Source organism: Cobetia sp. 29-18-1 (genome assembly GCF_029846405.1).
Lineage (GTDB): Bacteria > Pseudomonadota > Gammaproteobacteria > Pseudomonadales > Halomonadaceae > Cobetia > Cobetia amphilecti.
Map to the genome: position 1 here is coordinate 57,672 of NZ_JARWKS010000012.1, position 57,671 is coordinate 115,342.

Sequence of the window (57,671 nt, forward strand, 5' to 3'; positions counted from 1 at the left end):
CGCAGCGCCTGAGGTGACCTCGGCAACGGAAGGCTCGCCCTGCTCGAGCAGCGCTTCCAGAGCACTGCGCACGTCTTCCGAGGTCGGCTGGGCCAACGCGACCCGCGCCTGCTCACGCGCCGTGGCCAGGTCCAGCTCGCGCACCCGCGCCTTGACCAGCGGAATCTGGCGGCTGGACACCGACAGCTCATCCACACCCAGCCCGACCAGCACGCCGACAGCCTGGTCATCACTGGCCAGCTCACCGCAGACGCCGACCCAGGCACCGTGGGCGTGGGCGGCACTGACGGTCATCTCGATCAGGCGCAACACCGCCGGATGCAGGCCATCGGCCTGCGCCGAGAGCGTCGCATGGCCACGATCGATCGCCAGGGTGTATTGGGTCAGGTCATTGGTGCCCACCGAGAAGAAGTCGACTTCCGGCGCGATGCTGGCAGCAGTCAGCGCCGCCGAGGGGATCTCGATCATCACGCCGACCTGCACGTCGCGCACCGGCGGCTGGCCATGTTCGGCCTCATAGGCGGCGTCCAGCTCGGCACGCACGCGATCGACGATGGCACGCGCGCCACGCAGTTCGGCCAGGTCCTTGACCATCGGGAACATCAGGCGGATCGGCCGCGCCCCGGCGGCCGTCAGCAACGCCCGCACCTGGGTCTCGAGCACTTCCGGGCGCGTCAGGGCGAGGCGAATGCCACGCAGGCCTAGGAAGGGATTGTCCTCACGCGGCAGCGGCCAGTACGGCAGCGGCTTGTCGCCGCCGACATCCAGCGTGCGGGCCACCAGCGGCCGCCCCTCGAGCGCATCCAGCGCCTCACCGTACTGGGCGGTCTGGGTGGCCAGATCCGGCGCCTGCGGGTGCGCCATGAACACGAATTCGGTACGCAGCAGGCCGACACCCTCGGCACCGCGCTCGACGGCGTCACCGGCATGGGCGGTGTTGCCCAGATTGGCGACCACCTCGACATGATGGCCGTCCAGGGTCGTGGCGGGTGCCATGCGCGACTCCCAGGCGGCGGCCTGACGCTGCTCATGCCCGGCGATCGCCTCTTCGGCGCGCGCGCGGCGACTGGCCGAGGGCATCACGCTGACACGGCCTCGTTCACCATCGACGATCAGCTCGCTGCCATCGGCGATCGCCAGCACGCTCGGGCCAGCCCCGACCACCGCCGGAATGCCCAGCGAGCGCGCCAGAATCGCGCTGTGCGAGGTCGCCCCGCCCAGCGCCGTGACCAGCCCCCGCACGCGAGTGGTATCCAGGCGCGCCACATCCGACGGGCCGATGTCCTCGGTCACCAGCACATGCGGTGTCTCGGGGGCGCTGGGCAGCGGCGTATCGGTCAGCACGCCGAGCACCCGCCGCCCGACATCGCGCAGGTCGGCGGCGCGTTCGGCCAGCAGGCGATCGGCGAGGTTTTCCTGGGCGCTGGCGGCACTGTCGATGGCCGACCACCACGCCGCTTCGGCGCTGTGGCCTTCATCGAGGCTTTCGCGCGCCGCGGCAAACAGCTCCGGATCGCCGAGCATCTCCTCGTGCATCGAGAGAATCTCGGCCATCTCGGCGCCTTCGGCGCGATTGACCAGCGCCAGCAACTGCTCGCGCGCGGTCTGGATACTGGCCACCAGGCGCTCGGCCTCACGATCGGCGCCGGCATCGCTGCGCGTCTCGTAGACGAAGCGCGGCAGGCGCATCACCCAGCACGGCGCGATGGCCATGCCCGGCGAGGCGGCCACCGCAGGCACCACGCTATCGGCGGCGGGAGCGGCCTGCCGGGTGTCGCCGGTGGCTTGCTGTTCGCGGGCCTCCAGCGGCGTGGCGGCGTCGGCGCGCCAATCTGCCAGCGGCTCCACCGCCTCGCCGAGACCGGCCTGCACCGCGCTCACCATCATGCTCAGCGCCGCCTGATTGGCCGCCGAGTCATCGCCGGAGGCGCTGAAGATCAGCGTCTGGCCGCGGCGTGCGCCCAGCCCCAGCACCTTGGTCAGGCTGGCGGCACTGACCACACCGCTGTCATCGCCTTCCAGTCGCAACGCCGGAATGACGCCATGCTGCTCGCCGGCTTCGCGCGCCGCCTGCACCAGCTGCTTGGCCGGACGCGCATGCAGGCCGTGGGCGTTGAGCAACACGACCTGAGCCAGCTGCGCCGTGGCGGATTCCCCCGACAGCCGCGCCAGCAGGGCGCTGGCCGACAGGCCCGGCAGGCTTTCGCCCGCACCCTCTTCCAACAGCGTCAGCAGGCGCTCCAGCAACGGCTGATGCTGGCCCTGCTGGGCATCGACTGCCAGACAGGCCAGCGCAGTGATGCGCCCGTGGCGCGTCTCCAGCGCCTTCTCCGGCGTGACGATGGCCAGCGCCGAGCGGGTGACATCCTGCTGCGACTGCGCCAGCCACACGCCCTGCCCCAGCGCCACCGGTTGGGCGGCGAGCATGGCCGAGATGAAACCATCACTGACACAGCCGGCCTGGCGCAGGCGCGCGGCCCCCGCCAGCACCAGCTCGTCACGATCGCGCGCGGGGAAACCGCACAGCAGCGTCTCGGCATCCAGCCGCGGCGGCACCACCTCGCGGCCCAGCTCGCTCAGCACTTCCTCGGCGGTGGTCGCCGAAGCCAGGCGCTCACTGACGCCATCGCGATCGAGCACGCGCGTCAGCGCACGCAGGATGTCGAGATGCTCATCGGACTGTGCCGCGATGGTCACCAGCAGGAAGACGCGATTGCCGTCGTGCCACTCCACGCCCTGCGGAAACTGCAGGACACGCACCCCGGTGGCCAGCACGGCCTCGCGGCTGTCCGGCGTGCCGTGGGGAATCGCGATCCCCTGCCCCAGGTAGGTTGAAGACTGGGCTTCACGCGCCAGCAGGCCCTCACGGTAGTCGGGCGTGGCGCGCCCACCGGCGACCAGGGCATCGGCGGCCTGTTGCAAGGCATCGCGCCAGTCGCTGGCATGGGCGGCGAGAAGGATGTCCTCGCGATCAAGACTGAGCATGGCTGGCTCCTTGAGGCTCCCTTCTGATGAGGAGCCTGGATGTTGGCGGTGCGCTGCAAGCGTGTCTTTCAGCTGCCGCGACACGTCACTTGGCGAGTTCCGACAGGGTAGCGGCGTCATGGTGTGATGACGAGCGTGCTGAATCGTGTCACCTCAATAGGGCTCATGCTGGCCGTTTTCTTGCGCCCGATCAAGCGAACACAAACCGAAAACGTGCTTCTGGTGACTAGACATTGGGTGTAGAGCCGCCTGTGGCGCGGGCTCGAGAGGTGTCGAGCGAGGCGTGCCCGGCGCAGAGAGGATTTGCACCCGAGCCCACAAGTGCGCATCATTCCTCGCACATGGAGCACGCAGATCCCGTTCCCCCTTTCCAGCAAGGACAGTGGCATGACCCTGGCAGAAATCGCGCGTCTTGCAGGCGTTTCACGCACCACCGCCAGTTATGTGGTCAATGGGCAGGCACAGGCACGACGTATCAGCCCCCAGACGGTCGAGCGCGTCATGGCGGTGGTACAACGTCATCACTATCGGATCGATGCCCAGGCAGCCGCGCTGCGGCGTGGCGAAAGCCGCACGCTGGGCTTCATGCTGCCGGACCTGGAGAACGCCAGTTATGCCCGCCTGGCCAAGTTGCTGGAGCGTGGGGCACGTGAGCGCGACTATCAGCTGTTCATCGTCTGCTCCGACGATGAGCCGGAAACCGAGCGCGAGCTGGCGCGCATGCTCAAGGCGCGGCGGGTCGATGCGCTGATCACCGCCAGCTGCCTGTCCCCCGACGACCCCTTCTACCGCGAACTGGCGCTGGATGGCTTCCCGGTCATCGGTGTCGATCGCGCGCTGGATACGCGCCACTTCGCCAGCGTGGTCAGCAACAATGAAGATGCCGCCCGCGAGCTGACCGAAGCCGTGCTGGAACACGCGCCGCAGCGACTGCTGTGGCTGGATGCCTTGCCGGAGATCGATATCACACGGGCGCGCGCCAGCGGCATGCAGGCGGCGCTGGCGCACTATCAGCAGCGCACCGGCAGCAGCGAGCTTGAGGCCACCACCCTGCATGCCGCGCGTTACGAGCGCGAGGCAGGCGCGGCGGCGCTGACCGAGCATCTCCGCCATTCACCGCTGCCGGACGCCATCGTCACCGCCTCCTACACCCTGATGGATGGCGTGCTTGATGTGCTGTTCGCCGAGGGGCCGCCGGCCAATCCGCCCAAGGCGATGGCCAGCTTCGGCGACGACCGCCTGCTCGACTTCCTGCCGCTGCCGATCCATTCACTGCCCCAGCGTCACCAGCAGATCGCCGATGCGACGCTGACGCTGGCGCTGCAGGGCATTCAGGGCCAGACCACGCCCGGCGTGACGCTGGTGGAACGCGAACTGCGCCGCCGCCAGCACTGAGCTGATGTCTGAGGTGATGCCTGAGGTGATGTATCTGGCCGAGGGCGGCTTTGCTGGCGCCAAACTGTGCTGGCGCCAGGCTGTGCTAGCGCCAGGCCTGACCGGCATCGTGGGCGATGCGGTGATCACGAATCTCGGCCAGCAGCGCCGCCACCGCGGCCTCGATGCGGGTGCGCGGCGTGTCGGATGCCAGCAGCAGCTCCAGCTGCAGGGCGGCATCGCGCAGCAGGTCATGATCCAGGGTGGCGGCGCTGCCCTTGAGCAGATGGGCTTCATGCTGCAACTGCTTCAGGTCCATATGATCCACCGTCCGTGACAGGCGCTGGGACTGCTGCTCTAGCTGCTCCTCGAAGGCCGCCTCGAGGGCCGCGATGCTGTCGGCATCCAGTTCATCCCGCAGCGCAGGCGTCGCGGCCTGTGCAAGCTCCGCCGCTGAGCCGCCAGATGTCCACGACTCCCCTGTGTTCATGCGCGTGTGCCCCCCTTCTGCCCCTTCCCGTTCCCGTTCGCCCTCGCCTTCGCTCTCGCCTTTGCCCTCAGGCTCACGCCGCTCGATGGGGCCAGCCGCCGACGGCTCACTGACCTTGTCTGCTTCAGCTTCAGCTTCAGTCTCAGTTTCAGCTTCAGCCTCGGCCTCGGTGGCACGCGCCTGGGCCTCATGGATCATGCGACGCCGCGCAGCGGGGGAATCGAGTGATGCCAACAGTGACGCCGCACGCGCGAGTGCCTCACCGGTTTCCGGCGGTGCCTCGAAGTGGGGCGGTCGCTCGGTGGTAGGGGAATAGTTGATCGGATCGAAGGGCTGGGTGCTGGCGAGGGCATTGACGCGCCATTCGCCGAGGTCCTGGCTGCCCGACTGCCAGCGCGCCAGCATGCTGGCGAGCTGCTGACGCCGGATCGGCTTGGACAGGAAGTCGTTCATGCCCGCCGAGAGGCAGCGCGCACGCTCCCCCGCCGCCACATTGGCCGTCATCGCGACGATAAGGCTCGGCGCACGCCTGTCACTGTGCTCCATGGCGCGCCAACGCCGCGCCACCGCAAAGCCATCCAGTCCCGGCATGCGCAGGTCGAGCAGCACCAGCACCGTATCGCGCTGGCGCGCATACCACGCCAGCGCCGCCTCGCCACTGTCGACCGTCGTCACCGTGTAGCCCAGGCCACTGAGCATGGAGTGGGCCACTTCGCGATTGATGTGATTGTCGTCGACTACCAGAACATGCTCGCCACGGCTGAGCGGCAGAGGCGCGGAGGTGAAGGCCGGTCGCTTGAGCGCCGCGGCGCGTGGCAGCGGCAGCTCGAACCAGAAGCAGGCGCCCTTGCCCGGGCGTTGCTTGAGGCCCAGTCGCCCGCCCATCAGCTCGACCAGCCGCCGCGAGATCGAAAGCCCGAGTCCGGTACCGCCAAAGCGACGCGCAGTGGAGGCATCACCCTGGGTAAAGGGCTCGAACAGCTGGGCGGCCTGTTCTTCACTGACTCCGATGCCGGTGTCATCGACCTCGAAGCGCACGCGCCCAGCCGGCAATGCCTCGACCAGCAGACAGACACGCCCCTGCTCGGTGAACTTGAAGGCATTGGAGAGCAGATTGAGCAGCACCTGACGCAGACGCACCGAATCGCCCATGACCTGCTCGGGCAGCTGGGCGGAGCGGCGGTCATCGAAGACGATGCGCGTGCTGTCCATCTGCGGCAGCAGCAGGTCGATCACGCCATCGATGGCCGTGTGCAGCTCGAAGGGACGTCGCTCGACGCTGAGCTTGCCGGCCTCGATCTTGGAGAAGTCGAGGACATCATCCACCAGCCCCATCAGCACTTCGCCGCTGTCGCGCAGGCTGCTGGCATAGCGGTGCGCACTGCTCTGCAGCGGTTCGGCCAGCAACAGCTCGCTCATGCCGATCACGCCATTGAGCGGAGTACGAATCTCGTGGCTCATGGTGGCCAGAAACTCGGACTTGGCGCGACTGGCCTGTTCGGCCCGCGCCGCCTCGTGCTTGAGGGCCGACGACATCGCCAGCATCTGCAGGCGGGCCTGTTCACGCCCGCGGGCCTGCAGCCAGACCTGACGGCAGACCATCAAGGTGGCCAGCAGCATCAGCGCCAGCAGCAGCAACATCAGCTGCACCAGGCTGTCGCGGCTCTGGCGCTCGTGGGCCAGCTCCTCGGCCAGGCGTGCGCGTACCCGCAACAACAGCGTCTGGGTGGTATCGCCCAGCGCATCGCTCAGCTGCTGGAACTCCGCCGCCTCGCGACCCTCGGGCCCCAGCACCTGGGAGCGCTGTGCAGCGTCAATGTCTGCGGAAGCGTCGTCAGCCTGAGCGCCCTGCACCGGGCCCGTGCCCTCGAACACCGGGCCATGCCGCCACTTTTCCAGCCGCAGATCGAGATACTCGATCTGGCTCATCAACTCATCGGCCAGCAGCGGCACGGCCGGCAGGGTCATCAGGTGGCGCTGGAAATCCCCCCGCCGGAAGATATAGGTGCGGCTGTAGAGCAGCTCGTAATTCTGCAGCACCTCATTCCAGATGCTGGCACGATCGGCTGGCCCGGCGACGCGATAGCGCGCTATCGAGGAGGAAAGGCTGACCGCCTCACGATCCAGCTTGTAGATCGACCAGACGGCGTCGTCGCGGGTGCGGTCTTCCAGACTGACCTGGTTGTGCAGGATGGTGCCGCCGATGCCGATGGAGGCCAGCAGACACAGGATGCTGATCGCCATGCCCAGCCACAGCGGCCAGCGCGCGGGGGAATTGCCGCTTCCGCCCACACCCGACGCGGCAATGCCCTGATCAGCAAGGGACTGATCAGCAGCGGTGCCTGAAAGCGGGGATCTTTCATCCGGCGACTGATTCACTGCATGACTCCATGTCATCTTGCGCCTGAGGGGTCAGGCGCCAGCCCTCGCTCACTCCAGCGTCAGCCCGGTGACCTGCCAGACACTGCGAAAGCGTACCTGCTCATTGAGCAATTCCGGATGAGCATCGAAGGGATACAGCACGAACAAGGGCCCGAGGTCACGCACCGGCATGCGCTCGCCGTCGCGTCGCGTGGCCAGCAGGACATCGAAGTCCTCGATGTCGCTGAGGGGAATCTCGGCCACGAAGTCATTCAGTGCCCGCACCTTGAGCCCCCTGGCATCTTCAGACACCCGCGCCACCAGCTCGCGCAGCAGCGGGCCGGAGAAGCTGACTCGTCCCTGGGTCCAGGGGGTGTGGGTGGCCACCACGCGCGACGGCATGGCTTCGAGCATCGCCAGATCGAAACGCGCCCGCGGTGCCTGCAGGGAACCGGCATTGCCACAGCTGACAGCGCCCTCGACCGTCAACACCACCGGCCCGCTGGGTGCGGGCAGGCAGTCATTGGCCGCCAGCACGTGGCGCTCGCCTGTCGCCAGCGGCGCCTCGGCGGCCAGGGCCGCAGGGCTGAAGAGACTCGCTGACAGGGTTGCGATCAGGCTCGTTGCCAGGGCGACCTTGCGCCAGATGGAGCTGCGCGAGCTGTGCCCGCAGTTGACTGGCCTGGACAGCGGACTCACGAGGCGCTTCGCCGATGGATCATTCATGCCGGTTTCCCATGCTATTGTGCGAACGCCATGTGCATTCAAGGGCCCAACTTTACGCTAGCTCGCGCATGCTTTGCGAGCCTGCGAACCTCGCGCCACGACGAGTTGTCACACTCAACGCACGGAGCCACTCATACGCCCAGGCCCAGGCCCACGCCTGTGCCCATGGCTGGCGTTCGTCGCCTGTTACGCTATCGCTTGTTAAGCGCCAGCTGATAATAGTCAGCTGACCGCTATCCGTCTCCACCTGCCATCGAGCCTGCTTCATGTCTGCCACTTCGTCCGCTTCGCTGCCTGCCAACGGCTCTCCCACACCGACTGCTGCCCTGCCCCGCGTGCTGGCAGGCCCGATATTGCGCCGTGTCACCGCCGAGGGCGTGATGCTGTGGCTGGTGACCTCTCGCCCACAGCAGGCGCGGGTGTGGCTGCTGCCGGAGCAGGACGCGACGCCTCCCACGCGAGGTGAGGATGGCCTGCCGACGACATCAAGCTGTCGGCTGACGGAGCATCTGGCGATGCCGCTGGGGGAGCATGCCTGGCTGCTGTTGATCGAAGCGCATCCCGACACGCCCTTGCCCGCCGACTGCGCCATCGCCTACGAGCTGGGCCTGGCGGAGCCGTCATCGGCAACGGCAGCGTCAACGGCAACGGAAGCGGCAGCGTCATCGTCAGTTACGCCCGAATGGCAGGGCATCGCCGACTGGGCGCCTCAGATCTGCTACCCCGGTGAAAGCCTGCCGCGCTTTCGACTGCCGTCACGCCTGACGCGTGTCGCGCATGGCAGCTGCCGCAAGCCGCATCACGGCTTGAGTGACGACGAGCAGCAGGCGCAGCAGAGTGCAGAAGACGCTGCGTCGACCGATCGCCTTGAGACGCCACCGCCCAAGGGCCCGGGTGGCGACGGACTGGTGGCGCTGGATCGCTGGTTGAGCGAGCGACGTGAGAGCGTCGCCGAGTGGCCGGAGGTGATGCTGTTCACCGGCGATCAGATCTACGCCGACGATGTCGCAGGGCCGATGCTGGGCGCGATCGATCAGCTGATCGCGGGGCTGGGGTTGCCGGAGGAGACGCTGATGGAGGCCGAGGTCTCCGACACTCGTGAGCTGCGCCAGCACCCCTCGCATCTCTACCACCGCCCGCAGCTGCTGCCGGACATGCCGGCCAACGAAGGTGTGGCCGCCAGTTTCTTCGGTGCCAAGCGCAAGCCCATCTTCACCTCCACCGGTGCTGACAACCACCTGATCGGCCTGTCGGAAGTCATCGCCATGTACCTGCTGGTGTGGTCTGACGTGCCGTGGGAGGCGCTGGGCATCACCCTGGAAGACCCCTCTGCGCTCGAGGGCCATGACGACGCCACCCGCGAGCGCCATGCCACCGAGGCCCGCCATCTGCGGCGCTTCTGTGGCGGACTCGGTCAGGTTCGTCGCCTGCTGGCCAATGTGCCCAGCCTGATGATCTTCGATGATCACGATGTCACCGATGACTGGAACCTCAGCGCCGCCTGGGAGGAAGCCGCCTATGGCCACCCCTTCTCGCGCCGCATCATCGGCAATGCGCTGACCGGCTATCTGCTGTGTCAGGCCGCCGGCAACGGGCCGGAGCCACTGGCGGAGCTGCTGGAGGAGACACGGGCGCTGTTCACTCATGCCCTGACTGGCACTGACACGGCCGCAGACGGCCATTTCGATGTCGAGCGTCAGGAGGCGTTGATCGCCCACCTGCATCGCTGCGAGAGCTGGGATTATCAGCTCGACACCACGCCGCCGCTGATCGTGGCCGATACGCGCACCCGCCGCTGGCGCAGCGAGCGCAAGCTCTCGCATCCCTCGGGGCTGATGGACTGGGAGGCGCTGAGCGAGCTTCAGCAACGCCTGGTCGGCCATCCGGCCGTGGTGCTGGTGTCCCCGGCGCCGATGTTCGGCGTCAAGCTGATCGAGAGCATCCAGAAGCTGTTCACGCTGGCCGGCAAGCCGTTGATGGTCGATGCCGAGAACTGGATGGCGCATCGCGGCGCGGCCAGCGTGATGCTCAACATCTTCCGCCACTCGCGCACGCCGCAGAACTTCGTGATCCTGTCCGGCGATGTGCACTACTCCTTCGCCTACGACGTGCGCCTCAAGCATCGCCGTTCGAGCCCGAGCATCTGGCAGATCACCAGCAGCGGCATCCGCAATCGCTTCCCGGTCGGCCTGCTGGATGTGCTCGACCGTCTCAATCACTGGCTGTACGCCCCACGCTCGCCGCTCAATCTGCTGACACGCCGGCGCAACATGCGTGTCACGCCGCGCCGTCACGATGCGGCTAGTCAGGGCGAACGCCTGCTGAACGCCTGCGGCATCGGGCTGGTCGATCTGGACAGCGACGGCCGCCCCACCGCCATCCGCCAGCTGACCACCGACGGACAGGAGGTGCACTTTGTGCCCCGTCGCTGATGCCCACTGCCCGCCGCTGGCGCTGATCCATCATCCCGGCTATCGGATCGCGCTGCCCGAGAAGCATCCCTTCCCGATGGACAAGTTCAGCGTGCTCAAGCGCCTGCTCGACCGCCAGCTGGCCGACTGCGCCTCGGCCGTCGACTGGGTGACGCCCGAGCCCGCCGAGGAGGATGACCTGCTCAGCGTGCATACCCGCCGCTATGTGCATGAGTTCCTCACTGGCACCCTGAGCGCGCAGGCCCAGCGGCGCAGCGGTTTCGTGTGGAGCGAGGCACTGCGCGAGCGCAGCGTGCTGGCCGTGGGCGGCACCCTGACCACCGTACGCGAAGCACTCAAGCGCGGACTGGCCTGCAACACCGCGGGCGGCACCCATCATGCCCACCCGGAGGCCGCCAGCGGCTATTGTCTGCTCAACGACATCGGCGTGGCGGCGCATCAGGCGCTGGAAGACGGCGTGAAGCGCGTGCTGATCGTCGATCTCGATGTGCATCAGGGCGATGGCACGGCGTTGATCTTCGCCGACGAGCCGCGGGTCTTCACGCTGTCACTGCATGCCGAGAGCAACTTCCCGGCGCGCAAGCAGCAAAGTGATCTGGACGTGCCCTTGCCCAGGGGCATGGGCGACGCGGACTATCTGGCGGTGCTGGAGCGTACGCTTACAGAGGTGCTGACGCGGGTACGCCCGCAGCTGGTGATCTTCGATGCCGGTGTCGACCCGCATGCCGCAGACAGGCTCGGCCATCTCGAATTGAGCGACAGCGGCCTCTACCACCGCGAGCGGCATGTCATCCAGCGCTGTCGCGCGGCGGGCGCCGCCGTGGCCTGCGTGATCGGCGGTGGCTATGACCGCGATATCGAGGCGCTGGCATGGCGACACAGCCAGCTTCACCGTGCAGCGCTGGATGTCTGGCGCGAGGCGCATGGCCAACCTGCCCTGTTCGGGCCCCCGGGCTGAACTTGCCTACCGTCTTGCCAAGCGCCTCGCTTACCGTCTTGCCAAGCGCCCCCTGAACGAAAACGCCCGCCATCGAGGATGGCGGGCGTTTGGGTTCAGGCCTGTAGGCAAGATTCCAGCGACATCACTTGAAGGCGATGACTTCCACCTCGTCGCCGACACGCAAGCTAGGCTTGCGCGAGGGATCGAGCGCGACGAGGTTGTAGCCGAAGTGCACCTGGCCATCCGCGAAGCGGCGCACCCGTGCCAGCGTCTTGAGCGGCTCGCCGTCGCCACGCTTGTCGCCCGTCGCCGGGTCGACATTGACCATCGCACAGCGAGTGCAGGAGGACACCAGCGTGAAGCGTGCCTCACCGATGCGCACTTCCTGCCAGCCATCCTCGGCCCATGCCTCGGCGCCGCTGATCACCAGGTTGGGCCGGAACTGATCCATGCCATGGTCCGCACTCGGAGTCTGGGCGTTGAGCGCCGACAACGAAGCCTGATTGGCCAGCAACAGCGGAAAGCCGTCGGCGGCGCTGACGCGCTGCGCGATGATCTCGCGATAGCGCTCCGAGCGCTCGCCCAACCAGCTGAGCCTGACCGGCATGCCGACCTGCTCACTCAGCCAGGCATCGGCCTCAAAGCTCACGCTCAAGGCTGTGAACCGATCGGCCCACACCTGGATGTCGAGACGCTCGGCCTGGTCATCGGTGGCAAAGCTGACGCTGCCGCATTCGGGGCGGTCCAGATGCCACAGTCGCCACTGGCCGCTGGCGTCTTCGCGCAGGGCCAGTCGCTGCAGCTGGGGATGCGTACGCGCGGTGACGAACTTGCCTCGCGCCGCGACCACCACGAAGCGGCGGTCCTGCGTGAGACCTTCCTCGCCGAGCGTCGCTGTCTCAAGCGCCTCAGCGGCGCCGGACTTGAGGGGATAGCGCCACAGGTGGGTCAACTGCATGAGAGGTTTCCTTGCCAGAGCCCATCAATTCGAGAAATCAGCGAACGGTGCGAGCGGAATCAGCTCGCAGACGAAGCAGAGCCTGCGTCATTTGGCGCCTTGGCCTGTGCGGTATTTGTCTGTGTCGCATTCGGCTGGGCCGCACTCGGCTGGGCCGCATTCACCACAGGGATGTCGTCATCCATGGCGTCCAGGCTGATCACGTCGGGGCCCGAGAGCGCCACGCTGGAGATCAGCGCCTTGACGCCCAGCCCGACCTTGAGGCCCAGCTCCTGACAGACCAGACGATCGACTCGCGCCCTCACCCGCTGGCCGGCGATGCCCAGCACCAGCTCGGCGCTGGCGTGGCCGCGCTCGCTCTCGATCTCGTGGATCACGGCCGGCAAGGCATTGCGCAGGCTGGTATGGGTCGGCGTCTCCAGCGCGATGCTGATGTCACGTGCCCGCAGTCGCAGTCGCACACGACGCCCCACCGGCATCGCCAGCCGCGCCAGCTTGAGGCTCAGCCCGGCGCCCAGCCCCAGACGCGTCAGCTGCCAGTCATCATCGTGCGACAGCACCTCAGCGGTCAGCAGCGAGCCCGCTTCGAAGCGGCCGGTCTGCGGTGCCAGGTCCAGCCGTGACAGCATGTCACCGATCTCGCCGCTGGCGGTGATGCGGCCGTTGTCCACCAGCGCCAGGCGGTCGGCGACCGCGAACAGCTCGCGGGTGTCATGACTGACGAACAGGATCGGAATCTCGATCTCGCGCGCCAGCCGCGCGATGTAGTGCAGCAGCTCCTGCTTGCGCGCGCCGTCGAGGCCGGTCAGCGGCTCATCCAGCAACAGCATGCGCGGGCGTGACAGCAGGGCGCGGCCGATCGCGACACGCCGCGCCTCGCCACCGGACAGCTGGCCGGGCATGCGCGACAGCAGGTCCTCGATGCCCAGCAGCGTCACCATCTCATGCAGGCGTGACTGATTCTGTTGGCGCTGGGCAGGCGTCAGGGCGCGCGGCATGCCGTAGCGGAGGTTGCCGCGCACGCTGTAGTGCGGAAACAGGCGCGGCTCCTGGAAGACGACCCCGAGCCTGCGACGATGCGCCGGCACGAAGATATCGTTCTCGCCGCCCGTCAGGCACTCGCCATCCAGGCGCAGATGGCCATGGTCGGGACGCTCGAGGCCTGCGATCAGGCGCAGGATGGTGGTCTTGCCGCTGCCGGAGCGCCCGAAGAGCGCCGTGACGCCGCGCGCTGGCACCTTGAGCGTGGCATCCAGCGTGAAGGCGCCCTGCTGACGATGGAGGTGGAAATCAAGCATCACGCCCCTCCATGCGCAGTCGCGCGCGACGCGCCAGCCATTCGGAGGCCAGCAGCGACAGCATCGCGATGACGACAGCGATGGCGCACAGCCTGGCCGCGGCGCCTTCCTGGCCCGGGGTCTGGATCAAGGTATAGAGCGCCAACGGCAGCGTGCGGGTCTCGCCGGGGATATTGGCGGCGAAGGTGATGGTGGCACCGAACTCCGACAGTGCGCGCGCGAAGGCCAGCATGCCGCCGGTGAGAATGCCCGGCAGCGCCAGCGGCATGGTCACCGTGAACAGCACGCGCAGCGGGTTGGCGCCCAGGGTGCGGGCCGCGGCCTCCAGGCCCGGGTCGATGGCCTCCAGCGACAGGCGCATCGCGCGCACCATCAGCGGAAAGGCCATCACCGCCGCCGCCAGCGCCGCGCCCTGCCAGGTGAAGGGCAGCACGATATCGATCCTGGCCAGCCACTGGCCGATGGCACCATTGCGCCCGAAGGTGACCAGCAACAGATAACCGACCACCACGGGCGGCAACACCAGCGGCAGATGCAGCAGACCATCGACCAGCGCCTTGCCACGAAACTCACGTCGCGCCAGCCACCAGGCCGCCGCAAAACCGGGAATCAGGCTCAGGCCGACCGCGACGCAAGCCACCTTGAGGCTCAGGCTCAGGGCTTCCCATTCCAGCGCACTCAGCATGGATCTTCCTCAGACGAAGACAGGTTCTCGCACATGACGTGACGCGAAGCGCCGGCAGACAGCCCTGCCCGCCTTGATCACGCCGATGTGACAGCAAGCTCCCAGTGTAGCGGCCTCATCTTGTCGATGACATGCCAGCGTATGACGCAAGGCACCTCGACGCTGATCCAGCGGCTAGTCGGCCTCTGGCTGCGCAGCAGGAGCCTGATGGGCGAGCGTGCTGAAGCCGAAGCGATGGAAGATGGCACCGGCCTCGTTGCTGGAAAGCCAGGCCGAGAAGGCCTCGGCCTGTGACGATGGCGCATCACCGCCACGACTGATCAAGGCGGCAGGATAGTGGATGGGATCATGGCTGCTGTCCGGCAGCAGGCCGATCTGATGCACCCGATGGCTGATGGCGGCGTCGGTGGCATAGACGATCCCCAGCGGGGCCTCGCCATGCTCTACCAGCGCCAGCGCGGCGCGCACGTCCTCGGCGCTGGCCAGACGCGAGCGCAGCGTCTGCCACTGCCCCAGCGCTTCCAGCGACTGACGCGCATAGATGCCCGCGGGCACGTGATCGGGGTCGCCGACGGCCAGGCGAGTGTTGTTGCCGGTGGCGGCGAGGCGCTCGGCCACATCGGTGACGTCCTCGGCATTGCTGACACTGGCGTCCAGCTGGCTGGGGCCAGGCGCGACCAGCGCGAGACGGTTGCCCAGCAGGTCGTGACGGCCGGTGACGACGATGCCGGCCTGCTGCTCCAGCCAGTCCATCCAGCGCTCATTGGCCGACAGATACAGCTGCGCCGGAGCCCCATTGGCCAGCTGACGCGCCAGGGTCGAGGACGAGGCGTAGACCGGCTGGATATCCACGTCGGCGAGACGCTCGTAGCGTGCCTCGATGGCATCCAGCGCATCATGCAGCGAGGCGGCGGCCATGACACGGATCTGGGGGCGCTCGTCTGCCTGAGCGGGTGCGGCCAGCAGTGCCAGCATCAACGGGGCCGCCAGGCTGGCGGCCCTCAACAGCACTGATGAAGAAGATAGCGCTGATGAAGGCGTTGGCGCTGATGACGCAAGCCGTAGCGGAGAGGCAAGCAAGGCGGCCCGGGCGCGCAAGCGGGTAGCGAATGACATCTACAGGGTCCTTGAACAGTGAGACGCAGCGACGAGGCCTGCTGCGCATTGATCTCGCCATGATGCCGCGCTCGCTCGCCATGTGCATCTCATGTGGGCGCAATTGCCGCGCGGGGCGCGGAAACCGCCAACCCTGTTTGTCGAACGCCAGCGGCATGAGGCTTGCTTGAGGCACGCTGGCTGCCTGTCAGCGCCCGCCTGCCACCAGCCACAAGCTGGTCAGCGACGTCCGTCGGCTGGCGGATGTTTTGCCGCATCCAGCTACAGGCAAACGCGAATCACTCACATGTATGCCATTCACTCGATCAGATCGGCTACAATGCTGGCCAAAATGGCAGGGAGACGCTGGCCCACACCCCAGCAACGACGCGATTCCTGCTTTCATGCTTTCTTTCACGCTATTTGCCGCTTCAACGGCAGACAACAGCGGCGGGTGCCACTAAGTCATGCCTCCAGTACTTGACGAATTTCAGGGCCTCAGTGCCTTCGATGCCATCATGCGCTACGGCAATCTGGGCGCAGGAGCCGAGCATCTCGGTATCTCCAAGTCCACGCTCAGCCGCCGGATCAGCCATCTCGAACACCAGCTCGGCCAGCCACTGCTGCATCGTCAGGCCAACCGCCTGATTCCCACCGAGGCCGGCACGCTGTTCTATCAGTACTGCCAGCAGATGCTGTCGCTGGGCGAGCGCTCGCAGATCGCGCTGGATGAACTGCGCGAGGAGATCAGCGGTGATATCACCGTCAGCGCGCACCCGCACTTCCTGCGTGGCTGGTTCAATCATGTGCTGACCGACTTCATCGAAGAGTATCCGGGCATTCGCCTGACCCTGACCGCCAACCATCTGCCGCCATCACGCGATGACGACCAGGTGATGCTGTGGCTGTGGGAAGGCCCGGCCAAGGACACCGGGCTGCGCGAGGAGATTCTGGGTCAGCAGCAGCAACATCTCTACGCTCACCCCAGCTATCTGCGCCAGCACGGCCATCCGCAGCACCCCAGCGAGCTGACCTCCCATGACTGGGTCAATCTGATCGACCGCCATCACCCCAATCTGGTGCTCAATCACCCCGAGGAAGGCGAGTATCGCCTGAGCCTGCCACCGTCACGCTTCACGGTCGACAACGTGGTGGTGCATGCCGACCATATCGCGCACGGCGCCGGTATCGGCCTGCTGCCGGACTACCACGTGCGCACCCGGGCGACGGCGCACCCGGGACAGTTCGAGGCCTGCCTGCCCGAGTGGAAGGGGGCGTCGATTCCGGTCAGCCTGCACTATCCCTTCGGGCACCCGCCGCGCAAGCTCGGCGCGCTGCTCGACCATATCCGCCGTCGTGTGCCGACGGACTGGACCCGCTGATCTGTCGGCCTGACAGCGCTGCAGGCCGACAGATCAACGGTTGCTTCAAACTTCTCAGCTCTACAATTTCACAGCTTCACGACTTCACAGCGGCACTGACTGCCCGTCAGGATTGCTGGCCGAACAGATGACGGCGCGCTTCCTCATCCATCGCCACATTGGCGGCCGGATGGATGTCATCGATACGCGTCATTGCCCGCTTGACGCCGTCACGCTCGGCGATGCGGGCGCGATAGGCGGCGACCGCCGGGAAGCGGGCCAGATCGATCTCCTGCTTCTCGGCCTTCAGCCACGGCCAGATGGCCATGTCGGCGATGCTCAACTCGTCCCCCGCCACGAAGTCACGCCCCGCAAGCTGGCGCTCCAGCACGCCGTAGAGGCGCTCGCCTTCCTTGTGATAGCGCTCGATGGCGTATTCCACCGGCTCTGGCGCGTAGTGCTTGAAATGATGCACCTGACCCAGCATCGGCCCCAGGCCACCCATCTGCCAGTGCAGCCACTGCAGCACGTCATTGCGGGCGCGTGTTTCCTGCGCCAGAAACTTGCCGCACTTGTCGGCCAGATACTCCAGAATCGCACCGGACTCGAACACCGAGATCGGCTCACCGCCATCGGCTGGCGCATGATCGACGATCGCCGGCATGCGATTGTTGGGCGAGATGGCCAGAAATTCCGGCGCGAACTGCTCACCCTTGCTGATGTTCACCGGAATGAGGCGATACTCGAGACCGGCTTCCTCCAGAAAGATCGTGATCTTGTGGCCGTTGGGCGTGGTCCAGTAATACAGATCGATCATCATGGGCTCCTTGTCTGGAACAGCACGACATGGCCCGAACGCCCTTCAGCGTTCGGGCCATGAGAAAGGTCATCTCCGATGCGAGATTACTGCGCAATCTCGCTGGCACGTGGCGCCTTGCGCGCCATGCCGTCGTAGAGATCCATCATGCGCTCGCGCCACTGCACCAGCGGATCACTGGGGTCTTCCGTCTCGCCGAAGGGCGAGGTGTCAGAGACGATATGGGCCCAGATGAAGAAACCGAAGATCAGGTAATCTGCCGCCGCCGGGGCATCACCATCCATGAAAGGCTGATTGGCGAGTAGGCCACGCAGCGGCTTGAAGGCGCTGTCGAGAATGCCGCGCGCGATCTCGACGTTATGGAACTCCTCGAAGGACATGCCGAAGCGGGCTTCACGGGCGCTCTGGAAGTACTCGCGGTCATCCGGGTGAATGGCCTGCACCAGATCCAGCGCCACCAGGCGGAAGAAACCGACGGCCATGACCTGCTCGGCATAGACCTTGACGAAATTCAGACGCGCCTGCGCCTGGGCATCACCGATCAGCGGGCCATTGCCGGCGTTCGGATAATGCGCGTCCAGATGCTTGAAAATGTCATAGCTGTCCATCGCCACGCCGTGCGCATCCTTGAGCACCGGCACCGTGGTGGAATCGCAGAAGTCGATCGGGCTCTTGTCGGTGAACAGCATCGGCACGAGTTCTGCCTCGATGCCCTTGTGCGCCAGGGCCAGACGTGCGCGCCAGCAGAACGGCGAGAAACGCAGGCGGTCATCACGGCCACGCAATTCATAGAGGACTGGGGTCATGCGGGACTCCTTGGTTGTCATTGAGGTCTGGTGTCACTAAGGCCTGAGGTCATTGGGGCCTGGTGTCTTTCAAGCTTGATATGAACGGCATGACTTCACTGCGCGCGTCCTGCCCCTGGCAATGTTTTGGACGTTGTGCCGCGCAAATGCAAGCAAAATGAGCATTCGTTCAACATCGCGCTGAACGCCACTCAAGGCGCGAAGGCTCGCTCACCCTTGCAGTGACGCGAGGTTGGACCCATTGATGAGGGTTGCGTGACCAGGGCCGGTCATTGACCAAAGGATATTGATGACACCCGGCCTCGACAGCGCGAATAATGGGGCCCATCGCTTTCGCGCCAGCCACTTCCTGCCCTGATCCCCTCTCTTCATTTTCCAAGGAGTCTCGATGTCCGTCGAAGACCTGCACCTGAACCTGCGCAACCTGCAGGAATCAGACTACCCCCAGCTCAAGCGCCTGATGGACGGCATCTACGACGACATCGGTGGCGCCTGGCCTGAGCACACCATCAACCGTCTGATCGCCGAATTCCCCGATGGCCAGATCGTGATCGAGGATGGCGACAGGCTGGTCGGTGTCGCCCTGACGGCGCTGGTGGATTACGACGCCTTCTCCAACCCGCACAAGTACGACGACCTGATCGGTCAGCGCGAGATCATCCTCAACAAGGAGGATGGCGATGCGCTTTACGGTCTGGATGTGCTGATCGACGTCGACTACCGCGGCTATCGCCTTGGTCGCCGCCTGTACGAGGCGCGCAAGGAGCTGTGCCGCTCGATGAATCTGCGCTCGATTCTGGCCGGCGGGCGCATTCCCCAGTACCACGAATATGCCGCCGAGCTCTCGCCCTCCGAGTACATCGACAAGGTGGAGCGTCGCGAGATCCATGACCCCATCCTGTCGTTCCAGCTGGCCAACGGCTTCCTGGTCAAGCGCCTGTTGCGCCAGTACCTGCCGGAAGACGAGGATTCCCAGGGCTACGCCACGCTGCTGGAGTGGAGCAACATCCTGTTCGAGCCCGCCGAGCGCGTGCTGGAAAGCCGCAAGACGATGATTCGCGTCGGCGCCGTGCAGTGGCAGATGCGCAAGTTCGACAGTGTCGAATCCGTGCTGCAACAGGTCGAGTACTACGTCGACGCCCTGTCGGATTACCAGAGTGACTTCGCCGTCTTCCCGGAGCTGTTCAACACGCCGTTGATCGGCCTTTTGGAAGACCAGAGCGACCCGGTGCGCTGCATCCGCTACCTCGCCGGCTTCACCGAGCGCTTCAAGCAGGAAATCTCGCGCATGGCGGTGGCCTACAACATCAACATCGTGGCCGGCTCCATGGTCGAGATCGGTGACGACAACGAGCTCTACAACGTCACCTACCTGTGTCACCGCGATGGCGAGATCGACCGTCAGGCCAAGCTGCACATCACGCCGCAGGAGCGCCGCGACTGGATCATCAAGGGCGGTGACGAGCTGGCCGTGTTCGAGACCGACGCCGGACGCATCGGCATGCTGATCTGCTACGACGTGGAGTTCCCGGAACTGTCGCGTCTGCTGGCCGATCAGGACATGGATATCCTGATGGTGCCGTTCTGGACCGACACCAAGAACAGCTACCTGCGCGTGCGCAACTGCGCCCAGGCGCGTGCCATCGAGAACGAATGCTACGTGGTGGTCTGCGGCAGTGTCGGCAACCTGCCGTCCATCGAAAGCCTCGACATCCAGTACGCCCAGTCAGCGGTGTTCTCGCCGTCGGACTTCTCCTTCCCGCATGACGCGGTGATGGCCGAGACCACGCCGAACACCGAGATGATCATGTTCTCGGATCTCGATCTGGAGCGTCTCAAGGTGGTGCGCAGCGAAGGCTCGGTGACCAACCTGAAGGACCGCCGCAAGGACCTCTTCGAGCTGCGGCTGCGTGACTGGTCGTGGAAGTCCGGCAGCCGTCAGGACTGAGCCGATGACGCACTGGTGGCAACGGCTGTGGCAGCGCTCCGCTCGCCACGGCCGTGATACGTCAGCCCCCGACGCCTGCGCTGTCTCAACCGCATCCCCCGCTGGCGAGACAGCGCCGGATGACGCGTGGCAGGCAGCCCGCGAGCGCCTGCCGATTCTCGAGGGACTCGACGCCGAGGCACTGGCGCGTCTTGAGCGGCGCGCCCGCCATCAGCTGAACGACTGGAAGCTGACCAGCGCCGAACCGCTCGCACAGGTCGAGGCGCTGGCACTGGCCGCTCAGGCGATGCTGCTGCTCAACGGCTGGGCGCATGCCGAGCGCTGGCAGGACGCCGGCGCTCGCGTGCACGAGATCATGCTGCCGCAGCAGGCCATCCGCCGTGAGGTGGAAGAAATGGATGACGCCGGCGTGGTGCATGTCTTCGAGGATACCCGCGCCGGCGAGACCTGGTACCAGGGACCGGTGGTAGTCACCCGTGAAGACCTCTCCAATAGCGGTGACTGGAACGGCTTCAACGTGGTGATCCATGAATTCGCCCACAAGCTCGACATGGCCAACACCACCGATGCCGATGGCTTTCCACCCCTGCCGCGCCATATCAGCGCGGCGGAGTGGCACGCCACCTTCACTGCCGTGTGGGATGACCTGAGCGCGCGCCTGTCACGCGGTGAGCCGACGCCCATCGATGACTACGCCGCCAGCCACCCCGCCGAATGCTTCGCCGTCTGCTGCGAGTATTTCTTCAGCGCGCCGGATGAGCTCAATGCGGCCTATCCGGCGCTGTATGCCCTGCTGGAGCGCTTCTTCCAGCAGTCGCCATTGGCGCGCTGCCCGCCGCCTTCCGACTGACCACGCCTGGCAGATCTGACTACACGCTTGGAAGATATGTCCATCCGCTTGGCAGACAAGGCGCCAGCAAGGCGAGGAAATCGCGATAGAGAAGAGATAGCGGTCGCTTACCGCGCCGGGCATCGCCTCAAGCTAACGGTATATCGTTCGAAGGCGCATCAGTAGACACGCCGACTCGCTCAGCAGAGGTCGCAAAAGCCACCTCTGCATCGCTCACTGTGGCTCCGCCAACAGATAATCCCAGACACGCTGTGCGGTGGGCCGCATCGGGCGCTGATTGGAGCGCACCAGCCAGAAGTTCTGCTCGGCGGGAATCGTCAGCGCGAAGACCTGCTCCAGCCCGCCATTGCCGGACGCCAGCCATTGCCGGAAATGGCCTTCATGCACCAGCGCCACCCCCATGCCGAGCCGCGCCATTTCCAGCGTCATCACCTGGGTATCACAGCTGATGGTGGAGGTCGTCTTCTCCAGCCCCAGTTGATCTGCCGCCACCAGCCAGCGCCGCCAGCCCACCGCAAAGCCTGCGGCATGCAGCAGCGTCATGCCGGCCAGGTCCGCCGCCGTGGTCAGCTGCGCGCTCAGCGCCGGACTCGCCACGACGGCCATTCTCTCCTGCCCTGCCCCCACCTGGATCGCCTCTACCTGCGGCCAGTCGCCCTGGCCGTAGCGCAGCTCGATATCCACCTGCTCGCCATCGAAGTCGCTCTGCCAGAAGGCACTGACCAGACGCAGCGCGATCTCGGGCTGATCACGATGGAAGTTCGCCAGCCGCGGCAACAGCCAGGCCTGCTGGCTCATCGGGGTCGCCCGCAGGCTGACCGGCGCGGCGCGCGAGGGGCCGAAGACTTCCAGCGTGCCTTCCTGAAGGCGCTGGAAGCCATCCTGCAGCGCTGGCAACCAGGCCTGACCGGCCGGCGTCAGATTGAGGCTGCGGGCGTGACGCACGAACAATGGCTGGCCAAGGCGGTCCTCCAGCTGGCGAATCCGCTGGCTAATGGCCGACTGGGTGACACTGAGCTCCTCGGCGGCACGCGTGAAGCTCATCAGGCGCGCAGCGGCTTCGAAGGCCTGCAACCAGGCCAGCGGCGGCAGGGGGCGCGGCAAGGCATCCGGCGTCGTGGGGGAAGGTTCGTGCATGGCTATCTCGCATCAGAGCATGAAGGTCAATCGGCACACATTAGCTCAGCTAAGTCATGGCCGTCATATTTCGCGTTGGCCAGCCGTGATGACGAGGGGGACAATGGCCTCATTCTCGGGTCACGGCTCAGCCATACGACCCAGCCACGCGACACGCGTCGGCTCACCTGCTACTGCACACACGACATAGGACGGCGCCCATGGAGACTCTCATCGCATCTGCCCCTGACACCCAAGGCACTGAAGCGTCACAGGCACGCCATCAGTGGGACATGAAGGAATACCTGCCCCATCACGAGGGCGCGCCGCTGGTGAAGGCAGACCACGACGAGACCCTGGCGTCACTGGCATGGGCCAGCGGTGAGCAGACCCGACTGCCGCTGATCTGGCTGCGCGACCACTGCGCCTGCGATCTCTGCCGTCATCCGCAGACCTTCGAGCGCACCTTCATGCTGATGGACGACGCGGCCCTGACGGTGCACCAGATGCGTGTCGAGCAGGGCAATCTCGTCGTCGTCTGGCAGGACGGCCACACCAGCCGCTTCGATGCCGGCTGGTTGCTGCAACGTCGTCCGAGTGATGCGCCGCCGGCCACGCCGGTCCCTGCAAGCCAGGCCTGGCAGCAGGGCCATGAGCCTCACGTCACCGCCTTTGCCGACTACATGGCCGGTGGACAGGCGCGCCTGGGCTGGCTGGAAGCGCTGTGCCGCGACGGCTTCGCGATTCTGGATGCCGGCCCGACGGCAGGCGGCGAGATCGACCAGGTGGCCGCGACCATCGGCCCGATCCGCGCGACCAACTTCGGTGGCCGTTTCGAGGTCTTCTCCAAGCAGGCGCCCAACAACGCCGCCTACACGCCGATCGCACTGGAACTGCACACCGACCTGCCCAACTGGCGTCAGCCGCCAGACATCCAGATGCTCTACTGCCTGGCCAATGAGGCCGAAGGCGGAGACTCCATCTTCGGAGACGGCATGGCGGTCGCCGAAGCCCTGCGCGAGCGGGACCCGCAGGCCTTCAGGCTGCTGGCCGAGACTCCGGTGGACTTCCGCTTTGCCGACGAGACCACCGACCTGGTGGTGCGCGAGCCGGTGATCCATCTGGATGCCAACGACAAGGTCATCGAGGTGCGCTTCAACAACTGGATCCGCGACAGCCTGCGCCTGCCGCTGGAACAGATGCAGGCCTGGTACAGCGCCTATCGCCAGTACTGGAGCATCCTGCGGGAACCGGCCTTCCGCTTGCATCTCAAGCTGGAAGCCGGCCAGATGGTGGCCTTCGACAACCGCCGCGTGATGCACGGACGCAAGTCCTTCGACCCGACGACCGGCCGCCGCCACCTGCAGGGCTGCTATGTGGATTACGACATGGTGGAATCCGCGCTGCGCGTCACGGCGCGCCAGCTGGCCGGTGCCAACCTCACTCAGTCGTGAGCACGAAAGCTCTCATGCCGCGGAGTACTTGAAATAGCGTTGAACCGCACGCAAAGGTTGCGGCGGTTCCTCCAGGGCATACCACGCAAGGCAGTGGCATCCTGAGAGTCTGGCAACTCAGGTATCGCCCCATGAATCCCATGACACTCTGCTTTGCGGATGACACCCTGGAACGACGTTATCGGCGTCGACAGATCGAGACCTCACACAAGCTCAGCCGGATCACCATCCCGCTGAGCTGTCTGCTGTTCGCGTCCTATGGGCTGATCGAGCTCAGTCTGCTGGAGCACTACGAGCCCTACCTGCTGCTGCGCACCAGCGTTCTGATCGGCGTGTTGGGCCTGTTCCTGCTGTCACGCCTCCCGCGTTTCCGACACCACGTCAACGGCATCCTGTGCCTGGCCTCGCTGGTGGCAGCGCTGGGGACGCTGGCGATGTTCCATGTGGGGGACGGTCACGCCGGAGAGCACCTGGTGGAGAGCCACGCCGCCGGACAGCATGAGGACGAGCATGGTGACTTCCCGGTCTACTTCGTCGCCCTGTTGCTGGTGGTCTTCTGGACCTACACCCTGCTGGGACTGCAGTTCATCTATGCCATGGCCTGCGGACTGCTGATATGGATGGGCTGCACCGTCAGCTGCGCGCTGATGCATCTTGGCTCCGATACACTAGTGGAGGTCAACGAAGTCTTCTTCATGATGGCCGTCAATATGCTGGCAGGCCTTAGCGCCTACTCGCGCGAGCGCCAGAGCCGGCAACTCTTCCTGCATGAATGCCATATCACCGGCGAGCGGGACGATCTGCGCGACCACGCGATGTGCGACTCGCTCACAGGGCTGCTCAACCGGCGCGCCCTGCTGACACGCCTCGACCAGATACTCGATATCCAGACCCCCGGCACGGTGCAGGCCGCGCTGTTCATCGACCTCGATGGCTTCAAGCCCGTCAATGACCGCCACGGCCATGCCATCGGCGATGAGGTGCTGCGCATCACCGGCGAGCGCCTGGGCAACACCCTGCGCGGCAACGATATCGTCGGTCGCCTGGGCGGCGATGAATTTCTGGTGCTGATCAGCCGTGAGGGCAACGGCCGCAAGGGCCCGGAGCAGCTGGCGGAACGTCTGATCGACGCCATCAGCCGTCCCATCACGCTGGAAGTCGATGGTGAACCGCTGATCATCGCCGTCAGTGCCAGCATCGGCATCAGCCTGTTCCCCTTCTCGGGCGCCACGCCGGAAACGGTCATCGCGCGCGCCGACAGCGCCATGTACGAGGCCAAGCAACGCGGGCGGGGCGTCGTCGTCACCGGCAATCCGCTCCGCCTGGTACTGTGACGCTCGACGCTCGATGCTCGACGTCTCCTCGAGCATGTCGCCGCGCCACCCTCCCTCTTGAGACAGCGGCAGACGCCCCAATGAGACAAGGATGCCGTTTCGTCCTTTTTCTCATGACCCGCATCACGCCAGAACGCCCCACGACTCATCAATGGGGCGTCCTGGCGCATGGAGCCTGCCAATGACACGCCTGCCGCATCTTGCCTTCTCTCTACTCGGTCTCGGTCTCCTCGGCGGCTGCGCCGGAGTCCCGTCCGGCACCCAGCCCGTCGAGAACTTCGAGCTCGAACGTTACTACGGCGAATGGCACGAGATCGCCCGCCTGCCCAACAGCTTCGAGGAGGGCCTGAGCTGCGTCAGTGCCGATTACTCGCCCCGCGAGGGCGGCGGCGTGCGCGTCATCAATCGCGGCTACAACGCCGAGCAAGGGCAATGGAGCCAGGCCGAAGGTCGTGCCTACTTCACTCAGGGCAGCGAGACGGCGGCCCTCAAGGTCAGCTTCTTCGGCCCCTTCTATGGCGGTTACAACGTGTTGGCGCTGGATGACGACTATCAGTGGTCGCTGGTGGCCGGCGCCGATCGCGACTACCTGTGGATACTGGCGCGTGAGCCGCAGCTGGATGACGACACCTATCAGGCGCTGGTCGAGCAGGCCGCCGAGCTCGGCTTCGCGACCGACGCGCTGATCAAGGTCGAACAGGGCAACGCCTGCCCCTCTCCTGATGACACCGAACGCTGACACCGATAGCTGACACCGAATCCGTTCCCAAGACCCAAGGCCTGACACCAAGGCCTGACACCAAGGTCTAAACCGGCGCGTGACGTTTATATGGTGCGGACAGCCGCTTTCATCCAACCGACCTCGCATCTTGTCACGCGCGCGTGGCTCGCCAATGGTGAGCTGACAATCTTCCGGGGTAGCGCCTCGCCGAGTGCGCTGCCCTGATGCCAATCGTTTGATGCTGTCGCCCAGTGCCAGTGACGCCTCGCTGCACTGGGCAACTCAGTTCAGAGGGAGCCCGTGCCATGGATATCCAGCAGTTCTTCAGCGCCCTGTGGGATGACTACGTCGCCATGACGCCCCAGGCCCAAAAGATCCAGGATGCCTTCATCGCTGACGGCGAGACCATCGTCAACGACCACGTCGCCTTCCGCACCTTCGATCGCGGGCCGATTACCCTGAGCGCGCTGGAACCTCACCTGCTGGCGCTGGGCTATACCCGCTTCGCGCCCTATGATTTCCGCGAGAAGAAGCTGCGCGCCTTCGGCTATCTGCCGCCGTCACCCGACATGCCGCGCGTATTCCTCTCCGAGCTGAAATGCCATGAGTTGTCCGAGCGCGCCCAGGCGATCATCGATGGGCTGGTCAGCCAGATCTCGCCGGATGCCGCCACCCAGCCCTCCGTGCTGTGGTCGGGCCGCCTGTGGAAAGCGCCCAGCTTCGAGCAGTATCAGCGCCTGATGGAAGAGAGCGAGTATGCGGCCTGGCTGTCGATCATCGGTCTGCGCGCCAACCACTTCACCATCAGCGTCAACGCGCTCAGCCATCACGACACCCTCGACAAGGTGCTGACGCGCGTCGAGTCGCTTGGCCTTGGCATCAACCCGGCCGGAGGGCGCATCAAGGGCTCGCCCGAGGTGCTGCTGGAGCAGGCCTCCACCCTCGCCGACCGCCAGACCTTCACCTTCGCCGGTGGCGAGGAGCACGAAATCTCCACCTGCTACTACGAATTCGCGCGCCGCTATCCCGATGCCGATGGCGAGCTGTATCAGGGCTTCGTGGCGGCCAGCGCCGACAAGATCTTCGAATCCACCAATGTTCGCCAGGAGCCGACTGCCTCGTGATTGCCGACTGGCTAGACCTGACACTCGAAGGCCACGCCAGCGCCCGTGGCATGGGTCGTATTCCCGGCGGCCGCTATGAGATCGTCGCACCCGGCGTGCTGGAGATCACCCCCGACGTCACGGGGCCCAAGGCGCGCCCGTGCGTGATCTCCGCCGGCATCCACGGCAACGAGACCGCCCCCATCGAGCTGCTCGGTGAACTGATCGCGGGCCTGGAGAGCGGCCACCTGATCGTCGGGGCGCCGCTGTTGCTGATTCTGGGCAACCTGCCTGCCATCCGCAGTGGCGAGCGCTTCATCACCACCAATCTCAATCGGCTGTTCAAGCGCGCCGAGGCCAGCGTCACGGGCAACGACTGTCCGTCCGATGATGAGCCGGCACGCGCGCGTCAGCTGATGGCGGCAGTGGACACCTTCTATGCCCGCTTCCCGCTGGCCGAGGGCACGCGCCGTCTGCACTACGACATGCACACCGCCATCCGCGACAGCCTCTATCCGCGCTTCGCGGTGGTGCCCTTCAGTGATGGCGACGCCATCAGCGCATCGCAGTGGCCGATATTGAGCGCCGCCGGCATCCAGGCCGTGCTGCACCAGCATCAGCACAGCTGGACCTTCTCGCACTATTCGCGCCACTACCATGATGCCGACGCCTTCACGCTGGAGCTGGGTCAGGTTCGCCCGTTCGGCGCCAACGACATGGCAGCACTCGCACCGATGAAAGCCCTGCTCGCGGCGCTGGCGACCGGCACGGCACCCGCCGAAGCAGACCCTGAGGCCATCGACTACTTCACGGTGGAAGTGGAACTGATGCGTCAGTCAGCCGACTTCACGCTGTGCTTCAGCGAGGATGTCGCCAACTTCACTGCCTTCGCCCCTGGCAGCGTGGTGGCCGAAGACGCCGCTGCTGGCCCCTGCATCATCGGCGATACGCCACTGCGGGTGGTGTTCCCCAACGCGAAGGTGGAGATAGGCGCCCGCGCCGCCCTGCTGCTGGCCGAGAGCTCGACACCGACAGACTGAGTCACCAGACACTGAACAAACCGGCACTGAGCCACAAGCGCCGGCGTTCTGCCCGCCCATCCCCCTCAGGGCGCAGCACGATGCCGGCGCGATTGCACTGACGAAAGCCTTACTACAACGACAACAGGCGACCTTGAACATGAAGACTCCTCCCCCACGGCCGGACGGCATCCGCGTGCGTCCCTGCACGCCCCACCAAAGTCGTAACATTCCTCCACGCCAGATAGCGGTGAACCCTGCGTTGAGCTGGTAGAATCGGCCCCCTTTCCCGTCCACGACATGCAAGCACAGGCATTTTTCGCCTGTTGTAGACGGTCACTGGCAGCGAGAACGACGATCAATCGGACTGATCGTGAGGAACTGGCCATGCCCCTGACGGCATTCTCCGCCACTCCTCCCGTGCCACGCCTTGCCGCCTCATCACGTCTGCGTCGCGCAAGTCAGCGAGCGACAGTGAAAGGCAGTGCCAGGCAGCCGTGCCATGTCGGCAACGAACCTGTATCCCGAGCCCGACCGCCCCGCGGCGGACTCGTGGCGTGTCATTGCCCCCAGGGCTGGCAACGTCCGGATTGGAGTAACTGCATGACCATGAGATCTTCCGTGGCCGAGAGCCCGAGCAGCGACGCGCTGCCTCTCGAGGTCCGCAACATCACCAAGTCCTTCGGCACCAATCAGGTGCTCAAGGGCTTGTCGCTGCAAGCACGCAAGGGCGATGTCATCACCCTGATCGGCGCGTCCGGTTCCGGCAAGAGCACCTTTCTGCGCTGCATGAACCTGCTGGAGCAGCCGGACGGCGGCGACATCTTCGTGCATGGCGAGCAGATCGGCTTCAAGGAAAGCCGCCGTGGCCGTGAACCGATGGACTGGCGTCAGGTCGAGCGCATGCGCGCGCGCCTGTCGATGGTCTTCCAGGGCTTCAACCTGTGGTCGCACATGACGCTGCTGGAAAATGTCATCGAGGCGCCGATCCATGTGCTCGGCAAGCCGAAGAAGGAAGCCATCGCCCACGCACGCAGTCTGCTGGACCGCGTCGGCCTGCTCGAGCGCGCCGACTACTATCCGGCGCAGATGTCCGGTGGCCAGCAGCAGCGCGGCGCCATCGCACGCGCGTTGGCGATGGAGCCGGAGGTGATGCTGTTCGACGAGCCGACCTCGGCCCTCGACCCGGAACTGGTCGGTGACGTGCTCAAGGTCATGCGTGACCTGGCCGAGGAAGGCCGCACCATGGTGGTGGTGACCCACGAGATGAGCTTCGCGCGTGATGTCTCGAGCCAGGTGGTCTACCTGCATCAGGGACTGGTCGAGGAAGCCGGCAAGCCGGAAGACGTGCTGGGCAATCCCCAGTCGGAGCGCCTCAAGCAGTTCCTGGCGCCCAAGTACTGAGCAAGCGCCCTGATCACCAATACTGATGAATGGCCCTTGGCCCTTGGCCCTTGGCCCATCGCTGAGCCGACCGCTCGGCCTGTGGCACATCCCGGCACGGTGATCCCGTGACCGGCACATGATTCAGCACCGCGAGCGCCACGCCAACGGCAGGCCTCGAGGTGTCCAAGACTTCAGGAATGACAAGTAATGAAACAGTTCGCGACACGTGCCCTGCTGGGCCTCACCCTCGGCCTCTCCACCTTCGCCATCACCACCAGCGCCGCTCAGGCGGCCGATGTGCCGGACCCGCTGCGCCTGGGCATCGACGTACCCTACGCACCCTTCGGCTACAAGCTGCCCAGCGGTGAGCTGACCGGTTTCGAGATCGAACTGGGCAACGCCATCTGCGCCCAGCTCGCCACCCATTGCGAATGGACCGAGCAGGACTTCGACGGCATCATCCCGGGCCTGATGGCGCGCAAGTACGACGTCATCATGTCGGCGCTGACCATCAATCCGGAGCGTGAGCGTCAGGTGCTGTTCTCCGAGCCCTACTTCACGCCGCCGTCCGGCTGGTTCGTCAAGGCGGACAGCCCGCTGGCGGGCGCGGATACCCTCGATGCCGAGGCGCTCGCGGGCAAGGTGATCGGGGTGCAGCGTGGCAACCTGCAGGATCACTACGTCACCGACCTCTACGGCCGCACGGCTGAAGTGCGCCGCTACACCAAGCTCGATGACCTGGTGCTGGACATGGATAGCGGCCGCGTCGATGTCGCCTTCCTGGACCTGCCGGTAGGTCAGGACACCCTGGTCAACGCCAACGACGGCAACTTCGTCAACACCGGCAGCGCCATCAGCGAGCCGAAGAAGTACTTCGGCGACGGCTTCGGCATCGCCATGAAGAAGCGCGATCGCGACCTCAAGAAGGCCATCGATGGTGCCCTGGAAGCGCTCAAGGCCGATGGCACGCTGAAGCGTCTCAACGACAAGTACTTCGCCAGCGCCGCCACTGCGTCCGACAACCACCAGTAAGCCGCTGAACGGGTTATTCGGCGCTTCACGGGAGACTTCCCATGATTGACCTACAAGGCTACGGGCCCAGCCTGCTGGAAGGTGCCTGGGTCACGGTGCAGCTGGCCGTGCTGGCCCAGCTGCTGGCCATCGCGCTGGGGCTATTGACGGCGACGGCCAAGATGTCGCGCTCCACGCCTCTGCGCTGGCTCGCGACGCTCTACACCACCATCATCCGCGGCGTGCCCGACATCGTGCTGATGCTGCTGCTGTTCTTCGGCGGCCAGATCGGCATCAACATGGTCACCGACTGGCTGTACGACAGCTACGACATCGACGTCTTCGTCAATGTCGATGAGTTCACTGCCGGCGTCGTCACCATCGGCTTCATCTTCGGTGCCTACATGGGCGAGACCTTCCGTGGCGCCTTCATGGCGGTGGATGCCGGGCAGATCGAGGCCGGGCGTGCCTATGGCATGAACGACTGGAAGGTCTTCAAGCGCATTCGCTTCCCGCTGATGATGCGCCACGCCCTGCCGGGGCTGGGCAACAACTGGATGGTACTGCTCAAGACCACCGCCCTGGTGTCGGTGATCGGGCTGGTCGACATGGTGCGTGTCGCCAGTGAGGCCGCCAAGGCGACCCACGAGCCCTTCACCTTCCTGTTGCCGGTTGCGGCGGGCTATCTGCTGATCGCCACCGTGTCCGAATGGGGGCTGGCACGTCTCAAGAAGCGCTATAACGCCGGATTCGGGGAGGCCAGCGCATGGAACAACTGAATGATGCAGGCCCTTCAGGCGTCATCGCCCAGCTGGGTCAGATGCTCGAGGATGCGCTGAGCGACAACTACATCTTCACCGCGACCACCCTGTGGCACTACTGGGAAGGGCTGGTCACCACCGTACAGCTGGTATGTCTGGCGCTGCTCATCGGGCTGATACTGGCCGTGCCGCTGGCGATCATGCGCGGCTCGCGTCGTCGCTGGGTGAAGATGCCGGTCTATCTCTACACCTACGTCTTCCGCGGCACGCCGCTGCTGATCCAGCTCTATCTGATCTACTACGGCGTGGTGTTCTTCGACGGCTTCGACATCTCGCTGGGCGTGACCAGCGTGCATGTGCCCAGCATCCAGGAGACCTGGCTGTGGGACTACTTCCGTGATCCCTTCGTGCCGGCGCTGCTGGCCTTCGTGCTCAATACCGCGGCCTACACCACCGAGATCTTCCACGGTGCCATCCAGTCGACCCCCAAGGGCGAGATGGAAGCCGCCCGCGCCTACGGCATGTCACGTGGCAAGATGATGCGTCGCATCATTCTGCCCAGTGCCTTCCGCCGGGCGCTGCCGGCCTACGGCAATGAAGTCATCTTCATGCTGCATGCCAGTGCCATCTGCAGCGTGGTGACGCTTCTGGATCTCACCGGCGCCGCGCGTGACATCTACGCACGCTTCTACGCGCCCTTCGAGGCCTTCCTGTTCGTCGCCGCCATCTACCTGTGTCTGACCTTCACCATCATTGCCATATTCCGGCAACTGGAGAAACGCCTGCTGGCACACTTGAAACCGTTAAGCTGAACGTCAAAAGCGCCCTTTGTAGGGCGCTTTTTTTATATCAGGATATAACGGCAGGAATTCATCTCGTTTAACGACCGTTTGAATTTGTCCATTGACCCTCTTCACCACAGCCTCGGTCTGGGCTAGTGTGGAGCCACTGGCATGACACACCCCCTTATGTCCGCGGCTCAGACGGCTGGTGTTCAGGAGGGAGTGTCTGATGCCACTGATCAGCCAGTATGACCAACAACAATGATGGATGGGACTGACATGAAGAAGCTTCTGGGAATCTCCCTGCTGGGTGCAGCATTGATGGCCGGTGGCGCTCAGGCGGCCGAATCGCTGCGCATCGGCGTCGACGTGCCCTACGAGCCGATGGAATACAAGACGCCCGACGGTGAGCTGACCGGTTTCGATATCGAACTGGGCAATGCCATCTGCGCGAAGATCAACCGCGACTGCGAGTGGGTCATCCAGGCGTGGGACGGCATCATTCCCGGCCTGATGGCGCGCAAGTACGACGCCATCATGTCCTCGATGACCATCAATGAGGAGCGCCGCGAGAAGGTGCTGTTCTCCGACACCTACATCACCCCGCCGTCCGCCTGGTTCGCCCCGTCCGACAGCGAGCTGAGCGCCACCTCCCAGGAAGCCCTGGCTGACAAGGCCATCGGCGTGCAGCGCGGCACCCTGCAGGACAACTACGTCACCGATCTCTACGGCAAGAATGCCGAGGTCAAGCGCTACACCACCGCCGATGACCTGGTGCTGGACATGGAAGCGGGTCGCCTCGACATCGCCTTCCTCGACTTCCCGGTCGGCAAGTCCACCCTGATCGACGGCGGCAACGGCAACTACAAGGCCGTGGGTGAAGTGGTTACCGAGCCCAAGAAGTACTTCGGCGACGGCTTCGGTATCGCCATGCGCAAGCGTGACAAGGACCTGGCCGAGCAGATCAACGGCGCCCTGGCTGAGCTGAAGGCCGATGGCACCTACGACACCATCCACACCAAGTACTTCGGCGAGAAGCAGTAAGGTCGCTTCAAGCGGCATGCCAGCCATGCCGTGATGCCTGTGCCGAGATGCCTGCACAGTGAGTCGAGCGGCAGCAGACGCAAGTGACATGCACGTCAACAAGCCCCGCTGGCATTCGCCGCGGGGCTTTTGCGTTGAGCCCTTGCTCAAGCACAGCAGGCAGCCAGCGCGCCATCTGCACAATTGGTGCATATTCAGAATCAAAGCGGTGTGCTCCAAGGGGCTTATCCGTCGCAGGCCGGCTCTCTAGGATGCCGAGCCAACTATCCTGCAACGGAAAATTCTCATGTCGAGACTGAACTTACGTCCGGCGCGCCTTCCTCGTATCGCTTCTTCCCTGCTACTGACCCTTGGTGGCCTTCTGGCGCTCAGTGCCTGCAGCGAGGGCAACAGTGAAGAGACCGGCAACGCGCAACAGACTCCCCCGACGATGGAAGTCGTCGCCGCCCAGTCGCAGCCGGTCGCGGCCTGGCACACCTACACCACACGTCTGGAATCTCCCCAGCGCGTGCAACTGCGCCCACGCGTGAGCGGCGAAGTCGAAGAAGTGCTGTTCACCGAAGGCAGTCAGGTAAGCGCCGGCACGCCGCTGGTGCGTCTTGATCAACGCCCCTTCAAGGCCGAGGTTCAGCGTCTGGAAGCGGATGTCGCACGCATCAAGGCTGAGCTGGCCAATGCCCGTAGCGAGTCCGGTCGCGCCGCCAGTCTGGTCAAGCGCAACCTGATCTCGCGCGAGGAAGCCGATTCGCGCAGCACAACCGCCACCGGCCTCAATGCACAGCTCAAGGGTGCCATCGCCCAGCTGGAGCGTGCCCGTCTGGATCTGGACTACGCCACCATCCGCGCCCCGATCGATGGCCGCCTGTCCAATGCGCGCATCACGCGTGGCAACACCGTGCAGGCTGGCCAGAGCGTGCTGACCACGCTGGTCGAGACCCGCCAGCTGGACGCCTATATCGACATCAGCGAGCTGACCTGGAACCAGGACTTCGCGAACGTCAGCGCCGATGACCACCTGCCGGTCGAACTGCAGCTGGCCGGTCAGCAGGATTTCCCCTTCCACGGTGAGCTCGATTTCATCGACAACAGCGTCGATATCGATACCGGCACCCTGCGGATCGGCACCACCTTCAGCGCCGATGATGCCGCCCTGCGTCCGGGCGCCTTTGCACGCCTGCGTCTCGCCTCGCCCGAGATCCGTGATGCCGTGCTGATTCCGGAACGCGCCATCGGCACCGATCTGGACCGTCAGTTCGTGCTGGTGGTCGCCGAGGACAACACCCTCGCCTACCGCGGCATCACCACCGGCCCGCGCTTCGGCCCGCTGCGTGCCGTCACCGATGGCCTGGCCGCCGGTGACCGCGTGCTGGCCGCGGGGCCTGCCAAGGCAGGTCCGGGCATGCCGATCACCCCCAAGCTGGTCGAGATGCCTGATGACGGTGCCCTCAAGGCACTCGCCGCGCGTATCTCGCGCCTGCAGCAGCAGACCGCCCAGCCGCTGGATCAGCACAACGACCAGGACGCCGCGACACTGGCCGAGGCTGACCGTCAGGCAGCCGGAGGCCGTTCGTGAATATCTCCAGCTTCTTCATCAAGCGCCCGGTCTTCGCCGCGGTGCTGTCGATCCTGATCGTCATCTCCGGGATGCTGTCGCTGTTCCAGCTGCCCATCTCCGAGTATCCGGAAGTCGTGCCGCCCACCGTGGTGGTGCGCGCCAACTACCCGGGGGCCAATCCCGAAGTCATCGGGGCCACCGTCGCCACGCCGCTGGAGCAGGAAATCACCGGCGTCGAAGGCATGCTGTACATGGACTCCCAGGCGACCTCCGACGGCAACCTGACCCTGACGGTGACCTTCGCGCTGGGCACTGACCTGGACAAGGCCCAGGTGCAGGTGCAGAACCGTGTGGCCCGCGCCACGCCACGCCTGCCGCAGGAGGTGCAGCAACTCGGCATCACCACCGAGAAGGCCTCGCCCAACCTGACGATGGTGGTCCACCTGACCTCCCCGGATGGCCGCTATGATCAGCTGTGGCTGTCCAACTACGCGCGCCTGAACCTGAAGGACAATCTCGCCCGTCTCGAGGGGGTCGGCGACGTGCAGCTGTTCGGTGCCGGCGAGTACTCGATGCGCGTGTGGCTCGACCCGGACGCCGTGGCGGCGCGGGGCCTGTCTGCCGGTGACATCATCAGTGCCCTGCGGGCCCAGAATCAGCAGGTCGCCGCCGGTTCCGTCGGTGCCCAGCCCTCGCCTGACGACAACCAGTTCCAGCGCCTGCTCAATGTGCGGGGCCGCCTGGAGAGCGCCGAGGAATTCGAGAACATCGTCATCCGTGTCGATGAAGACGGCCGTCTGACACGCCTGAAGGATGTGGCGCGTGTCGAACTGGGCGCCGACAACTATTCGCTGCGCGCGCAGCTGGATGGCAAGGACGCCGTGGCGATGCCGATCTTCCAACGTCCCGGCTCGAATGCCATCGCGCTGTCGGATTCCGTGCGCGAGCGCATGAGCGAGATGTCCGAGGCCTTCCCGGATGGCGTCAGCTACGACATCGTCTACGACCCGACGGTCTTCGTGCGTGGCTCCATCGAGGCGGTCATCGACACCCTGTTCGAGGCCATCCTGCTGGTCGTGATCGTGGTGATCCTGTTCCTGCAGACCTGGCGGGCCTCGATCATTCCGTTGATCGCGGTGCCGGTCTCGCTGATCGGGACGTTTGCGGTCATGCAGCTGATGGGCGTGTCGATCAATACGCTGTCACTGTTCGGGCTGGTGCTCGCCATCGGTATCGTCGTCGATGACGCCATCGTGGTGGTGGAGAATGTCGAGCGCAACATCGAGCTGGGTCACTCGCCCATCGAGGCCACCCAGATCGCCATGCGTGAGGTGACCGGCCCGATCATCGCCATCGCGCTGGTGCTGACGGCGGTATTCGTGCCGACGGCCTTCATCAGCGGCCTGAGCGGTCAGTTCTACAAGCAGTTCGCGCTGACCATCACCATCTCGACGCTGATCTCGGCCTTCAACTCGCTGACGCTGTCACCGGCGCTGTCGGCCCTGCTGCTCAAGCCGCATGGCAGCAAGCCGGACTGGCTGACCCGTGTCATCGACGGCCTGTTCGGTCGCTGGCTGTTCGCACCGTTCAACCGTGCCTTCAATGCGATGGCCAACGGCTATACCGGCCTGATCAAGAAACTCCTGCGCTTCGGTGTCATCGTCGGCGTTATCTATCTGGCCCTGCTCGGTGCCACCGGCAAGCTGTTCGACAGCGTGCCCGGCGGCTTCATCCCCGGGCAGGATAAGCAGTACCTGGTCGCGATGGCCCAGCTGCCGGACGCCGCCAGCCTCGACCGCACCTCCGAGGTCATCGACGAGATGCAGGCACTGGCGCTGGACACACCGGGCGTGGCGCACACCGTGGCCTTCCCGGGGCTCTCCGTGAACGGCTTCGTCAATGCCTCCAACTCCGGCATCGTGTTCGCGACCCTGGCGGACTTCGATGAGCGACAGTCGCCCGAGCTTTCCGGTCAGGCGATCGCCGCTCAGCTGAACCAGAAATTCGCGGGGATCGACGAGGCCTTCGTCGCCGTCTTCCCGCCGCCGCCGATTCTGGGCCTGGGCACTACGGGTGGCTTCAAGTTGCAGCTGCAGGACCGTGGCAACAAGGGCTTCGATGAGCTGTTCTCCGCCGTGCAGACCATCACCGCCAAGGGCAACGCTGACCCGCGTCTGAGCAGTGTCTACTCCAGCTTCCGCATCCAGGTGCCGCAGTACGACATCGATCTGGATCGCGAGCAGGCGATGATCATGGGCGTGCCGGTGGAACGTGCCTTCGAGACTCTGCAGGTGTACATGGGCTCGCTGTACGTCAATGACTTCAACCGCTTCGGGCGTACCTATCAGGTGCGCGCCCAGGCCGAGCAGTCGGCGCGTCTCGACCCGGATGACATCCGCAATCTCAAGGTGCGCAGCGACAACGGCCGCATGATTCCACTGGGCAGCTTCGTCAAGGTGACACCGACCACCGGCCCGGACCGCGTGATGCACTACAACACCTTCGTCAGCGCCGACATCAACGGCTCGCCGGCGCCGGGCGTCTCCAGTGATCAGGCCAAGGCCGCCATCGAGGAAGTGCTGGCCGGCAACCTGCCACAGGGCATCGGCTACGAGTGGACGGAGGTGACCTACCAGCAGGTGCTGGCCGGCAACACCATGATCTACATCTTCCCGCTGGTGGTATTGCTGGTGTTCCTGGTGCTGGCCGCCCAGTACGAGAGCTGGTCGCTGCCGCTGGCGATCATCCTGATCGTGCCGATGACACTGCTGTCGGCGCTGGCCGGTGTCTGGCTGACGGGGGGCGACAACAACATCTTCACGCGCATCGGCTTGATCGTGCTGGTGGCGCTGGCGTGCAAGAACGCGATCCTGCTGGTCGAGTTCGCTCGTGAGCAGCAGCATGCTGGCCAGAGTCGTCTGGACGCCGTGCTGACGGCCTGTCGCCTGCGTCTGCGTCCCATCCTGATGACGTCGGTAGCCTTCACCGCGGGCGTGGTGCCGCTGGTACTGGCCACCGGTGCCGGCAGCGAGATGCGGCAGGCGATGGGCGTGGCGGTGTTCTCCGGCATGATCGGCGTCACCGTGTTCGGTCTGCTGCTGACACCGCTGTTCTATGTCGGTATCCGCCGCCTGGTCGAGAAACGTGAAGCGCATCAGGACGCTGACACGCCGGACAGCAATGCCGAGTCAGGCCGCCACAGTCATTGATACGACCACTGAGCTATCCACTGATACGACCACTCTCCTGAGAGATCGAGAACAGGCAAACGCCACGGGGCGTCGCGGCTTCAGCAACCGTTGAAGCATTGACTCCCCGTTGGCAACACTGCCATTCCGTTCGTGGCATGTTTACTGCTCACGACTCTCGGCATAATGCCCATCAATATTTACCCACTCGGGAGCAGGTGCCATGTACGCCGATACCTTCAATGATCTGGCCCTCGAGGCCGAACTCGAAAACTTCGCGCACCGCTGGTTCTCCATGCTCAACCGCATGGCGCCTGCTATCGAACTGGCGGAGCTGCTGGGCGAGGAGGCTTCCATCCAGCTGCTGGATGAAACCCTGACCGGCAGCGAGTACCTGGCCAACTGGGAGCAGCGTCGCAGCGAGCTGCTGGTCAATGGCCATGCACTCGGCTGGGTGCGTGCGCAGCGCAACAGCCTCGACAGCGCCACCCTGCGCATGGGCGGTGAACACCGTGCCGCCATGCGCGATGGCAGCGTATTGCACACGCATTTCGACGCCGAGTGGGTGCTCGACCTGAGCTGGGGCGAGCCGCGCATCCAGAGCATCAAGCTGCTGGATATGCGCACGCTGTAACACGATAGGCAGACAGCAAAAGGCCCCGTCACTCCAAGGTGACGGGGCCTTTTGCTGTCTGGAGGGGCCTGTTTCCAGCGCACGTGAATTCTTGCAGTTTCAGTTTCAGCCTCTGAGCTTCAGCATCGCTGGCGTGTCGATGTCGTGATGAATACCGGCATCGCCGACTGCCACCTCACGCAGCGCCTCGCGATGTCGCGCGATCACCTCGCGCGCGCCCTCGCCGCCCTCAAGCGCCGCAAGCTCTGCCCACAGCGCCCGCCCGAACAGCACCGGATGCCCGGGGCCGCCCTCGCCGTCAAGCCTCGGTCGCACGATATGCACGCCATCGGCCTGGGCCTCGGCCTGCAGGGCATGAAAGGTCTGCGCCGTGACCTGCGCCATGTCCGCCAGCCATACCGCCGCCACCTGCACATGCGCCAATACAGCCTCATCACTGAGCTGACGGAAGGCATCGCCGAGACTGGCACCGAGGCCGTTGCCCGCCTGCGGCGCACGCCAGATCCGCCCGTCATGCTCACGCGCGAAGTCATCTCCCAGCAGTGCGGCGGGATCATCGTCCTCACGCAGCAGCAGACGCCAGTCCACCTCACAGCACATGACCCGCGCAAGCGTCGCCATCAGCAGTGTCTGGCCATCCGCCAGACGCGCCTGACGCTTGTCACTGCCGAAGCGGCGACTCTGCCCCGCGGCCATGACCAGAATGATCGACTCATTCATGGGCGACCTCCCTGACGATTTCACCAAGCGCCTTCACAGACTCTCGCGAGCGCGACCACGCCGGATGCGCACGATATCGGCCATCACCGCCAGCGCGATCTCGGCCGGTGTCTTGCTGCCCAGATTCAGCCCGATCGGCATCACGATGCGCGCAATCTCCTCGGCGCTGAGCCCACCGCTGCGTGCCAGCCGCTCGGCGCGCGCCGTTGAGGTACGCAGCGAGCCCATCACCCCGATATAGAACGCGGGCTGGCGTACCGCCTCGATCATCGCCAGGTCATCGATACGCGGGTCGTGGGTCAGCGCGACCACGGCGGTGGCGGCATGACAGCCGCCGGCGGCGATGAAGCGTGACGGCAGCTCGCGGCGCAGGCTGACGCCCTCGAGCGGCGCCTTGCGGGAATCCCAGTCGGCCAGCACTTCCTCGCGCGGCTCGCAGATGATCACCTCGAAGCCGAGGCTGACGGCGAAGGCTGCGCAGGCTTCCGCCACCGGCGAGAGCCCCGCCAGCAGCAGACGCGCCACCGGCCCGACCCGCAGCTGATAGCCGCATGCCTCACCCTCATGGCCCTTGAGTGGCTCGACCCGCTCCCCCAGCCCGCTGTCGTGCTGAAGCGTACGCGCGCCATCCCCCTCCAGCATCACCTGGCGCAGACGCGGCGTCTGGCCCTCGAGTGCTGCACGCAGCGCCTCGAGGTGCGCGATGTCCGCGTCACAGGCCGTGAAGCGCTCGACCAGTACGTCCAGAATGCCGCCACAGGGCAAGGCGATCCCCGCGCCCTGGTGGCCGCCCTCGCCATAGCGGATCACCTGGGCAGGCGCGGTGAATTCCCCGTCAGCCAGGCGCGCCAGAAAGTCCTCCTCGACACAGCCGCCGGACAGCGAACCACGATGTTGCCCATCGGCGCGCGCCACCAGCCAGGTGCCCGGCTCACGCGGCGAGGAGCCGAAGGTGGCCAGCACCGTGCACAGCCAGATCGGGCGCGCGGATGGCTCGCCATCTGCGGGTGCCAGCCAGTCGATCGCCTGATGGATCACTTCAAGATCAAGGTGTTGCATCAATAATCTCTCATATCAGAAGCCTGCGCCCGGTCTGAAGACACGAAACCCGCCACCCGGGCATGCCGGAGTGGCGGGTATCAGAGGCATTCACCGGGGAGGATCAGGCCTCGCTGAGCGCGGCCTTGAGCGCCGCCGGACGCATCGGCAGGTCACGCAGCCGCACGCCGACCGCATGCTGAATGGCGTTGGCGATCGCCGGTGCGACCACCGTGGTGCCCGGCTCGCCGAGACCGACCGGCATCTCGGTGCTGTCGACGAACTCGAGATCCATCTGCGGCACCTGATGCATGCGCAGCGGCTGGTAGGCGCCCAGATTCTGCGCCACCGGGCCGCCCTCGCGGTATTCGGTGCCTTCGTGCATCGCCATCGAGACGCCCCACAGGAGCGAGCCTTCCAGCTGTGCCATGGCGCCATCCGGATGCGCCAGCGTACCGGCATCCACCACGCTGGTCAGCTTCTCGAGCTTGACCTCGCCCGTGGCGCGATCGACCTTGACCCGTGCCACACAGGCCACCCAGGTCGGCATGCTGCGTTCCTGACCGAAGCTCAGCGCCACGCCCATGCCGGTGTCTGCCGGCAGGCTGTCGCGTTCACTCCAGCCGGACTTCTCCATCACGCGCTTGAGCACGTTGCGCAGACGCTCGGCGCCGCCGGTGCTGACCGGCGCCTTGCCGGCGTTGCGGCCTTCGGCGTCCAGCAGTGCGAGACGGAATTCAGCCGGGTCCTGGCTGGCGGCCAGTGCCAGCTCATCGATATGCTGTTCGACCGCCCACAGCGTCCAGCCCGGTGCGACGGAGCGCAGGTAGCCGGGCACGAAGGCCTCGTGGGCGACCTTGTTCTGCTGCGCCCAGACACGCTGGGTGCCGACGTTGTACCAGTGGTCCGCGCCGCTGATGGAGAAGGAGTCCAGCTTGCCGCCGCCCTCGACCGCCTCTGCAAGGAAAGCCGGTATCAGGGCTGCCGTCGGCCAGCCGGCGGCGGCGGCGTGCTCGGAGGCCACCACGCGACCCTCGGCATCGAGACCGGAACGCAGACGCTGCACCGAGGGCGAACGCACGCAATCGAAGCGGCTGTCATCCGGGCGCGTGAAGATCATCTTCACCGGACGCCCCACGGCCTTGGAGGCCAGCGCTGCCGGCACGGCGTAGTCACCGTGCAGACGACGCCCGAAACCACCGCCCAGATACAGCTGGTGATGGGTGACCTTGCCTTCCTCGAGCTCCAGCGCCTTGGTGACCAGTGAGGTCAGCAGGGACTGCTGCTGGTTGCCGCAGTGGATGTGCCAGTGGCCATCTTCTTCGTAAGCCAGCGCATTGGCCGGTTCCAGCGTGAAGTGCAGCACGCTTGAGGTGGTGAAGGTGGATTCCACCGTGGTGGTGGCATTCTCGAGCAGCGGCGCAGGGTCGCCCTGATCCACCAGCAGCGAGCCATTGTCGCGGCTCGGCGAGCTGACCAGACGCTGGCCCTCGGCCTGGATCGCCGTCTCGTCGATCTGATAGCTGTCGCCCTTGCTCCACTCGACCTTGAGCAGGTCGGTGGCGCGCATGGCCGCCGAGAAGTTGTCGGTGATGACCGCAAGCCAGCCCTGGCAGATACCGGACGGGTCCTTGAGCTCGATGGTCTGGCGATAGCCGATGACCTTGCGGGCTTCGCTGTCATCGACGGCAGTGACCTTGCAGCCGAAGCGGCTCGGCGGCATCACCGGACGCGCATGCAATGTCTTGCCGACACGCGCCTCGATATCTGCCGGCAGGGTGTAGTCGATGCCGTAGACGGCCTGACCGTTGGTCTTGGGCGGCACGTCCAGCGCGTTGCCCCTGGTACCCAGCACGCGACGCTCGGAGGCCGGCTTGAGCTCGATGGCCGCAAGTTCCTCCTCGGAGAAGCTGCGCTCCAGCCCCGCCGCGACGATCTCGCCATAGCTCAGCGACTGATCGCCACTGATGACGCGACCCTTGCGCGCCTTGCAGCTCTCGACCGCCACGCCCATCTGCTGAGCGCCCGCCTCGATCAGCGCGATACGTCCCGCCGCGCCGGCCTGTGACAGCGGCTGGTAGCTCTGGTGAACCGACCAGCTGCCGCCGGTGATCATGTAGCCCCACTTGGGGGCGCTGTCGACGTAATCGACCTTGACGCTGTCCCAGTCGGCCTCAAGCTCCTCGACCACCAGACGCGCGAGGCTGGTGGCGACGTGCTGGCCCATCTCGGACTTGGTGATATGCACGGTGACGGTGCCATCCGTGGCGATGGCGTACCACATGGTCGGCTCGAAGGCCCCGGCGGACAGCGTCTCGCTGGCCGAGCCCTTGCCGTCTGACCCGGCGGCCAGCGCCGCGCCGGACACGCCGAAGGCCAGCATGGTGGAACCCGCCACACTGCCGATCAGGAAGCCACGCCGCGTGATACCGCCGCGGCTCGAGGAAGTCTTGTGCGCGGCAGCAAGCTCGCGCTGATGCGCGGCCAGCTTGTCATCAAACCTTGCCATGAGACGTCTCCTCGACAGCAGAATGGGATACGGTGCCTGCCGTGGCACGCGGATCGAAGGTACCGACGCCGGCAGTCGCGGCCGTGGCGTCGGTCTGCTGACCGCTCAGCTGGCTGGTGGCACGCTCATTGGCGATGGTGGCGGCACGCTTCACTGCGCGATGGATGCGCACGTAGGCCATGCAGCGACACAGGTTGCCGGCCATGGCGGCGGTGACCTGCTCATCGGTGGGGTCGGGCGTGTTCTTGAGGAAGTCGGCGGCCTGCATGATCTGGCCGGACTGGCAGTAACCGCACTGCGGCACCTGCTCCTCGACCCAGGCCTGCTGCAGCGGGTGGTCATCGTTCTCGGCCAGCCCCTCGATGGTGACGATGTCACCACCTTCGGCGGCCAGAACCGGCAGGACACAGGTACGCGCCGCTGTGCCGTTCAGGTGCACGGTACAGGCGCCGCACTGGGCGATGCCGCAACCGAACTTGGTGCCGGTCAGACCCAGGTGCTCACGCAGCACCCATAACAGCGGGGTTTGCGGATCGACCTCGAGACTGACGGCCTTGCCGTTCAGAGTGAAGTTGGCCAAGGGGCTTCTCCTCAGGAGCATGAAGCAGGGACAGGATTGAGATACAGAGCTGGGATACAGAGCGGCGCGACGGCATGACTCGACATGGCGTCAGTAGACTGACGCTGCGTGTGTCCGGTGTCAGGGGGCGAACGGCACGTTGCATGTCGGGCAGGCTGCGCGATTGGCATACCCCGAATGGCGAAATTCTACAGGTCACGACTCAGCACCATGGTGCCAAACGGGAAACAGTGTAGTGTCACCAGACCGCGGCATGTCACCAGACCGGGGTATGACACCTGCCATGGTAAACAGCGCATGTGACATGCATGACAGTATAGCGTTTCGCGGGGTGCGATCGGCAGTGGATTCCACGCAAGCCGGGCACGATTCGTCACCGATGCCTGGCGGCGCCTGATAGCTGACAGTCCCTGCCGACGCCTGATGGCTGCTGCCCGTTGCTGACGAGGCGTGAAAAAAGCGTCCTGCGCTGGTCAGGCCTCAACGCCAGTGGCGAATGAAGGCCAGCATCCATTGCGTCATCACGGTGCTGTCTGGCGTGACACTCAGAGAGGCTTCGCCCTCACGCACCCGATGTTCGCCGATCTGTTCGCGACGCAACCTCATCAGGTCACGTGAGTAGGCGGGGCTGAACTCGGGATGCCCCTGCACCCCGAGGCAGCTGCCCACCTCGATCAGATAGAAGGCGCAGAAGGCGCTGTCCGCCAGCACCCGGGCATCGGCAGGCAGGACACTGACCTGATCCTGATGGCTGACGATGAGATCCAGCCCTGCTTGCGGCGGTTGCATCCAGGGGCGTTGCGCACGGACACGATTGAACGACAGGCCGACACCCCAGCCGCGCGCATGTTTCTCCACCTCGCCCCCCAAGGCCCTGGCGATCACCTGATGGCCGAAGCAGACACCGACCAGCGGCAGCTTTGCCGCATGCACGCGCCGGACGAACTCACACAGTGTCGTGATCCAGGCGAGCCCATCATTGACGCCATGCCTTGACCCGGTGATCAGCCAGCCATCGCAGGCATCCAGCTGCTCGGGAAATTCGCCATCCAGGCAGCGCCAGACGCTGAGCCGGATATCCGGGTCGCTGCTAGTGAGCAGGGCCTCGAACATGGCGGGGTAGTTGCCGTGCCGATCGATGAGGGCCGGATTGACGTCATCGCATTGCAGCAGACCGATATGCATCACTACCTCCTGAGGTGGCGGGGTCGGCGACGTCCGCGCCACGACCGCGGCACGACCGTACGTGACAAGCAACGACTGCGCTGTCGCTTCTGCTACCGTCGTTGACGTATTCGGGATGCGCCCATCCATGAGAATAAAGTGGAATATAGAGACCAAGGTCTCAAGGTGATCTTCCGCCCACAGGCAGTGGAGTCCGCAGCACAATGGTAACGACAGGGGTGGGCCAGACATGCAACTGAACTGGAAGGCAGCGATCGCGTTGGCAGCGCTGATTCTCGCCATCAATACCGGCGCGCGGCAGGCCATGGGCTTCATGCTGCCACCGATGGCCAGCGAACTCACCTGGGGCATGGGGAGTCTGTCATTCGCGCTCGCCATCCAGAATCTGGTCTTCGGACTGGCCGCGCCCATCGCCAGCAAGCTGTCGGACCGCTTCGGCACGCTCAGCGTCTTCCTCGTCGGTAGCCTGTGCTATGCGGTCGGCATGGGCGTCACCGCCCTCTGGCCGACCCCGACGGTGTGGATGCTGGGCGCCGGCGTGCTGGCCGGCATCGGCATCGGTGCGACCACCTTCCCGCTGGTGCTGGCTGCCGTCACGCGCGTGGTCCCCCTCCAGCATCGTGGCATCGGGCTGGGCATCGCCTCGGCCGGCGGCTCCTTCGGACAGCTGATCTACTCGGTCGCGACCCCGATGCTGGTGCTGATCGACTGGAAGATCGCCATGCTGGCTCTCGGCGCCAGCTGTCTGCTGCTGATTCCCATGGCCCTGCCCTTGCTGCGTCGCCCGCCGGCCGGCAGTGAGGCACCAGCGGAGGATATCCCGAGCCAGGGCCCGCTGCTGCAGGACCGGCGCTTCTTGGCGCTCGCCGGCGGCTTCTTCGTCTGCGGCGTGCACGTCGCCTTCATCGCCACCCACCTGCCCAATTTCGTGGTCGCCTGTGGCCTGCCCCTGAACGTGGCCGGCAATACGCTGGCGATCATCGGCGCGCTCAATATCGCGGGTACCATCCTGTTCGGCGCCTGGGGCGGCCGCCGTCACCCGCCGCAGCTGTTGATGCTGATCTATCTGTGCCGCGCCGCGCTGGTGATGGCGATGGTGGTCATCCCACCCAGCAGCATGCTGCTCTACGCCTTCGGCGCGATCATGGGCATTCTGTGGCTGTCGACGGTGCCGCTGACCAGTCAGGCCGTCGCGCTCTACTTCGGCCAGAAGCGTCAGGCCTTCGTGTTCGGCATGGTGCTGGCCGCCCATCAGGTCGGTGCCTTCCTGGGGGCCTGGGGCGGTGGTGTGGTCTATCAGCTGACCGGCAGCTACGATCTGCTGTGGATCTCCAGCGGCATCTTCGGTCTGCTGGCCGCCATCGTGCATTGGCCGGTGCGCCGCGATCCCACGCGCGTGATCCAGCCACAACTGGCCTGAGTCGCATCACGGGATCCGCCGCTCACATCTCAGACTTCAGATCACCTATCCACAACGACACAGCCCCCACCGGCGAGACCGATGGGGGCTGTGTCGTTCAGGGCTTCAGCGGGGGCGATCAGCGCTGGAAGGCGTAGACATTGCCGACCTTCAGCAGCCGCGTCAGCTCATCCAGTGCCGACAGTGTCTCCTCGGCCAGCTGCGGATCGGCGAGGTCTGCCGGTGTCAGGCTGTCACGGTAGTGACGCTTGACCCAGTCACCCAGCTCGGCGTGCAGCGTATCGCTCATCATCACGCGTCCGGACAGCGCGGCGCGCTCGGCGTCGCTGAGCACCACGCGCAGACGCAGACAGGCCGGGCCACCGCCATTGCGCATGCTCTGCTTCACGTCCTTGACCAGTACTTCGCCGATCGGGTTAGGGCCGGCCAGAATCGCGTTCTGCAGTGCGTTCCATACCGCCTCGTTCTCCTGGCACTCACCCGGCACCACCAGCGTCATGCTGCCATCGTCGTTGGAGAGCAGCTGAGAATTGAACAGATAGGAGGAGACGGCATCCTCGAGGCTGACGGCTTCCAACGGCACGCGGATCGGGATCAGCGGCGTGGACAGCTTGGCGCGAATCTCGTCAAGCACCGCCTCTTCATCGCGGAAGGCCAGCTCGTGATAGAACAGCACCGGGCCATTGCCCACCGCGATCACATCGTTGTGGAAGACGCCGGCATCGATGGCGTCCGGGTGCTGCTGGGCGAACACCACCTGCTCTTCGCTCAGACCATGCTGACGCGCGACGGCCTGACTGGCTTCCAGCGTCTGGCGCGCCGGATAGCGACGCGGTTCGACGCCGTCACCGCCGAAGGCTTGGCGGCCATAGACGTAGAGGTGCACGCCCGGCCCGCCGTGGCCATCGCACAGCCGCGTATGGTTGGCGGCGCCCTCATCGGAGAAGGCCGGCGTCGCGGGCAGCGCGGGGTGATGCGCGAAGTGGCCATCGTCGGCGAAGATGGCGCCCAGGATGCGCCCGGTGGTCGCGGGCTCCAGGTAGCGGTGGAAGCTGGATTGCAGGTTGGCCGGCGTGAAATGCACGCGGCCATCACCGCTGTCGCGCGACGGCGTGACGGTGGCGGCGTTGGCCGTCCACATGCTGGAGGCGGAACACACCGCGCGCAGAAGCTGCGGTGCCTGCTCGCTGGCCGCCTTCAACACCTGGGCGTTGCTGCCGGTGAAGCCTAAATCACGCAGTGCGCCGAGGTCCGGGCGCTGCTGCGGCAGTAGAATCCCCTGTGCATAACCCAGATCCGCCAGCGACTTCATCTTGTCGAGGCCCTGCAGCGCGGCTTCGCGCGGGTTGGAGGCCAGGCCGCCGTGGCGCATCGAAGCCACGTTGCCATGCGCCAGGCCGGCGTAGTTGTGGGTCGGGCCGACCAGGCCATCGAAATTGATCTCTTGATACAGGGTGTCGGACATGAATGTCTCCTGCCACGACGCCTTGCCAGCTCAGCAAACAGGCACGGCGGGCGTCGTGGTCAACAATGGGTAAGCGGCAGCGGTGCCCGTACGGACGGCCTTACAGACGGATACCGGCCGGCAGGTTCGCGGGCAGCGCCAGCTCCTCGGCTTCCATCGAGGCGACCGGATAGCTGACATAGTCGGCGGCGTAATAGGCGCTGGGACGATGGTTGCCGCTGTCACCGATACCACCGAAGGGCGCATCGCCGGAGGCGCCGGTGGTCTGGCGGTTCCAGTTGACGATGCCCGCGCGAATGCGCAGCAGGAAGTCGTCCCAGTCAGCGCGATCGCCACCGATCAGCCCGGCCGAGAGGCCGTAGCGGGTGTCATTGGCCAGCGCGATGGCGTCGTCCCAATCGGCGTAGCGATGGATCTTGAGCAACGGACCGAAGAACTCCTCGTCCTCGAGCGCAAGGCCGGTGACATCGATCAGCGCCGGGCTGAGCAGACTGGTGCCCTCTTCCACCTGCTGCATGCGCACGATGACGTTGCCGCCCAGCGCTTCGAGATCGTCCTGCGCCTTGAGCAGCCCCTCGGCCGCGGCGACGCTTGCCAGGCCGCCATAGAAGGGGGCGTCCTGCGCGAACTGCCCCGCCACCCGCAGCTCACGCAGTGCCGTGGCCAGTGTCTCGATCAGACGATCGCCGACCTCGCCCTGCGGCACGATCAGGCGTCGCGCACAGGTACAGCGCTGACCGCCCGAGGCGAAGGCCGACTGGATGATCGCCAGCACCGCGGCGGCTTCATCCTGCACATCGCGCACCACCAGCGGGTTGTTGCCACCCAGCTCCAGCGCCAGCAGCTTGCCGACCTGACCGGCGAACTGACGGTGCAGCAGCTTGCCGACCTTGGCACTGCCGGTGAACAGCAGCCCATCGATGCCCTCGGACTGGGACAGGGCCTGGCCGACTTCCGCCGCGCCCTGCACCAGATTGATCACGCCGGCCGGCAGGCCCGCGGCCTCCCAGCACTGCAGGGTGAGATCGGCGGTGGCCGGGGTCAGCTCGGAGGGCTTGAACACGCAGGCATTGCCCGCCAGCAGCGCCGGTACCATGTGGCCATTGGGCAGATGCCCCGGGAAGTTGTAGGGGCCGAAGACAGCCATCACGCCGTGCGGACGGTGGCGCAGGACTGCCTGGGTGCCCGCGACATCCTTGGCGCGCTCGCCGGTACGCTCGTGATAGGCCTTCACCGAGATCGCGATCTTGCCGATCATCGCGCCGACCTCGGTGCGCGCCTCCCACAGCGGCTTGCCGGTTTCGCTGGCGATGCTGACCGCCAGCGCTTCGCGGTGCTGCTCCAGCTGATCGCGGAAGCGCTCCACCACCGCCAGACGCGCCTCGAAGCCCAGGCGCGCCCAGGCCGGGAATGCCTGACGCGCTGCCGCGACGGCCTGCTCGACCTGCTCGGCAGTGGCAGCGGCGCCCTGCCACAGACGTGCGTGGGAGACGGGGTCGGTCTTGGTGAAGGATGCGGCCTCACCCGCTTGCCACGCGCCGTCGATGAAGAGCTGTTGACGCACGTTGAGTGTGGCGGGAGTTGAATTCGTAGTGGTCATGGCATGCCTCATCGAAAGGGCGCGCCGCGCGAGCGACGCTGAACAAGGAGATCACGGGGCAGTTGGCGATCTGCCCCGCTGATGGCAAAAGGACGCAAGGCGGTATGCGCCTGCGAGATGGCGCGAAGAAGCGGATGCCCGTGGCGGACGCTTCAGCCGGCCAGCACGCGCAGCGTGTCACCGCCGGTGACGCCGAGGCGTTCGGCCTCATCACGGTGGAGGCGCACATGGCAGGCGCCGGAGTCATCCCGGGTGACGTCGTGGCTGATCCAGCTGGCACGGAAGTCGGCCATGCCGGTGGTGGCAGCCATCACGGCGGGACGCTCGCAGGCCGGGGCATCAGACGCGATGACCTCGACACTCGCCAGCTGACTGTCACGCACGGCGCGCACATCATCGATATAGGCCTCGACCGTCGGGCCGCCATCGAAGATGTCGACGTAGCCCTCCCAGCGCAGCCCTTCCTTCTTGAGCATCGCCACCGCCGGTCGGGTGTGCTCATGCACCTGCCCGATGGCGGCCCGCGCGGGCTCGGAGAGAAACGGCGTATAGATCGGGAACTTGGGCATCAGCTCGCCGATGAAGCTCTTCTGGCCCATGCCGGTGAGGCGGTCGGCCTCATTGAAGTCCATCGGGAAGAAGTGGCTGCCCAGACACTCCCAGAACGGGCTGCGCCCTTCGGGCGTGAAGACACCGCGCATCTCGGCCAGCACCTTGTCGGGGAAGGCCGCGCGGAACTGGGCCATGAACAGCCAGCGCACCTTGGAGAGCAGCGCGCCGTTGCGGTCCTTGCGCCAGTCCTCACGCAGGAACAGCGAGCAGACCTCGGCATCACCGGTGTGATCGGAGCACAGCGTCAGCGTATCCAGGGTGCGATGCAGATCGAGCTGCACCGAGGAGTGCGCCAGCGAACCGAGGCGATAGTGATAGAACGGCGCATCGGTGCCCACGCAGGCCTCGATGGCACAGCAGCCCGCGATGCTGCCATCGCGATCATCCTCGAGCACGAAGAAGTACAGGCGATCATCACTGGGTTCGCGGCCCTCGAAGGCGGCCAGAGTGCGCTCTATCTTGGCGCTGAGAAACTCATGATTGTCCGGCAGCGAGGTGAAGCCGACACCGGTTTCCCGCGCCAGTACCTTGAGGCCTTCGATATCGTGTCGAGCGATAGGACGAATGCGCATTACAACTCTCCCTCATCCATCGCCGGCAATGGCATCGGCACGGCAAGTACCGCACGCCCCTCTTCCACGCCCAGCACCTCGGCCTGCTGCGGCGTCAGCATCAGCTGGCCGGTCGGCGTCAGGGCGTAGCGCGCCAGCACGCAGCGGAAATCGCCGAGACGCTGGTTGGCCACCATCGCCGGCACCGCATCCGGCAGGCTTTCCTGCGGGCGGATACGCACCGGATGCCAACCGCACTGCTTGAAGGTATGCAGACGCTCGCACTCCGCCAGCAGCAAGGGGCCGGCATCGAAGATGTCGACATGACGCGAGCGCGAGAAGCCCTCGGCGAGCATCTCCTGCATGGCGTACTCATGGCGCGGATTCTCACGCCCGATGGCGGCACGTGCCTGGGGGGTGAGCAGCGGCAGATAGAGCGGGAACGGCGGCATGACCTCGGCGATGAAGCTCTTGGAGCGCACCCCTGCCATCTGATTGATTTCGTTGAAATCACGATCAAAGAAGTGCTGGCCGACGCTGTCCCAGAACGGACTGACCTGGCGCTCGTCGCGTGTTTCCAGATAGCCCGGGAAGGCCACCGCCAGTTCGGTGGCGAAGCGTTCCGGGTACTGGGCGATGAACATCAGGCGTGCGCGGCGCAGCAGGCTGTCCGCATCCGTCTCGCGGTAGCGGGCATCCAGCGACAGCGCGCACAGCAGCGTGGCATCCGACACCTCATGCGACAGCGACAGCGTCTGCACTTCGTGGCGCACGTTGAGCTGCTGCGAGGCGTGGATCAGCGTTTCCTGACGATAGGTGTAGTAGGCCTCCCGCGCGCCAGCCTCGGCGCGCAGAGAGGCGGTACCGACCACTTCGCCGGTGTCGAGATCTTCCAGCACGAAGCAGTAGATCTCGTCGCCCGGGAAGTCGATCTCGGCTCGCAGGCTGCGCTGGGAGCGCAGAATGCGCTCCTCGAGGCGGTCACGATGTGCCGGCAGATTGGTCAGGCGAGGCGTGGCCGTGGCCGCGAGCCGCTCGAGGGCGAGCAGATCGCGGCTTTCGGCAGGCCGCACCACCAGCATCGGGGCACTGCTCATGGCGCTGCTCATGCAGATGCAGAGGCGGCGACGAAGTTCGCCACGGCGCGGTCGAGCTTGTCGAGACCGCTCTGGATCTCCTCTTCGCTGATCACCAGCGACGGTGCCAGACGCAGCACGTCAGGACCGGCGATCAGCACCATCAGGCCTTCTTCCATCGCCAGGTTGAGAATGTCCTTGGCACGCCCCGCGTAGTCCGGTGCCATCTGGGCACCGATCAACAGGCCCATGCCACGTACTTCCTTGAAGACACCGTGACGCTTGGCGATGCCTTCCAGGCCGTTGCGCAGCAGCTGGTGGCGGTGCGCGACACCGTCGAGGGTTTCCGGGGTATCGATGGTCTCGAGCGCCGCCAGACCCACGGCACACGCCAGCGGGTTGCCGCCGTAGGTGGAACCGTGAGTGCCGATGGCCATGGCCGGTGCGATGCGATCGGTGGTCAGCATGGCGCCCAGCGGGAAGCCGCCGCCGATGCCCTTGGCGGTGGTCAGGATGTCCGGTACCACACCGAAGTGCTGGTAGGCGTACAGGTGGCCGGTACGCCCGGCACCGCTCTGGACTTCATCGAAGATCAGCAGCGCATCGTGCTCGTCACACAGCTCACGCAGTCCTTCGAGGAATGCCTGCTCGCCCGGGATGATGCCGCCCTCGCCCTGCAGCGGCTCGACGATGATCGCGCAGGTGTCATCGTCCATCAGCTCGCGCACGGAGTCGAGATTGTTGAATTCGGCGTGCTGGATACCGCCCGGAATCGGCCCGAAGCCCTGGGAATACTTGGGCTGGCCACCGACGCTGACGGTGAAGAAGGTGCGGCCATGGAAGGACTGACGGAAGGAGATGATCTTGTCCTTCTTCTCGCCATGGGTGTCGTGGGCGAAACGACGCGCCAGCTTGAGCGCGGCCTCGTTGGCCTCACCACCGGAGGAGCAGAAGTAGACCTTGTCGGCGAAGGTGCGCTCGGTCAGCGCCTTGGCCAGCGCCAGTGCCGGCTCGTTGGTATAGACGTTGGACAGGTGCCAGACCCTGTCGGCCTGGTCCTTGAGCGCCTTGACCAGCGCCGGGTGGCAGTGACCCAGCGAGGTGACAGCGATGCCACCGGCGAAGTCGATGTACTCGCGACCTTCCTGATCCCACAGACGGCTACCCTCGCCGCGTACCGGAATGGCAGCCTGGGGTGCGTAGTTGGGCACCATGGCATGGTCGAAATCGGCACGGGTCAGCTGGGTCATCGTCTCTTCCTCATCGCGGGGTCTTGGCATGGCCGGCCGATGATCGGCAAGCCACGGGTCATGACACTCGAGTATAGGGAGGCGAGATGACAAAGACTTTCAGCGAAAGGACGACGACTTATGTCAGGAGGCGACTTTTGTCATTCAGGGAAGGTGTCAGGCCTGCAGCATGAGACGTTCGTCGCGGGGACTGCGCCCGAAATGGTTGCGAAACGCCGTGGAGAAGTGAGCGGCGCTGGAAAAGCCGGTGGCCAGCGCGATCTCGCCGATCGGCTGATCGCTCTCGCGCAGCAGCTGGCGCGAGCGCGCCAGACGCAGATCCAGATAGTAGCGGCTGGGCACCGCCTGCAGATGCTTCTTGAACAGCCGCTCCAGCTGACGCCGCGAGATGCCGAGGTGCTCGCCGATCTCGTGGGTGGACAGCGGCTCCTCGATATTGGCCTCCATCAGCGTCACGGCCTCCACCAGCGGCTGGGGCGCATGGGCGAAACGGTTCTTGAGCGGCACGTGCTGAGGCTCGTCCGCTAGCCGGATGCGCTCGCAGACGAAGTGCTCGGAGACCTTCTCGGCCAGCGCGCGGCCATGCTGCTGGGCGATCAGCGTCATCATCATGTCCATCGCCGCGGTACCACCGCCGCAGGTGACACGATCGCGGTCCAGCTCATAAAGCTGATGGGAGACGTTGACCTGCGGGAAGTCGCGGCGGAAGGATTCGGCGCGCTGCCAGTGGATCGTCGCACGATAGCCATCGAGTAACCCGGCGCGAGCCAGCTCACGGGTGCCGGTGGAGATGCCGCCCAGCATCACGCCACGCTCGGCCAGTCGCTTGAGCCAGGCCAGCAGCGCGGGATTCGAGGCCACCTCCTGCAGGCTCGCCTCGCCTGCCGGCTGAGCACCGCACACGAACAGGGCATCCAGATGGCGCGAATCACTGGCGACCAGACTGTCCGGCGAGAGGCTCAAGCCCGCCGCGGACGCCACACCACGCCCGTCAAGCGCGAAGGTGACGGCCCGATAGAGTGTCTGCCCCGCGAGCTGATTGGCCACCTGCAGCGGCTCCAGCGCACAGGCCTGGGACAACAACGAGAAGCCGGGCAGCAGCACGAAGCCTATCTGGCGCTGCTGGGCCTGGGGGGAAACCAGTGAATCCACGGGCATGAGTGTGAGTCGAGGTCCGTCGCGTGAGGGTGGCGCCATATTGTGCCATGCCTCTGGCACTTGTGCCTGGCCCTCACTGGCATGACGCTCGAGATGAGCCCCCCAAACGCGACGACGCCACCCCGAAGGATGCCGTCATCAGTGCTCAACGTGCAGTGCTCAACATGCAGTGCTCAGCGGGCAGCGCTCAGGTCTCAGTGGGCAGCGCTCAGCGAGCTACCAAGACCTCTGCGCTTATGCCGAGGCGCGCTTATATTGAGGCGCTCTTACATCTGAACGACATCGAACTCGACATCGGTGGCGACATCGGCATCGTAGTCGACGTCGTCACGGGTGAAGCCGAACAGCTTCAAGAATTCCTGCTTGTAGCTGGCGTAGTCAGTAATGTCGAACAGGTTGTCGCTGGTGACCTGCGGCCACAGTTCCTGACAGGCCTGCTGGACGTCGTCCTTCAGCTCCCAGTCGTCGAGACGCAGACGGCCGGACTCGTCGGTGGCGATCTCGCCTTCGCCATAGAAGCGCTCGGCGTAGAAGCGGTTGAGCTGCTCGATGGTGCCTTCGTGCAGGCCCTTCTCCTTCATGATCTTGTAGACCATGGAGATGTAGAGCGGCATGACCGGGATCGCGGCGCTGGCCTGGGTGACCACGGACTTGAGCACGGCCACGTGAGCACGACCGCCCTTGGCGGACAGCTTCTCGTGGATGCTGCCGGCGGCGCGGTCCAGATCTTCCTTGGCGCGACCCAGCGCACCGTGCCAGTAGATCGGCCAGGTGATCTCGGTACCGATGTAGCTGAAGGCGACGGAGCGGGCGCCCTCAGCCAGCACGCCGGCGTCGTCCAGCGCCTGCATCCACAGCTCCCAATCCTGACCACCCATCACGGTGACGGTATCTTCGATTTCCTGCTCGGTGGCCGGCTCGACCTCCGCTTCGATGATGGTGTCCTTGTTGGTGTCGATGGCAGTCGCGCGGTAGGTCTCGCCGATCGGCTTGAGCACGGAGCGCTTCACTTCACCGCTGTCCGGCAGCTTGCGCACCGGAGAGGCCAGCGAGTAGACGACGAGGTCGACTTCGCCCATGTTGGCCTTGATCAGTTCGATGGCCTTGGCGCGTGTCTCATGCGAGAAGGCATCGCCGTTGATGGCCTGGCTGTAGAGGCCTTCCTGCTTGGCGAACTTGTCGAAGGCGGCAGAGTTGTACCAGCCTGCGGTGCCGGCCTTCTTCTCGGTGCCCGGCTTCTCGAAGAACACGCCCAGGGTATCGGCGCCATAGCCGAAGGCTGCCGTGATGCGTGCCGCGAGGCCATAGCCGCTGGAAGAACCGATCACCAGCACCTTCTTCGGACCACCGTCACGCTTGTCACCGACTGTCTTGCGGGTGATGGCGATCTGCTCGGCGACATTCTGCTCGCAGCCCTTGGGATGTGTGGTGGTGCAGATGAAGCCACGAACCTTGGGTTTGATGATCACGTAAAGAACCTCGTTTGCTGTTGGCCCGGCGTGTACCCGCCGATGCGATACTCGCTTCACCCTGACAGCAGGCAATGGCCGTCCTTGGGTGGTGAAGCGTATCGTGAAATAGGGCGTTCGAATCCCGTAAAGCAGGCTCAGTGCCAGCTCATGGGCGCTATTCTAGCGGCTGTCGGCGACGCTGTCCGCCCTGCCGTCATGATCCGCCATCTGCCTGCATATCACTGGAGCCAGCCGCGGCGGCTGCCGTATCATGTAGGCCTTTTCACGTACTGCCATTCCACTGCCGTCCTGCATTCGCCGCTGGTTGCCAGCCGCACTGTCCGACAGGCTCTGCCCAGGATGTTTTCATGAACGATCAGAACGCTCACCTCGCCCCCGATGTGGCCGCCCTGCTCGAGCGCCGACAGGACATCTGGCTGGCGCTGTCTCCACTGTGGCTGGAGCGCGACCCACGTGAAGCCGAGTATCAGCACATGGCAGAAGTTGTCGAAGCCCAGGGGCTGAGCTTCCAGGAACTGGAAAAGCTCTATCGGCTGGAGATGGCGCCGGTACTGGTGCGAGAGCAGGTCAGCATGACGCCCAACTTCAAGGGCTTCGATGACAGCCAACTGCTGTCACGCCTGCTGCAGCATACGCATCGTCTGACACGTGGCCGGCGCATGTTCTGGCTACTGTTTTCGGGGCTGGCCACGATGCCGAGCCGCCATCGCTACGGCAACCTGCTCGAGATCCTGCACCTGCGCGGCAATACGCCCCGCTAATACGCGCCCCGCAATCTGCACGGTAAAGCTCGCAAGGGCTCTGGCCAGCAACGCCCGAATGGCAAGACACCCCGCGACCGGAAGGTCACGGGGTGTCTTGTCGTGCTGTAGTGCTTAATAGTGCTTAATAGTGCTTAGAGCAGAGCTCAACCGCCATTCCTCGAGGGGGCTTTCGTCGCCAGGCTCATGGCCGTTTGTGGCGCGGCACTCTCAGCACCCCTTGTGCACGGCGCTTCTGCCAATCAGACAGACTTGAAAGGCCTCGGCTATCGCTGATGCGCTTGCCCCCTTCCAGACGTTTGCTCATCCACAGCGCACTGCCATTGAAACTGTAGATAGGCAGCAGGTCCGTGCGCTCACTGGCCGGCAGGATGGAACTGTTCAGGTTGTCCAGTACATCAGGATTGCGCGTATTGGCGCCCTGATAGGTCACGACCATGTGGAACTGGTTGAGGCTGAGCGCCTTGACGTAGTGCAGACGCAGGCGGTCTTCCGGTACGCCAAGCTCGCGCAGGGTCAGGTACTTGGCCATGGCGAAGTCGTCGCAATCACCGGCCCCTGCCCCCAGAAACTCCTGCGGCGTCGCCCAGTAATCGGTCGCTCCCCAGACGCTGAGGTCATCGGTGAAGTTGAGACGATTGAAGAAATCGTTCACTTCGCTCAACTGACGCCTGACCGGCGCGCCCTCCAGACGCTGCAACAGTTGCTGCCATTGCTGCACACGATTCCAGCCACCGGTCCCGTAGATCTGGATGAACTGGCGGGAATCCACCGCCTGTGCCAGACCCGCACCGAGCGACAACGCCAGCAGCACCCCGACCGCAAGACCCTCCCACCAGCGGCGATGATTCATGTCGAGGCACCCTGAATGTCACTTAGCGAGGCATATCTTCTGCTGGATTGGCGAGCCTTGCCATGACATCGACTGCCGGTGACACGAAGCCCTGATAGCCATCTGCGCCCAGCGACATCGCCCGCTCCTGATCCGCCTCGGACTCGACGCGGGTCACGATGACCTGCGACTCGACCTGATGCGCCGTCATGCACAGACTCTGCAACAGCTCGGTGTCGACGTCTTCGCGCTTGAAGAACGCCTGGTCGATCTTGACGTAATCAGGCCGCAGCGCCGACAGGTAGCTGAGCTCCTTCAGCTCTCGGGCGAAGCGGTCGATGCCGCCCCGCGCCCCCAGACGACGAGCATGTCGGAACAGCATCTTGATGCGCTCCTGATGCCTGAGGGCGATGCTTTCGGACACCTCGATATCCAGACGCTTGCACAGGCGCGGATGCGCCGCCAACCAGTTGAGCAGACCAATATAACTGGCTTCATCGTCGAAGGTTTCTTCGGTCAGATTGAGCGCCAGTCTGGGCACTTCAATCCTGTCGATATAGGACGCCAGCCACTCCAGAGCGCGCAGATCGAACTGCGCCCCCATGCGGAAATGGCGAATCACGGGCAGGAAATCACCCGCACGATGCAGTTCATCACCATCGCGCAGACGGGCAAACAGCTCGCAGTGGAGCTCGCCACCATCATTGAGCAACACCGGCTGAGCGACGAAATCGAGCCCCTTGGGGGAATCCAGAGCCTTTTCGATGATCTCGCGCCACTCGCCTCGCGGACGCGCACGGCCACCCGCAGGGGCCAGTTCCACGCCCGACCCTTGCTCGATGGCCTGACGAAGCGTGGCATCTGCAACGGCATACATCTGGGTACGCTGCATGCCCGGCTCACGCCGAACGGCGCCAAGGGCACAGTTCTCCGGTGGAGTATCCACCAGCGGATTGGCATCCAGCAGGTTGTCGATGTCCTCCGCCAATAGCGTGAGAAACTCCTGAAGCCGAGCCTCGTCGGTTTCCGGCAGCAACAGGCCGAAATCACTATTGGCCAGACGCGCGGCGATGATCGCCTCACCCGCCAGTTCGCGATCTTCCAGCTTGCGCGCGATGGCTTTCACCAGGGCGTCACGCCCCTTGTAGCCCTGCTCGCGATACACTACCTCGATATGCGACACGCGCAGCAGCGCGAAGCTGCCCCCC

At 65.3% G+C, this 57,671-nt stretch carries 44 protein-coding genes and 1 pseudogene (2 of these 45 cut by a window edge); 21 read left to right on the forward strand and 24 right to left on the reverse strand.

The genetic code is table 11. From position 1 onward, the window contains the following. A protein-coding gene (gene ptsP / locus QD208_RS10885; RefSeq protein WP_279836803.1) for a phosphoenolpyruvate--protein phosphotransferase crosses the window boundary here: on the reverse strand, positions 1-2,985 show its 5' portion. Its footprint begins 60 nt before the window's first position; only the first 2,985 of its 3,045 coding nucleotides appear in the window; its start codon is at positions 2,983-2,985; its stop codon lies off the left edge, out of view. Positions 2,986-3,372: 387 nt separating this feature from the next. On the opposite strand from ptsP, the gene cra reads away from it, so the two are divergent. Further along, positions 3,373-4,380: a catabolite repressor/activator gene (gene cra / locus QD208_RS10890; RefSeq protein ID WP_279836804.1), complete on the forward strand. Its 1,008-nt coding sequence runs from the start codon at positions 3,373-3,375 to the stop codon at positions 4,378-4,380. 85 nt (positions 4,381-4,465) lie between these two features. Here cra and QD208_RS10895 read toward each other — a convergent pair whose 3' ends face one another. Then, positions 4,466-7,228 (reverse strand): ATP-binding protein, encoded by a 2,763-nt coding sequence (locus tag QD208_RS10895; RefSeq protein ID WP_279836805.1) that lies wholly within the window; start codon positions 7,226-7,228, stop codon positions 4,466-4,468. Between the two features lie 51 nt (positions 7,229-7,279). Beyond that, the gene (locus QD208_RS10900) at positions 7,280-7,936 is read right to left on the reverse strand and encodes an oxidoreductase (RefSeq protein ID WP_279836806.1); all 657 of its coding nucleotides are present in this window, start codon (positions 7,934-7,936) and stop codon (positions 7,280-7,282) included. A gap of 266 nt (positions 7,937-8,202) precedes the next feature. Here QD208_RS10900 and QD208_RS10905 point away from each other — a divergent pair, with 266 nt between their 5' ends. Both QD208_RS10905 and QD208_RS10910 read left to right on the forward strand, forming a co-directional pair. After that, positions 8,203-10,368, forward strand: a complete 2,166-nt coding sequence (locus QD208_RS10905) for an alkaline phosphatase D family protein (RefSeq protein ID WP_279836807.1) — start codon at positions 8,203-8,205, stop codon at positions 10,366-10,368. Then, complete coding sequence (locus QD208_RS10910; protein WP_242007690.1) at positions 10,352-11,326, forward strand: histone deacetylase; 975 nt, start codon at positions 10,352-10,354, stop codon at positions 11,324-11,326. Before QD208_RS10905 ends, QD208_RS10910 begins: the two co-directional genes overlap by 17 nt. A 124-nt stretch (positions 11,327-11,450) precedes the next feature. Here QD208_RS10910 and QD208_RS10915 read toward each other — a convergent pair whose 3' ends face one another. The 4 genes from QD208_RS10915 to modA form a co-directional block, all read right to left on the reverse strand. Continuing rightward, the gene (locus tag QD208_RS10915) at positions 11,451-12,266 is read right to left on the reverse strand and encodes an MOSC N-terminal beta barrel domain-containing protein (protein WP_153636483.1); all 816 of its coding nucleotides are present in this window, start codon (positions 12,264-12,266) and stop codon (positions 11,451-11,453) included. Positions 12,267-12,325: 59 nt separating this feature from the next. Beyond that, positions 12,326-13,564 (reverse strand): molybdenum ABC transporter ATP-binding protein, encoded by a 1,239-nt coding sequence (gene modC / locus QD208_RS10920; RefSeq protein WP_279836809.1) that lies wholly within the window; start codon positions 13,562-13,564, stop codon positions 12,326-12,328. Beyond that, complete coding sequence (modB, locus tag QD208_RS10925) at positions 13,557-14,249, reverse strand: molybdate ABC transporter permease subunit (protein WP_054555674.1); 693 nt, start codon at positions 14,247-14,249, stop codon at positions 13,557-13,559. The genes modC and modB overlap by 8 nt, the downstream gene beginning before the upstream one ends. Before the next feature lie 174 nt (positions 14,250-14,423). Then, positions 14,424-15,365, reverse strand: coding sequence for a molybdate ABC transporter substrate-binding protein (modA, locus tag QD208_RS10930; protein WP_279836810.1), 942 nt, complete (start codon positions 15,363-15,365; stop codon positions 14,424-14,426). Between the two features lie 446 nt (positions 15,366-15,811). On the opposite strand from modA, the gene QD208_RS10935 reads away from it, so the two are divergent. Beyond that, positions 15,812-16,726 (forward strand): LysR family transcriptional regulator, encoded by a 915-nt coding sequence (locus QD208_RS10935; protein ID WP_279836811.1) that lies wholly within the window; start codon positions 15,812-15,814, stop codon positions 16,724-16,726. 106 nt (positions 16,727-16,832) lie between these two features. On the opposite strand, the gene QD208_RS10940 is transcribed toward QD208_RS10935, so the two are convergent. Next, a complete protein-coding gene (locus QD208_RS10940; protein WP_279836812.1) occupies positions 16,833-17,522 on the reverse strand; it encodes a glutathione S-transferase C-terminal domain-containing protein in 690 nt (229 codons plus the stop codon). Between the two features lie 86 nt (positions 17,523-17,608). Then, on the reverse strand, positions 17,609-18,328 hold the full coding sequence (locus QD208_RS10945) for a glutathione S-transferase N-terminal domain-containing protein (protein ID WP_166020010.1): 720 nt from the start codon (positions 18,326-18,328) through the stop codon (positions 17,609-17,611). A gap of 388 nt (positions 18,329-18,716) precedes the next feature. Between QD208_RS10945 and QD208_RS10950 the strand changes: the two genes are divergently transcribed. Together QD208_RS10950 and QD208_RS10955 are read left to right on the forward strand one after the other, a co-directional pair. Next, entirely contained in the window at positions 18,717-20,276 is a 1,560-nt protein-coding gene (locus QD208_RS10950; RefSeq protein WP_279831993.1) for a carbon-nitrogen hydrolase family protein, read from the forward strand. A gap of 4 nt (positions 20,277-20,280) precedes the next feature. After that, positions 20,281-21,126 carry a M90 family metallopeptidase gene (locus QD208_RS10955; RefSeq protein WP_279836815.1) on the forward strand — a complete coding sequence of 282 codons (846 nt, stop codon included), beginning with the start codon at positions 20,281-20,283 and terminating at the stop codon, positions 21,124-21,126. Between the two features lie 213 nt (positions 21,127-21,339). On the opposite strand, the gene QD208_RS10960 is transcribed toward QD208_RS10955, so the two are convergent. Beyond that, complete coding sequence (locus tag QD208_RS10960) at positions 21,340-22,263, reverse strand: LysR family transcriptional regulator (RefSeq protein ID WP_153636487.1); 924 nt, start codon at positions 22,261-22,263, stop codon at positions 21,340-21,342. A gap of 200 nt (positions 22,264-22,463) precedes the next feature. Between QD208_RS10960 and QD208_RS10965 the strand changes: the two genes are divergently transcribed. From QD208_RS10965 to QD208_RS11025, 13 genes are all read left to right on the forward strand, one after another. Then, positions 22,464-23,696, forward strand: coding sequence for a TauD/TfdA family dioxygenase (locus QD208_RS10965; protein WP_242007692.1), 1,233 nt, complete (start codon positions 22,464-22,466; stop codon positions 23,694-23,696). 131 nt (positions 23,697-23,827) lie between these two features. Further along, the gene (locus tag QD208_RS10970; protein ID WP_175089233.1) at positions 23,828-25,030 is read left to right on the forward strand and encodes a GGDEF domain-containing protein; all 1,203 of its coding nucleotides are present in this window, start codon (positions 23,828-23,830) and stop codon (positions 25,028-25,030) included. A gap of 181 nt (positions 25,031-25,211) precedes the next feature. Continuing rightward, complete coding sequence (locus tag QD208_RS10975) at positions 25,212-25,769, forward strand: lipocalin family protein (protein ID WP_279836819.1); 558 nt, start codon at positions 25,212-25,214, stop codon at positions 25,767-25,769. A gap of 287 nt (positions 25,770-26,056) precedes the next feature. Next, complete coding sequence (locus tag QD208_RS10980) at positions 26,057-26,875, forward strand: DUF1338 domain-containing protein (protein WP_043334387.1); 819 nt, start codon at positions 26,057-26,059, stop codon at positions 26,873-26,875. Continuing rightward, positions 26,872-27,894 (forward strand): succinylglutamate desuccinylase, encoded by a 1,023-nt coding sequence (locus tag QD208_RS10985; protein ID WP_192837393.1) that lies wholly within the window; start codon positions 26,872-26,874, stop codon positions 27,892-27,894. The genes QD208_RS10980 and QD208_RS10985 overlap by 4 nt, the downstream gene beginning before the upstream one ends. A 600-nt stretch (positions 27,895-28,494) precedes the next feature. Next, positions 28,495-29,277 (forward strand): ATP-binding cassette domain-containing protein, encoded by a 783-nt coding sequence (locus QD208_RS10990; RefSeq protein ID WP_043334393.1) that lies wholly within the window; start codon positions 28,495-28,497, stop codon positions 29,275-29,277. Positions 29,278-29,466: 189 nt separating this feature from the next. Next, the gene (locus QD208_RS10995; RefSeq protein ID WP_043334394.1) at positions 29,467-30,291 is read left to right on the forward strand and encodes a transporter substrate-binding domain-containing protein; all 825 of its coding nucleotides are present in this window, start codon (positions 29,467-29,469) and stop codon (positions 30,289-30,291) included. Between the two features lie 41 nt (positions 30,292-30,332). Next, entirely contained in the window at positions 30,333-31,049 is a 717-nt protein-coding gene (locus QD208_RS11000; RefSeq protein ID WP_043334396.1) for an ABC transporter permease, read from the forward strand. 41 nt (positions 31,050-31,090) lie between these two features. Further along, positions 31,091-31,843 carry an ABC transporter permease gene (locus tag QD208_RS11005; RefSeq protein WP_225348169.1) on the forward strand — a complete coding sequence of 251 codons (753 nt, stop codon included), beginning with the start codon at positions 31,091-31,093 and terminating at the stop codon, positions 31,841-31,843. A 249-nt stretch (positions 31,844-32,092) separates the two neighbouring features. After that, positions 32,093-32,857, forward strand: coding sequence for a transporter substrate-binding domain-containing protein (locus tag QD208_RS11010; RefSeq protein ID WP_153636493.1), 765 nt, complete (start codon positions 32,093-32,095; stop codon positions 32,855-32,857). Positions 32,858-33,143: 286 nt separating this feature from the next. After that, positions 33,144-34,430, forward strand: a complete 1,287-nt coding sequence (locus QD208_RS11015; RefSeq protein WP_279836823.1) for an efflux RND transporter periplasmic adaptor subunit — start codon at positions 33,144-33,146, stop codon at positions 34,428-34,430. Further along, positions 34,427-37,621, forward strand: coding sequence for a multidrug efflux RND transporter permease subunit (locus QD208_RS11020; protein WP_279836825.1), 3,195 nt, complete (start codon positions 34,427-34,429; stop codon positions 37,619-37,621). The genes QD208_RS11015 and QD208_RS11020 overlap by 4 nt, the downstream gene beginning before the upstream one ends. A gap of 202 nt (positions 37,622-37,823) precedes the next feature. Continuing rightward, complete coding sequence (locus QD208_RS11025) at positions 37,824-38,234, forward strand: hypothetical protein (protein WP_054555691.1); 411 nt, start codon at positions 37,824-37,826, stop codon at positions 38,232-38,234. A gap of 105 nt (positions 38,235-38,339) precedes the next feature. On the opposite strand, the gene QD208_RS11030 is transcribed toward QD208_RS11025, so the two are convergent. From QD208_RS11030 to QD208_RS11050, 5 genes and pseudogenes are all read right to left on the reverse strand, one after another. Continuing rightward, positions 38,340-38,954: a nucleotidyltransferase family protein gene (locus tag QD208_RS11030; RefSeq protein ID WP_279836826.1), complete on the reverse strand. Its 615-nt coding sequence runs from the start codon at positions 38,952-38,954 to the stop codon at positions 38,340-38,342. 33 nt (positions 38,955-38,987) lie between these two features. Further along, positions 38,988-40,013, reverse strand: a complete 1,026-nt coding sequence (locus QD208_RS11035; RefSeq protein WP_279836828.1) for an XdhC family protein — start codon at positions 40,011-40,013, stop codon at positions 38,988-38,990. Positions 40,014-40,116: 103 nt separating this feature from the next. Beyond that, complete coding sequence (locus QD208_RS11040) at positions 40,117-42,501, reverse strand: molybdopterin cofactor-binding domain-containing protein (RefSeq protein WP_279836830.1); 2,385 nt, start codon at positions 42,499-42,501, stop codon at positions 40,117-40,119. Between the two features lie 133 nt (positions 42,502-42,634). Further along, positions 42,635-43,102, reverse strand: a pseudogene (locus tag QD208_RS11045) ((2Fe-2S)-binding protein); the annotation flags it as partial. Between the two features lie 459 nt (positions 43,103-43,561). Further along, positions 43,562-44,266: a gamma-glutamyl-gamma-aminobutyrate hydrolase family protein gene (locus tag QD208_RS11050; protein ID WP_279836831.1), complete on the reverse strand. Its 705-nt coding sequence runs from the start codon at positions 44,264-44,266 to the stop codon at positions 43,562-43,564. Between the two features lie 229 nt (positions 44,267-44,495). On the opposite strand from QD208_RS11050, the gene QD208_RS11055 reads away from it, so the two are divergent. After that, positions 44,496-45,686 (forward strand): MFS transporter, encoded by a 1,191-nt coding sequence (locus QD208_RS11055; RefSeq protein ID WP_279836833.1) that lies wholly within the window; start codon positions 44,496-44,498, stop codon positions 45,684-45,686. 118 nt (positions 45,687-45,804) lie between these two features. On the opposite strand, the gene astB is transcribed toward QD208_RS11055, so the two are convergent. The 7 genes from astB to fabV all read right to left on the reverse strand — a co-directional run bounded on the left by astB (position 45,805) and on the right by fabV (position 54,867). Next, positions 45,805-47,151 carry an N-succinylarginine dihydrolase gene (gene astB, locus QD208_RS11060; RefSeq protein ID WP_279836835.1) on the reverse strand — a complete coding sequence of 449 codons (1,347 nt, stop codon included), beginning with the start codon at positions 47,149-47,151 and terminating at the stop codon, positions 45,805-45,807. Positions 47,152-47,251: 100 nt separating this feature from the next. After that, on the reverse strand, positions 47,252-48,751 hold the full coding sequence (gene astD / locus QD208_RS11065; RefSeq protein WP_279836837.1) for a succinylglutamate-semialdehyde dehydrogenase: 1,500 nt from the start codon (positions 48,749-48,751) through the stop codon (positions 47,252-47,254). A gap of 152 nt (positions 48,752-48,903) precedes the next feature. Beyond that, a complete protein-coding gene (gene astA, locus QD208_RS11070; RefSeq protein WP_279836839.1) occupies positions 48,904-49,935 on the reverse strand; it encodes an arginine N-succinyltransferase in 1,032 nt (343 codons plus the stop codon). Next, positions 49,935-50,996: an arginine N-succinyltransferase gene (locus QD208_RS11075; RefSeq protein WP_279836849.1), complete on the reverse strand. Its 1,062-nt coding sequence runs from the start codon at positions 50,994-50,996 to the stop codon at positions 49,935-49,937. Before QD208_RS11075 ends, astA begins: the two co-directional genes overlap by 1 nt. A gap of 23 nt (positions 50,997-51,019) precedes the next feature. Then, positions 51,020-52,240 carry an aspartate aminotransferase family protein gene (locus tag QD208_RS11080; RefSeq protein ID WP_279836840.1) on the reverse strand — a complete coding sequence of 407 codons (1,221 nt, stop codon included), beginning with the start codon at positions 52,238-52,240 and terminating at the stop codon, positions 51,020-51,022. 156 nt (positions 52,241-52,396) lie between these two features. Further along, the gene (locus tag QD208_RS11085) at positions 52,397-53,398 is read right to left on the reverse strand and encodes a GlxA family transcriptional regulator (protein ID WP_172978721.1); all 1,002 of its coding nucleotides are present in this window, start codon (positions 53,396-53,398) and stop codon (positions 52,397-52,399) included. A gap of 266 nt (positions 53,399-53,664) precedes the next feature. After that, on the reverse strand, positions 53,665-54,867 hold the full coding sequence (gene fabV / locus QD208_RS11090; protein WP_043334421.1) for an enoyl-ACP reductase FabV: 1,203 nt from the start codon (positions 54,865-54,867) through the stop codon (positions 53,665-53,667). A gap of 350 nt (positions 54,868-55,217) precedes the next feature. Here fabV and QD208_RS11095 point away from each other — a divergent pair, with 350 nt between their 5' ends. Then, positions 55,218-55,631, forward strand: coding sequence for a hypothetical protein (locus QD208_RS11095; protein WP_166020033.1), 414 nt, complete (start codon positions 55,218-55,220; stop codon positions 55,629-55,631). Between the two features lie 184 nt (positions 55,632-55,815). Here the strand turns inward: QD208_RS11095 and QD208_RS11100 are convergent, their stop codons facing one another. Continuing rightward, a complete protein-coding gene (locus QD208_RS11100) occupies positions 55,816-56,484 on the reverse strand; it encodes a transglutaminase-like cysteine peptidase (protein ID WP_153636503.1) in 669 nt (222 codons plus the stop codon). 22 nt (positions 56,485-56,506) lie between these two features. Continuing rightward, positions 56,507-57,671, reverse strand: partial view of an EAL domain-containing protein gene (locus QD208_RS11105; protein ID WP_279836842.1) — the 3' portion only. 785 nt of this gene lie beyond the right edge of the window; 1,165 of the gene's 1,950 nt are visible here — the last part of the coding sequence; its start codon lies beyond the right edge, outside the window; it ends in the stop codon at positions 56,507-56,509.

Bases quoted from the DNA above. Each gene is read 5' to 3' on its own strand.
- cra (WP_279836804.1), top strand. From the start codon at position 3,373: ATGACCCTGGCAGAAATCGCGCGTCTTGCAGGCGTTTCACGCACCACC.
- QD208_RS10900 (WP_279836806.1), bottom strand. From the start codon at position 7,936: ATGAATGATCCATCGGCGAAGCGCCTCGTGAGTCCGCTGTCCAGGCCA.
- QD208_RS10905 (WP_279836807.1), top strand. From the start codon at position 8,203: ATGTCTGCCACTTCGTCCGCTTCGCTGCCTGCCAACGGCTCTCCCACA.
- QD208_RS10915 (WP_153636483.1), bottom strand. From the start codon at position 12,266: ATGCAGTTGACCCACCTGTGGCGCTATCCCCTCAAGTCCGGCGCCGCT.
- modC (WP_279836809.1), bottom strand. From the start codon at position 13,564: ATGCTTGATTTCCACCTCCATCGTCAGCAGGGCGCCTTCACGCTGGAT.
- modB (WP_054555674.1), bottom strand. From the start codon at position 14,249: ATGCTGAGTGCGCTGGAATGGGAAGCCCTGAGCCTGAGCCTCAAGGTG.
- modA (WP_279836810.1), bottom strand. From the start codon at position 15,365: ATGTCATTCGCTACCCGCTTGCGCGCCCGGGCCGCCTTGCTTGCCTCT.
- QD208_RS10935 (WP_279836811.1), top strand. From the start codon at position 15,812: ATGCCTCCAGTACTTGACGAATTTCAGGGCCTCAGTGCCTTCGATGCC.
- QD208_RS10940 (WP_279836812.1), bottom strand. From the start codon at position 17,522: ATGATCGATCTGTATTACTGGACCACGCCCAACGGCCACAAGATCACG.
- QD208_RS10945 (WP_166020010.1), bottom strand. From the start codon at position 18,328: ATGACCCCAGTCCTCTATGAATTGCGTGGCCGTGATGACCGCCTGCGT.
- QD208_RS10950 (WP_279831993.1), top strand. From the start codon at position 18,717: ATGTCCGTCGAAGACCTGCACCTGAACCTGCGCAACCTGCAGGAATCA.
- QD208_RS10955 (WP_279836815.1), top strand. From the start codon at position 20,281: ATGACGCACTGGTGGCAACGGCTGTGGCAGCGCTCCGCTCGCCACGGC.
- QD208_RS10960 (WP_153636487.1), bottom strand. From the start codon at position 22,263: ATGCACGAACCTTCCCCCACGACGCCGGATGCCTTGCCGCGCCCCCTG.
- QD208_RS10965 (WP_242007692.1), top strand. From the start codon at position 22,464: ATGGAGACTCTCATCGCATCTGCCCCTGACACCCAAGGCACTGAAGCG.
- QD208_RS10970 (WP_175089233.1), top strand. From the start codon at position 23,828: ATGAATCCCATGACACTCTGCTTTGCGGATGACACCCTGGAACGACGT.
- QD208_RS10975 (WP_279836819.1), top strand. From the start codon at position 25,212: ATGACACGCCTGCCGCATCTTGCCTTCTCTCTACTCGGTCTCGGTCTC.
- QD208_RS10980 (WP_043334387.1), top strand. From the start codon at position 26,057: ATGGATATCCAGCAGTTCTTCAGCGCCCTGTGGGATGACTACGTCGCC.
- QD208_RS10995 (WP_043334394.1), top strand. From the start codon at position 29,467: ATGAAACAGTTCGCGACACGTGCCCTGCTGGGCCTCACCCTCGGCCTC.
- QD208_RS11000 (WP_043334396.1), top strand. From the start codon at position 30,333: ATGATTGACCTACAAGGCTACGGGCCCAGCCTGCTGGAAGGTGCCTGG.
- QD208_RS11005 (WP_225348169.1), top strand. From the start codon at position 31,091: ATGCTCGAGGATGCGCTGAGCGACAACTACATCTTCACCGCGACCACC.
- QD208_RS11010 (WP_153636493.1), top strand. From the start codon at position 32,093: ATGAAGAAGCTTCTGGGAATCTCCCTGCTGGGTGCAGCATTGATGGCC.
- QD208_RS11015 (WP_279836823.1), top strand. From the start codon at position 33,144: ATGTCGAGACTGAACTTACGTCCGGCGCGCCTTCCTCGTATCGCTTCT.
- QD208_RS11025 (WP_054555691.1), top strand. From the start codon at position 37,824: ATGTACGCCGATACCTTCAATGATCTGGCCCTCGAGGCCGAACTCGAA.
- QD208_RS11030 (WP_279836826.1), bottom strand. From the start codon at position 38,954: ATGAATGAGTCGATCATTCTGGTCATGGCCGCGGGGCAGAGTCGCCGC.
- QD208_RS11035 (WP_279836828.1), bottom strand. From the start codon at position 40,013: ATGCAACACCTTGATCTTGAAGTGATCCATCAGGCGATCGACTGGCTG.
- QD208_RS11040 (WP_279836830.1), bottom strand. From the start codon at position 42,501: ATGGCAAGGTTTGATGACAAGCTGGCCGCGCATCAGCGCGAGCTTGCT.
- QD208_RS11050 (WP_279836831.1), bottom strand. From the start codon at position 44,266: ATGCATATCGGTCTGCTGCAATGCGATGACGTCAATCCGGCCCTCATC.
- QD208_RS11055 (WP_279836833.1), top strand. From the start codon at position 44,496: ATGCAACTGAACTGGAAGGCAGCGATCGCGTTGGCAGCGCTGATTCTC.
- astB (WP_279836835.1), bottom strand. From the start codon at position 47,151: ATGTCCGACACCCTGTATCAAGAGATCAATTTCGATGGCCTGGTCGGC.
- astD (WP_279836837.1), bottom strand. From the start codon at position 48,751: ATGACCACTACGAATTCAACTCCCGCCACACTCAACGTGCGTCAACAG.
- astA (WP_279836839.1), bottom strand. From the start codon at position 49,935: ATGCGCATTCGTCCTATCGCTCGACACGATATCGAAGGCCTCAAGGTA.
- QD208_RS11075 (WP_279836849.1), bottom strand. From the start codon at position 50,996: ATGCTGGTGGTGCGGCCTGCCGAAAGCCGCGATCTGCTCGCCCTCGAG.
- QD208_RS11080 (WP_279836840.1), bottom strand. From the start codon at position 52,240: ATGACCCAGCTGACCCGTGCCGATTTCGACCATGCCATGGTGCCCAAC.
- QD208_RS11085 (WP_172978721.1), bottom strand. From the start codon at position 53,398: ATGCCCGTGGATTCACTGGTTTCCCCCCAGGCCCAGCAGCGCCAGATA.
- QD208_RS11095 (WP_166020033.1), top strand. From the start codon at position 55,218: ATGAACGATCAGAACGCTCACCTCGCCCCCGATGTGGCCGCCCTGCTC.
- QD208_RS11100 (WP_153636503.1), bottom strand. From the start codon at position 56,484: ATGAATCATCGCCGCTGGTGGGAGGGTCTTGCGGTCGGGGTGCTGCTG.